Below are 57671 nucleotides of genomic sequence, written 5' to 3'. Positions count from 1 at the left end.
TCTCATTTTCATCAGTCACATCACATTGCAGCGTTAAAATATTGATAGCATACTCTTTTTTAATCGTTTCAGCGACTTCTTGACAATTTGCGAGCTTTCTTGAACAGAGTATAAGATTTGAAATCCCTGCCTCCGCAAAACCTCTTGCCATCGTTGCCCCCAAACCTCTGCCTCCACCAGTAATTAACGCTGTCTTACCTGTCAATTCAAATAATTGTAGGACTGTCATGTTAATGTCCTCCCTTATGCACTTTAAATAATTCATCGTATTTTCTGATTTCTAAGCGTGCAATTTGATCTTTATGCACTTCATCCGGACCATCTGCTAAACGTAATGTTCTTGCTTGTACCCATAAGTACGGTAGAATCGTATCTTCACTAACCCCTTTGGCTCCGAATGCTTGAACTGCACGATCAATGACTTTTTGTGCCATCAGTGGCGCTACAGCTTTAATCATCGCAATTTCTTGTTTTGCTTCTTTATTGCCAACCGTATCCATCATATATGCTGCTTTTAACGTTAGCAGACGGGCCTGTTCAATCTCCATTCTTGACTCCGCAATCCATTCTCGAATAACACCTTGTTGTGCTAATTTTTTCCCGAATGCTATACGTTGTTGTACACGTTTTACCATTAACTCCAATGCGCGTTCTGCCGCACCTATTAGACGCATACAATGGTGGATTCTCCCAGGACCAAGTCGGCCTTGTGCGATTGCAAAGCCCTTTCCCTCTTCCCATAATATATTGGAAGCCGGAACGCGTACATTGTCATATGTAATTTCTGCATGGCCATGTGGCGCATCATCATAGCCATATGTGCTGATCATTCTTTTCACGGTTAAACCTGGTGTATCCATCGGTACGAGAATCATCGATTGCTGTTCATGACGCGACGCTGTCGGGTCGGTCTTGCCCATGACAATCGAAATTTTAGTACGTGGATCTCCAGCTCCCGAACTCCACCATTTGTGACCATTAATCACATAATCATCGCCATCACGGACGATGCTCGTTTCGATATTCGTAGCATCGCTGGATGCGACATCTGGTTCAGTCATGGAAAATGCAGAACGAATTTCTCCGGCTAATAACGGCTCTAACCAATCTTTTTTATGCTGCTCTGAACCATAGCGTTCAAGAACCTCCATATTACCTGTATCAGGTGCATTACAATTAAACACTTCCGGTCCGATTAGCGAACGACCCATTATTTCGCAGAGTGGTGCGTACTCTAAGTTTGTTAAACCGGCACCACGTTCACTTTCAGGTAAAAACAAATTCCATAATCCGGCTTCTTTAGCTTTTTGCATCAACTGTAGTTTAATCGGTGGAATTGCTCCCCAACGATCTTCTTGCGCCGCAAGTTGTTCTTCGTAAACGCTTTCATTTGGGTATACAAAATCATCCATAAACTGTAGCAATCTCCCTCTAAGCTCTTCCACTTTTTTTGAATAACTGAAATTCATATTATTTCCTCCTCTTTCATCACATACTAACCGACCGGTATGTTGGTTGTATTCAAAGCATATCATAGTTAACTAGATCACGCATACTTTTGCTGCTGAATGACGCATACCTTCAGCTAAACTTGATGGTTTTCACATTTGAAGCAGGTGATTTTCCCCTCATAAAAATAAAAAACATTGTCAAAAAATAGCTAGCATCTACGCTAAAATTTCTTGACAATGTTTTAGTTTTTGTTGTACTAAGTTGTGTAATAGCTCAATTAAACGAGTGCTGTTGTTTTGTAATCCATTTATTCATGACTTTGAAAAGTAGTAATGAAACAATCGTTATCAAAATCCCTTTAATAATATTAAATGGTAGAATAGCGATTACGATTGTATTTCTTAACGCTTCACCTGTTTCAACATTCATACCTAGGAAGTAGTTATACATCGGCATAAAGACAAAGTAATTTAATAAACTCATGCCAATTGCCATGGATGCCGTTCCTAATACAAGACCGATTGTTAATCCTTTTCGCGTACTTAGTTTTTTATAAACATAGTATGTTGGAAGAATAAATAATAGTCCTGTTACAAAGTTTGCGATATGGCCAACTGGAACGCCCGTAGGACTTCCCATGTATAACCAATCAATGATATTCTTCAGTAACTCAACCCCGATACCAGCGAGTGGCCCTAAAATAAGCGTGGCAATCAATGCTGGGACATCCCCAAAATCAATTTCTAAAAATTTCGGAAAAATAGGTAGCGGAAAATGAATTAAATGTAGTAAAAAAGCTATGCTACTAAACATTCCTACTATAATCATTTTTTGCAACTTTTTGTTCTTCATATTCTGTTGTCTCCTTTTGCGGATTCACTTCAAAAAGAGGTTAGGTTACGCGTATTTATTGATTGTATTAAAAAACCCCCATGAAATAAATTCATGAGGGAGAATAGGCATAATCAAATAAACGTTGCTCAAATTGGTATTTGAACTTAACGCCATACCTTCACCTTCTCCCATCCAGACTATACTGTCGGCTTTGGAGTTACACCAAATCAACCTTGCGGTTCGCGGGCTCGAGAATAATAAACTATTCTATTACCGCCGGTCGGGAATTGCACCCTGCCCCGAAGATGAATCATATTATTTTATTTTTGTACAGTTTTATCATACAAAAGAAAGTATCAATTGTAAAGTGGATGAACTTAAGATAACGATTTGAGTCATTAGCTCTAAAAAAATTTCTACAACAAGTCATATGAAGACAGTATAAACAAGGCAGCTCAAATGTATTTTACCGTTTAAGATTTTCGTTCTGAAAATGAGGTACTCATGCAAAACCACTTGTTTAACCATAATACAATACGTTTTTTTATAAATCGTTGTGCCGCATTGATAAGATCATAAAACCGTCGTCAAACTGCTCGTAGTCACGAGGAGTCATACTCTAAAAGAGCATCATTTGACAGGATTGATCGGATCATCGATTTTTAAAAATCATCACTCACTTTATTGACAAAGGCAACATTTGGCACAGATGTAAACCAACTTCTTTATACTTTAATGTTAGTAAGATCTTCGCTCTCAATCGATCAAATCGTTTATAACCATATGCATGTCGTTTCATTGATTCATATCCATTACAACGATTTCTACTTGATTACCGAACCTTTGTAAGTACTGGTTCATTTTTTGTATGCGATCCTCATGTACTTTCGAAGTAATGGACTGACAAGCTGGACAAATAGGTGAACGCTTTGGCATTTCTATAAAAAGAGCATACTTGCCCTCAATTTCTTCAACTTTTGTGATTAAAAGAAATAGTGCGTTACTTGTCGGCGGAAAGCTTTCGCTATTTCTAATTGTCTAAAACATGAATTGTTTCGATACCCCAACATATATAATAGAACCCAAAAAAAGAGCCTGAGACAAACGTATTTTCAACAGAAAAAATCCCGTATGATTTTTCGAAATCATACGGGATTATTCATTTCAAACGCTTTCCGCGGACATGGCTTCAAACGCCTCGTCACTACGTTCCTGTGGTTTTTCAGCTCAGGCTATTCCCGCGCAGGAGTCGTTTTCTGCGCGTTCAATTGATTTGATGATTCGTATGGGAGACATACTATTTTTGTTCTGTCCCAGACTCTTCAATTAAGATATGATATATGGCGCACTACACAGGTCATACACGCGCATTAGGATTAACTTCTTTTTCTTGTATTCTAATGAATTCAATTATTCGTGTCTTCAAGAGGTAAGAAGAAGGTAAATACGGTACCAACATTTACTTCACTATCAACAGTAATACGACCTTTATGGCTGTTGACAATATTACTAGCGATAGCTAAACCTAGACCTGTACCACCCTTACCTCTCGTACGAGCCTTATCTGCCTTATAAAAACGTTCGAACACATAGGCTAAATCTTCTGCTGGTATACCGGCCCCATCATCTTGAATACGGATACGGGCAAATGACAGATGACGGTCTACTAAAACCTTCACATGTCCACCACTTGGTGTGTGTCGAATGGCATTATCAATTAAATTCGTCAGTACTTGTTCGATTCGGTCTTCATCTAACCAAATCGTTTCATGATCATCAAACTCTGATTCAAAAGATACTTCAATATCTTTTTCTTTTCCCTGTTGAATAAATTTATGCGTAATACGTTCGAAGACATAGTTTATACCAATTTCATCGCGATACAAAGTCATTTTGCCTGATTCCATACGCGCAAGATCCAGTAAATCTGTCACGAGACGCCCCATTCTTTGTGATTCATCATAAATAATACGAATCATTTCATTACGTTCTTCTTCCGATGTCACGACATCATCTAAAATGGCTTCGCTATAACCTTGAAGCATTGAGATTGGTGTACGCAGTTCATGCGAGACATTCGCAATGAAATCTGAACGAAGCTTTTCAAGACGGTGTTCTTCCGTTTTATCGCGTAGTACAGCTACGGCTCCACGCACCGATTCACCACTATATAGCGGACTAATGGAAATCATATAATAGGCTCCATCAATACCCAATTCTTCTTCTAATTCTTCTTCCATTTCAAGCACATGTTCCAACATATGATATATTTCGACAGGTAATGGCTTCGAACTATCCTCACCTTTATTAATAAACCATTTTTGTAACAAGAGTTCTGCTGGTGGATTATTTAGCAAAATTGTGCGGTCCCGATTAAAGGTAATGACAGCATCAGTTAGCGATGTTAAAATGCTCGACAGCTGTTCTTTCTCTTGGTTGATTACTTCCACATGATGTTTTAGTTGTCTACCCATTTGATTGAATGCTGTGGCTAGTTGACCAATCTCATCTCTTTGCAATACAGGAATTTTCACTTCAAACTTTCCTTTTGCAATTTCGAATGCCGCTTCGCGCATTTTACGCAGTGGTGATGTAATTCGACTCGATAAGAAAAAGGCGAAAATCGTCGTTAATACAAGAGCGATTGCTGCTGATAAAAAGACAATTTTAGTCGTTTCTTTTGTTGTACGATGAATAGCATCTGGACTTTGATAAATGAATACTGCACCGTGAACCTCATCATCGACGTTAATCGGTGCTGCGAGTACGATATAGTTTTCTTTTTGTGCGTCCTCCTTTGCTGAAGGCAACAACATTTCAACAACGATTGGCTCTTTTGATGTATAGATATGATCAAATGCCTTATTCGAAATAATTGTACTGCGAATTGCTTTTTGATTGAGTCCTTTTTGCAAAGAATATTTAATATCACCTTTTTTTGAAGAAATCAATGCGTTTGTTTCATCGCTTAAAATATCTGAAATGATTGATTCAGTCGCAGCCAAACTATCATGTTCATTGACGATACGAGCAATTGTTGTTGCTTCCTGGCGCAGCGAATCTTCCGCTTGTTGTGTATTAAAATTCGATAAAAATTCCAACATCAAAATGGTGAAGATGAACAGCACAAAAGCCACGAGAAGTAGGATAGTTACCCATAACTTCCCGACAATGCTGTTCCATATTCTAGTCATTTACTACCTCAAATTTATAGCCTACACCCCATACAGTGACAATCATTTTCGCAGCATTTTCTGATACGCGATTCAATTTTTCACGCAAGCGTTTCACATGTGTATCTACCGTACGCAAGTCACCGAAGAAATCATAATGCCATACTTCTTTCAATAATTGCTCACGATCGAATACTTTATCTGGTGCTTTCGCTAAGAAATAGAGTAGTTCATATTCTTTTGGTGTTAAATTCACTTCTTCACCATCAGCGGATACGCGATGTGCGTCGTGATCAATTGTAAGATGTGGAAAAACAACCAAATCTTTTGAAGCTGACGATGATGACATCGGTGAAAATGCAGCAGAGCGACGTAATATTGCTTTAATACGTAAAATAACCTCTCTCGGACTGAATGGTTTAACGATATAATCATCGGCACCTGTTTCAAATCCTTGTACACGATCGGCTTCTTCACCTTTTGCTGTTAATAATACAATGGGTGTCGACTTCTTCTCTCTAATTAACTCGGCTGCTTGTAAGCCATCCATCTCCGGCATCATAATATCTAAAATAATGCAGTGGTAATCTGTTTCAGTTGCTTTTTCAACTGCTTGCACACCATTTTCGGCTTCCTCCACTACATATCCTTCACGTTCTAAATACATTTTTAATAAACGACGGATACGATCCTCATCATCTACGATTAAAATTGAAATTTCTTCACTCACTTAAAATTCCTCCCCCGACTTATATATGTCTATTGTACAGCCCGAATGTTTAAATGAAAAGGAAAGCAAGCCTGTTTTACACAGGATTGACACTATTACAGTATTCTTTACTATTTCCCTTTCGATTCTATTGCATTTTCAAAAAAAATGCTCATGACTTCACTTGACGACAAAATGCGCTCTCAAATGAATGAGAAGCGCATCTTATAAAACTTATCCTGCGTATGAATGCAAACCAGCAATGATTAAGTTGACTGCTACAAAGTTAAACATGATGATAGCAAAACCAATAACGGCTAACCATGCTGATTTTTTACCTTCCCAACCTTTTGAAAGTCGTAGATGTAAAAATGCCGCATAAAACAGCCATGTAATAAGCGCCCAAACTTCTTTAGGATCCCAACCCCAGAATCTAGACCACGCTTCTTGTGCCCAAATCATAGCAAAGATTAACGCACCTAAAGTGAATACCGGAAAGCCAATTAAAACTGCACGATAACCAATTTCATCCATCAGTTGACTATTGGCATTTTTCACGAGTGGTTGTAGCTTCTCGGCGAGTGGTTTTCTTAAGATTAATCGGAGTAGCAGATACAATAAAGTACCAAAGATAAACGACCAAGCAACAGTTGTCAGCTTTTTAGCATTAACAATTGGTGGCATATCGACAAGCGGCTCCATACGATCTTCTGTCAATAATTTGTGGTCGTTCATACCGAATAAGGCCGGCATCGTATAGACAATTGTCGCTGCATTTTTTTCTTTATCTACATACGTAAATTCTGCCTCGTATTTGGCCATTGAAAAGATGGAAGTCGCAAGTACGAACCCGATAACAATTACGAGTGTATACATGACTCCCTCCAACCAAAAACGCTCCTTACTTCGTACTTTCATATTGACATGTTTTAATAATAAAACGAGCCCAGCAAATGCGCTGATTGCCAAAATTGCCTCACCAATGACCGTAGTGATTACATGAATTGTCAACCAGTATGATTTTAATGCTGGTATTAACGGTGATACTTCACGTGGGAACATACTTGCAAAGGCGATAATTATAATCGCGACTGGCAGGGCAAATACACCAAGTGACGGTACACGATAGATGAAATAGATGAGGATGAATGCCCCGACAATGAACATACCAAAAGCCGTAGAGAATTCAAACATATTACTAATCGGCGCATGACCTGAATAGATCCATCTTGTAATAAAATAACCTAGATTACTAATAAAACCTAGTACAGTAATATAAATGGCGATTGTTCCCCATTTTTTATTGGATGTCGAAACATCTTTTTGTGTGTGCTTGATCGCTCCACCAAAAAACAAGGTTGCGACTAAATAAACGATAAAAGCGATAAATAGTAAAGTTCCACTAAGGTCTAATAAATTCATTAGGTATTGTCACCATCCTCTTTATTGTCTAACTCTTTTTTCTTATTGTCTTCATCCACTTGGTCGATGTATGGTGGCAATTTAGCATAGCTCACTATACTATCTAAATCTTTCTTCATACCAAACCAGTTCTTATTGACATGCGAAGCAAGTAACAATCGACCATCTTTTGTATATTGTAACCAAATACGACGATGGCTGAAATACGAACTAATCGTCACACCAATCATGAAAATAATACCTCCGATCAATAAGAGCGGTAAGGTTTTATCTTGTCGTACCGTAAAGTTCGAAGCATTGCGTGTTTCTACTGAATTAAATTTCATTTGATATTTTGTCGTACCAAGCGGCTCCAATGTTTGCTTAATTGCCACGAAGCTCGTTTCACCTTTTGGCACTTCCGGTGTGAACATTGTGAAAATAAATGCTGGATTATTTGGGATAGGTGAGGCTGATTGTGGTACACCCTCTTCAAAGCCACTGAAATCTGCATAATATGATTTCAACTCGATATAAATATCTTTGCTGATCTCATACTTTTTAGCTGGATCATCTAAATTGACCGTTATTTGACCAAGTGATTTGCCCTCTTTTTTATTTACAAGATCAAACTTCATCGACTTCAATTCATTTTGTCTAAAGTCCATTTGATACAAAGCAAACCCATCATATTTTAATGGTTTATTCACTTGAATGCTATAATCTTTTATTTTTTCCAGGTCGTCTGTATTACCTGCAAGTGATTTGCCGTCTACTTTATCAGAGTACAAAGTAACATCCGTTTGATAATTTTTCGCTTTAGAATTAATAGCATCCGCTGCTTTTTGTGATGCTTCAACTTTTTCGTCACTATCACCGTATGTTTCGAAGATAAACTTATTATTATGTATGTAATAGCCTTCGATACCAGGGATGGCTGCTGTTTCACCTTCACGAATCCACATCGTTTTGTCCAAATAAAAACCGGGCATTAAACGTAACATCACACCTAGGATAAAAATAATTAAACCGATGTGATTTATATAGGGACCCCATCTAGCAAAACGACCTTTTTCTGCTAGTAACACATCTTCTTCACGACGCACCTTGTATTTAAGCGCCTTCATTTTTTCTTGTGCTTTATCAAAAACTTCCGCTGCCTGAACCTCATCCATCGCCTCTTCACCATATATGCGCTGACGTTTCATAAAAGATTCATGACGTCTCACACGCTGATTTTTCAGAGATTTATAAAGGGGTATTCCACGGTCAAAACTGGCAATTATAATTGAGATGGCTAACATGCCGACGATAATTTGGAACCATGGAGAGCTGTAAATATCAGAAAAACCTAACGTGTAATAGAGCTTGCCAAAGAGACCATACTTTTCTTCATACACATCTGCTTCCGTCATCCCAAGAGGTACGGATACATACATTACCTGTGGAAGAAAAGTACCAAGCGCTGCCATGACCAGCGTAATAATAATTAATGATACACCGACTTTGACACTTGAGAAAAAATTCCAAATATGATCGATAAACGTTTTTTTATACGTTTTCGAACGAATTGCTGTACCATCATAGCGCATATCAGCGATTTTTTTACTTTTTTCTTCCTCTGATAAAGGTCGACCACATTTGGCACATAGATGCGTGCCGATTGGATTGATATGACCACATTCACATACTATATTCGCCATTTTAAGAACTCCTTACTTAAGGTTTTATGCTCTCCATATATGCTATAAATTCTGGTTCTGTTATGCCATATGTAAGAATTTTTTTTATTTTTCCCGTTTGATCAATTAAAAAGGTAGCTGGTAATTGATCGACATTATACGTGCGCATAACCGATTTTGTCTTATCGATGGTCATAGGAAAATTCAACTTATAATTATCGACAAAATTACGAACTTCAAAATCTGATTGTGCAATATTGATGGAAATAACTTGTACGCCTTGATTTTTAAATTCATCATATGCTGTATTCAAAGCAGGCATTTCTTCTTTGCATGGTGGACACCATGTACCCCAAAAATTCAATAGTACGCCCTGCCCTTTATAGTCAGCAAGCTGATGTTTTTTACCATCTAAATCAGTCAAAACAAAATTAGGTGCTTGATCCCCCACTTTGATCAGTTGATTAGTATCTTTTGTCGCAGTGACATAGACTGTGTAAGCTATTGCTGCAATAAGGATTGCTAAAATAATCGAACGAATAGCCAATCGTCGTTTTTTCTTATTCATGAATCATAGCCTCCTCCAAAAACGATAGGTAGTCTTTATAAGTATAGCAAAATATTGGAAGCTGTTGGTCATAAATATGGCTGCTTTGTGAATTTGCACGCAGCAGCCATTGTGTATTTTATTAACCGATCTTCCCAGTTTCAGAAAGTACGCGTAATTGTTTTACTTCGTGTGCAGTGAGCTCGCGTGATTCGCCTGCATTTAAACCAATCGCTGTTAAAAATGCAAATTGTTCACGTTTTAGCTTTTGAACCGGATGGCCTACCGCTTCAAACATGCGACGAACTTGACGGTTTTTACCTTCATGAATTGTAATTGCAACAATTGTTTTGTCTAGCTTAGCATCCGATGAGATAACACTTACTAATGCAGGTGCTGTTTTACCATCTTCTAACATGACGCCTTTTTCTAATGTGCGGATATCTTCACGTTTTAAAACGCCCTTCACTTTGGCAACATATGTTTTGTCGATTTTATAACGTGGGTGCGTCATTTTATTGGCGAAGTCACCATCATTTGTTAAGAGTAGAACACCTGTCGTATCATAATCTAAACGCCCTACTGGGAAAATACGTTCTTCCACTAATGGGAATAAATCAACGACAGTTTTACGGCCTTTATCATCTGTAACTGCTGAGATAACACTACGTGGTTTATAAAGAAGATGGTATACCTTTTTCTCCGATTCGATTTTAACACCGTTTACTTCTACGTCATCCGAACCTGTAACCTTCGTACCTAATTCTTTTACGACTGTACCATTTACTTTAACTCGACCTTCTAAAATTAATTCTTCTGCTTTACGTCTTGACGCAATACCTGCGTGCGCTATCACTTTTTGTAATCTTTCCATTTCAGTCACCTCATTGGTATGCGCCTACTTGAAATTATGTCACACTTTCTCTTTATTGAAAAGTATTTCATACGCATACATATTTTTCTATTTTATTCTTTTTATCAAACACATATTATTACTCCAAAGTAAAAAGACCGCTACATAAGGGCGTTCTTCTTTTTTTGTTAGATGATCATGCTATCGTAGGTGAGAAAATAATATTATTTTGCGTCAGAAAACGCATCTTGAAACTTCGACATAAAGAGATCTTGTTCATCTTCAAGCTGCTCTTCTTCCGTTGATTCAAGCGGTGGCATGTCCGCAATATTCTTTAGGCCAAAATAGTTTAGAAATTCTTTCGTCGAGCCATATAAAATTGCTCGACCTGTACCTTCCACTCTACCAACCTCTTGAATGAGCGCCTTTTGGCTTAATGTGTGTAGCGCTCTCTCACATTTCACACCGCGTAAATCCTCGATCTCAACGCGTGTAATCGGTTGTTTGTAGGCAACGATTGCCAAAACTTCCAACGCTGCTTGAGAAAGTGATTGAGGGGGTGGATTTTCAACTAGCTTTTCAATAAAGACAGCATTTTCTGCCTTTGAAATAAGCTGGTATGTACCTGCAATTTCTTTGATGGTAATGCCCTTGCTATCATCCAATTCATACTGGTTTGTCATTTGTTGAATAGCGTCTAGAACAACATGCTCTTCTTCTTCCGTTATTTCACCTAACTGATTGACTGTTAAGCCATCTTCTCCAATTACGAAAAGTAGACTTTCTATTTTACTCATTAGTTGGTTCAAGTTCGTCATAATCGACATCTTCCTTTCTTAATGTAACGGTTAGACAATCAAAATTACTCGTTTGATCAACCGTCACGACCTGGCGTTTCATTAGCTCCAGCAAAGATAAAAATGTCACGACTAACGTCGGTTTATCATTCGCTTCAAAAAGTTCGAAAAAATCAGCACTACCTTTATGCTCTTTCAAAATATCGATTACACGCTTCATCTGTTGCTTAATCGTCATCCCTTGTTTGGCAATACGCGTGCTAAGTGGCGCTTTCAATATTTTTCTACGTAGCATTTTTTGAAATGCTGCGACCATATCAAAGACGTTGACAGATGTATCAAAGAGTTGTAATTGCTCCTCTTGCATATACTCTGACAAATCATTTGGCGGTCGAGAATAAAATTGGACGCGCTGTGATTCTTTTTCTTTGAACTGTGAAGCGGCATTTTTAAACTTACGATATTCTACAAGGCGATTGACTAGCTCATCACGAGGGTCCATACTATCCAAATCCATATCCAAGTCATCTAATTCTTCCTCGTGGATTGGCAATAGCATTTTGCTCTTAATCTCTAATAATGTAGCAGCCATCACAAGATATTCACTTGCTTCATTAAGCTCCAAAACTTGCATCGCTCGAATATGTTCCATATATTGACTCGTAATTTCTCTCATTGGAATATCATATATATCAATTTCCAAACGATGAATTAAATGCAATAATAAATCGAGAGGACCTTCAAAGGCTTCTAGTTTTACTTTATAAGACATCCTATTAACCACCTGACATTCGTATCAAATTTAGTATAGAGGAAAGGTGAATAAAATGCACCCTATGTATCATCCATCATTCATTTCATTCCTTGGTTATTTCAATGGCAATCAAGACTATTTTGAGTGCCATGAAGAACTAGAAGAATATTGGAAAGACATTGCTCCAGGAGAACGCAAACATCCATTAACCGGTTATATCCAGTTAGCGACTGGCTTGTATCATTGGCGTCGAGGAAATAACAAAGGTGCTACTACTATTTTAAAGAAAGGGTACGCTACTCTGCAAGCTTCCAGTACCAGTCCTTTTGTAGCAGCGCTCGACTACTCTTCTTTAATGCTACATTATGCGCAGACGATTGAAGCTGTCGCACAACAGCAACCATTTGAAGCCTTTAAAATAATCATTACTGATGTTCCACTACAACAGCTCGTATTAGCAAATATCGCCAATCAAATACCGTATGATGCACACTATCTAATGAATAAACATACGCAACGAGACCGCAGTGAAATTATCTTAAGTCGTCAGCAAGCATTATTACAAAGACAGTCAATAAACGCCAAAAGAAGCAGACATTAAACATGCATGTCTGCTTCTTCTTTTGCATTGAGACATTTTTCAATAAATGGTTCAGTCACTTCACATGGCTTGATTTGAATGGTTACATCAAGCTCTGCTAATTGTTGGACCATTAATTTACCCAGACCTTCTCTACGATGGGACGGGTCTACAGAAATATGCCTTACAATCCATTGTTGTTCTTGCTTTTCAAAACCAATAAGGCCGATATAGTCATCATCTTTTTTATAAAGATAAAGCTCCCAGTTGGCATCAGAGTCATACTTTCGAATTGTTTCCTGAAGCACCTTTAGGTCTTTTTCTTGCGGCATAAAGGATAGTAACCCCATAGCAATTTTTTCGTATGATTTTCTGTAACGATTTAGCATATATATTGATCCCTCTTTTTTTTACCTTGAACTATACTTGGCTATACTACACGAAAATAGTTTTCAACGCAACTCATTTCCCTATTTTTTACCATAAGGTACAATGTAAAACCAATAGACTAAACCCCACATCACACCGATTATCAAAATGAATACTAACAATAGAATATTATTTTTTCTCAAAGAATTACCCCTCTCCAAGAGTAAATGGTAGATCCAACTTCACTAAGTCCTCCAAAGTTTCTCTTCTTACGACTAACTGATGTTGACCATCCTCAACAAATACCACTGCTGGACGTGCAATTCGATTGTAGTTGCTCGCCATGGAATAACCGTAGGCACCTGTACAAAAAGTTGCTATTGTATCACCGACCTCCGCTTTAGGTAAAGTGATGTCCTCGATAATCTTATCACCTGATTCACATAATTTACCAGCGATTGTATAGGTTATTTCATTGGATTGTGTCATTTTATTGGCAATTACAGCTTCATATTTTGCATCGTAAAGCGCTGGGCGAATATTGTCGCTCATCCCTCCATCGATTGCGATGTAATTACGAACCTTTGGCACTTCTTTACTCGAACCAACCGTATACAATGTCGTGCCTGCATCACCGACTAATGAACGACCTGGCTCAATCCAAATTTCAGGCAACTCAATCCCAAAATCAGCGGCTTCTTTTTTCACGGCCTTAATCATATCTGCGACATAAACGGCTGGCTCTAGGGGAGAATCTTCCGCTGTATAACGAATCCCAAAACCGCCACCAAGATTAAGTACTGATGCTTTAAAGCCCGTTTCTTTTTCCCAAACAGCCATTTTATCAACTACTTTACGTGCAGCTAAACTAAAAGCTTCTGTTTCAAAGATTTGAGAGCCAATATGGCAATGCATCCCTTTAAATTGCAGTAGTTCTTCCTTATATAAACGTTCGAATGCTTGATCGGCTTGGCCGTTGCTCAAATCAAAACCAAATTTCGAATCCGCTTGCCCCGTCGTAATAAAATCATGTGTATGTGCTTCAACGCCAGGTGTTACACGAATTAAAACAGCCATTTTCTGTTGCTTTTCAGCAGCAATCTCTTTTAGTAATTCAATTTCATAAAAATTATCAATTACGATACAGCCAATTTTAGCATCAAATGCTTGATGCAATTCTTCAATCGATTTATTGTTACCATGGAAATGGATACGTTCACTTGGAAAACCAGCTTGTAATGCCGTATGTAATTCGCCACCTGATACAACGTCCACTGAGAGATTTTCTTGCGCGGCTACTTGATAAATAGCAACTGCTGAGAATGCTTTTGAAGCATACGCCACTTGTGCTTTGACATCTTGTTGTGCAAAAGCATCAATAAATCCACGTGCACGCTCTCTAAATAACGCTAAATCATACACAAATTGTGGTGTACCATATGTTTTTGCCAACGTGATCGTGTCTACGCCACCAATTGTTAAATTACCTTTGTCGTTAATTGCTTGCGTACCATATAAATGCATCATCATTTCCCCCTACTTGAAACCATTGATTGAATGGTCCGAATATTCTATATTAAAAACTTTATCATACTAAAGTTTCTCCTACAATGAATTCTTTTAAATGATAGCGTTTTCTCAATTTTTTTCTGAAAAATTCATTTATTTATCTACTAACACAGCATCAACTATTGGCAGATATACACTTATTGTATGAGCTCTGTCATATACTACCCGTACTACTTACTTGTACAAGAGGATGATCCTGCAAGATTACAAATAATCAAATCAATTGAACGCGCAGAAAACGACGTCTGCGGGAATAGCATGAGCTGAAAACCCCGTAAGAACGTAGTGATGAGGCGTTTGAAACCATGTCCGTGGAAAGCGTTTTTCGCAGTGGAAATGGCTTAAAATGAATAATCCCGTATGATTTCGAAAAATCATACGGGATTATTTCTGTTGAAAATACGTTTGTCTCAGGCTCTCACCTTATTCATTATTATAGTAAATCTTTACTTTTTAGAACGACTTTAGCGTCAAGTTTTTCTACTGGACTAGATGAATATTCAACAGCATTTTGCGCTTTGTCAACGAAGGATGGATCAATAGCTGAATCGGAATAAATCTTCATCATTATATCGCCAACTTCCACATAATCACCTTTCACTTTTAAGAGCTCAACACCTGCATTAAAATCGAGTACATCTTCTTTCGTATGACGACCTGCACCTAACTCTAATGAAATATGCCCAATTGTTTCTGCATCGATGGCTTTCACATAACCAGCCTCTGTTGCTGGAATATCGATGTTGTTTTTCGCTTCGAAAGTTAGGTTGATGTCAACTTGCTCATTAGATAAGCGCTGTGCATGAATCATCGCCTCGAATTTTTCTACAGGTAGATTCGAGTGCAGGACATCCAACACAGCTTGTTTTGAATGCTCATGACTATTTTTCGAAGCTACCTCGTACATATAGGTAGAAACTTCAACGATCGTATTTAAAAGATTCTCATCTGCATGATCCGGGTCAAGCAATAAATCATAGGCTTCTTTTACTTCGTTTTTATTACCGACTGTACGTCCTAGAGGATTGTTCATCGATGATAAAACCGTTACGATTGATTTATCGAACCCTTCTGCAATTTTAATCATAATTTCAGCTAATTCTTGTGCGACTTCCATCGTTTTGCAAAATGCGCCAGAACCATATTTCACATCGATGACCATACCATCTGCACCAGAAGCTAATTTTTTACTCATAATAGAACTAGCGATTAATGGGAGTGAATCGACAGTACCGGTTACATCACGCAAAGCATATAGTTTTTTATCTGCTGGTACTAAATTTTGTGTTTGTCCGGCAATAGCGAAACCAATTGTGTTTACTTGGTCGATAAATTGCTGTTCAGTTAGATCAATACTTACACCATCAATCGCTTCCAGTTTATCTAAAGTACCACCCGTAATACCTAAACCACGTCCTGATAATTTTGCCACCTTCACACCAAGTGCCGCTACGATTGGTGCTACGATTAATGTAACTTTATCACCAATACCACCTGTAGAGTGTTTATCGACCTTATAGCCTTCAACAGAGTGTAGGTCAATTACTTCGCCCGAATACAACATCGATTTTGTTAGATTTAATGTTTCTTCAAAATCCAATCCGTTAATACGAATGGCCATTAGTAAAGCAGATGCCTGATAATCTTTAATTGTATCATTCACATATCCATCGATGAAAAACTGGATTTCTGCCGATGATAATTGTTTCTTATTTTTCTTTTTTTCAATGACGTCTAAAATATTCAATGTATTCTCTCCTCAAACTGTTTTATGAATGAAAAAAGAAACGGTGACTTTTTCATATGACCGTTTCTTTCTCCGTAAGTACATCGGTAAAAATTAGTTTAGCTCAGGTAAAAAACTTTTACCGAACGGTGGTAATTTCACGTTGAAATTATCTGCCACAGTAGCACCTAAACTTGCAAATGTCTGAATGTCTGATAAAGCTGCTCCTACTTTAAAACGTGGTGAATATGCAATGATTGGTACATATTCACGCGTATGGTCTGTACCTGGGAAAGTCGGGTCATTCCCATGGTCTGCAGTGATTAGCAATAGATCATCATCACCAAGAAGCGCTAATACTTCAGGTAAACGACGATCGTATTCTTCAAGCGCCTCACCATATCCTATGGGATCGCGTCGATGACCATATTCTGCGTCAAAATCAACAAGATTTAAAAACGATAAGCCATGGAAATCTGTTTTTAATACATTGATGAGTTGGTCCATACCATCTGTGTTATTTTTTGTGCGAATGGACTGCGTAACCCCTTCACCATTATAAATATCCGCTATTTTCCCTAGTGCAATTACATCTAAGCCAGCATCCTTCATTTCATTCATAACCGTACGACCGAATGGTTTGAGTGCGTAGTCATGACGATTTGATGTGCGTTTAAAATTGCCTGGTTCGCCTAAGAATGGACGCGCAATTACGCGACCGACTAAAAATTCTGGTTGCTGTGTTAACTCCCGTGCAATCTCACAAATTTTATATAATTCTTCTAGTGGCACAATATCCTCATGTGCAGCAATTTGCAACACAGGATCCGCTGATGTATAAATGATTAAAGCGCCTGTTTCCATGTGTTCTTTACCAAAGTCTTCAATTACTTGCGTACCACTTGCTGGTTTATTACACAGCACTTTACGCCCTGTAAGTTCTTCTAATTTTTGTAGTAATTCATCTGGGAAACCATTTGGATATACTTTGAACGCCGTATCGATGTTCAAGCCCATAATCTCCCAATGTCCTGTCATCGTATCTTTTCCGACTGACGCTTCTTCCATGCGACCATAATAAGCTGTTGGTTGCGCTACTGTTGGAATACCTTGCAAAGGTTCTTTACCGATTAATTGACGAATGTTTGAATAGCCAAATTTGGCCATATTCGGCATTGTTAAACCATTCATTTTTTCTGCGATATGTCCAAGTGTATCTGCTCCCACATCATTAAATTGTTGTGCATCAGGTGCTTCACCGATACCGACCGAATCCATGACGATTAAGTGTATACGTTTAAATGCTGTCATATGAGTTCCTCCTAAATTTGCTTGCGTTTTACCCTACTTTTCTATAGTAACAAATTTCCATGAAAAATAAACGTCAGACCTCTGACTTTTCAAAAGAATTATGCGCGTGGATGAAATTGCTTATACACTTCAGATAATCTCTTTTTACTTACATAGGTGTAAATTTGCGTTGTAGAAATATCTGCATGACCTAATAATTCTTGTACTGCACGTAAATCCGCACCATTTTCCACGAGATGCGTCGCAAATGAGTGTCTGAGTATATGTGGTGTCATATCTATTCGAAGGCCAGCAGCGACCGCATATGCCTTTAGAAGCTTCCAAACACCTTGTCTCGTTAGTCTTTTCCCTCTCTGATTCAAAAATAACGCTTCATCGCGATATTGTGGCTTCTCTAAGATACTGCGGCCTTGATTCAAGTAAATAGTACAAGCCTCAATTGCTGCGCCTCCAAGTGGTACAATTCGCTCCTTACCACCTTTACCAAAGACGCGTACAAAGCCCATTGCTAAGTGAATATCATCGCGATTCAAATCAATGCATTCACTTATGCGCATGCCCGTAGCATACAATAGTTCAAGCATGGCACGGTCTCTTTTACCGGCGGCCTTTTGTGTATTTGGTATCTGCAATAGACGATCAACCTCTTCTATCGACAAAATCACTGGTAATTTTTGTTCGATTTTAGGTAATTCCAAATGAACAGTCGGATCATTTACACAGCGTTTTTCCCGTAGTAAGAACTGATGAAAAGAACGAATAGAAGAAATATGGCGTGAACTCGTTCGTGCCGTTTTACCTTCAGACTGTAATTCTTTCAAATGATTGATAATATGGTAGCGGTCAATATCATCAAATGACTCCAGTTGTTGCTTATTAAACACTGACTGAAAATAAGCATTTATATCATTTTTATAGGACTGTAATGTATTATCAGATAACTGTCTTTCCACACGTAAAAAATGAATATATTCCTCTAACGCATCTATGATTGTTTTTTCCATATGCCCACCTCTTTATGTATGAATATAAAAAAATCGACAAAATCTAATGAGTAGAGTTTGTCGATTTTTATGTTTATGCTGTTCTTCTATTGCTTATTGATCATTACTATCGGATGATGTATCCTCTTTTTTAGAAGTACATCTCCAACAAATACCGTGGAATGTTAAGCGATGATCCTTCACAATAAAGTTCCAGCGTTTTTCCACAACCGCTTCGACGTCTTCAAGTAAATCTTCTTGAATTTCATCCACTGCACCACACTCAATACAGACAAGGTGATGATGGAAATGTGCCGCGCCTTCTTGGCGTAAATCATAGCGTGAAACACCGTCACCGAAATTGATTTTATCGACAACTTTTAGTTCCGTTAATAATTCTAGCGTTCTGTAGACAGTAGCTAAACCAATTTCAGGTGCCTTTTCTTTTACAAGTAAGTAAACATCTTCGGCACTCAGATGGTCCTCTTCATTTTCTAATAGTACACGTACTGTCGCCTCGCGCTGTGGCGTCAGTTTATAGCTTGCACCATGCAATTGTTTTTTTATACGATCTATTCGGCTCTCCATAATGACGCCCTCCTAAACTATTCACATTATACCAAACGATTGAATCGAATGACAACAAATAGTGGAATTTAACTAGAATCATTATCTATCTAGAATAATTCTTAATAAACAATGAGAATACTATCTTAACTCACTCTAGCACCAATATTATAGAACTTTTCTCAAAAAGAAAACTATTTACTACTAAATAATTGTTTTATTTTCTATTTACTTGAGATTTTGACGCATCCACATGACCGCAATAACCGTTTTCGCATCAAAGATCCGTCCATCAGCAATCATTTCTTCAGCTTCTTCAAGAGTAATTGCCATCAATTCAACAAACTCATCTTCATCTAAACTTGCTGGTTCTTCAATGTCATATAAATCTTGTGCAATATATAGATGAATCACTTCATTAGCAAAACCCGGTGATGTCGCAATCGTTTGTAAATAGGTAAAACGATTAGCACCAAAACCTGTTTCTTCTTCCAACTCACGAACAGCCGTAACTTCAGGCAGTTCACCTGGTTCTAGTTTACCAGCAGGTATTTCGACGATGCTACGCTCTAATGGCTTACGATATTGCTCCACAACGATTAATTTATTATCGGCTGTAATTGGAATAATTCCAACAGCTCCCGGATGCTCCACTAGTTCACGAGTGGACGTTTTACCATTCGGTAATTGTACTTCATCTATTTTGACGTTAATAATGCGTCCCTTGTAGATTCCTTTACTGCTCAATGTTTTTTCTTCGAACTTTTTATTCATCCACTACACCTCATCATTATTGTTCTAATTGGTTATTTTTCAATTTTCATTGTACCATTAAGTAATAGGAGGCGTTAAATATGAAATATAGAAAATTAGGTTCGAGTGATATGTCTATATCTGAATTAGGATTCGGCTGTATGTCCTTACCGATGGATTTGAACGAAGCTAAATATATGCTAGACGCCGCAGTAGATTCAGGCATTAATTTTTTTGATACAGCAGATTTATACAATCGTGGACAAAATGAAATGATTGTCGGCGATGCACTTCGTAAAAAGAGATCCTCTATTTATCTAGCGACCAAGGTCGGGAATGTTTGGAATGAGGATGAAGATACTTGGCGTTGGGATGCTTCAAAAGTGCATATTAAAGAAGGTGTTAAAAAAAGTCTTATGCGCCTAGGTACCGATTATTTAGATTTATATCAATTGCATGGTGGGACAACTGCAGATAATTTCGATGAAATAACGGATGCTTTTGAAGAATTAAAACGTGAAGGGACCATTCGAAACTATGGTATTTCTTCCATTCGCCCGAATGTTATTAAAGAATTTTTAACAGTTGGTCGTCCAGTATCTGTGATGATGCAATATAGCGCTTTAGACCGTCGACCAGAGGAATGGTTTGAATTTATCCAATCGAAGGGTGCTTCTATCATTTCACGAGGATCAATTGCAAAAGGTTTGTTATCTGATAACTGGCAGCAAAAACTAGAAAAAACAAATGGCTTTTTAGACTATTCACAACAAGAACTTGAACTATTGCTCCATTCTTTTGACCATGACACACATCATCTCTTGAATGCAGCATTAACATTTAATCTAGCTCAACCTGCTGTAGCTAGTTTAATTGTTGGAGCAAGTACAAAAGCTCAACTATATTCTACAATTGATGCTTATCATCACCCAGTTGCTGATGAAGTAATTGAAAAAATGCAACATATTACGAAGGACAATAAATATACGGAACATATTGATTAGTTCTGTTTATTTTAAAGTAAAACTTCATAATAAAAGGAGAAATCGCCGATTATTTATGCGATTTCTCCTTTTTATATCTGTTTGCTTAGAATTTCGAGCCATTATCTCCATACTGATTTAATAATTCTTCAAAAGACATATTTTTTTCTTTTTGTTTTTTGTCAAAAATCGCTTGTGCTTGTTTTTCTTCTTCTAATTGTTTCGCTTCAGCAACTAAACCTTGCTTTGCCAATTTTAGTTTTGCTAAAACATCCTCATTTAATTGATCTTTTAATGTTAATAAATCATCTTCTTGTTTTGCTGGTTGTTGCTGTGGACGTTGTTGTCTCTTTTGTTTTTTAGCCATTTCAATCACCTCTTTAATCTATAGTTCTATTTTAACAGATGTCGAAAAAATTGATAAGGGAAATTGATGTTTGAATACTGGATTTATTTGGTATGATAGTAATAGAGAAACTATTAATGAGGTGATTATATGAGGAAAAAGTGGCCGATAGTAGCTTCTGCTGCCATTGGGCTTACAGGAGCATCCGTAGCAGCCATTGGATATCAATTATCAAATAAGATTATGTACATAAAACGTAAAGATGGAGAGTTTATTTTAAATCGTGAAATCACCGCACAACGATTGAATTTGGATTGGTATGATAGGGTTGCGAAAGAATCATTTACGGTAGATTCTCCCTTTGGATATACAATCCACTGTCATAAAATCAATAGTATTGTATCCAATAATACGATGATCATTTCTCATGGTGTAAAAGAGAGTCATGTCAATTCACTAAAATATGCGCCTCTTTTTGCACGACTTGGTTATAATATTGTCATTTATGATCAAAGACGGCACGGCAGTACAGGCGGTAAAACGACAAGCTATGGCTACTATGAAAAAAGCGATTTAGCAGCTGTCACTGAAGAGGTACGTAATCGTATTGGTCAAGATGCTATATTAGGCTTGCAAGGAGAGTCTATGGGAGCGGCTACCGCATTACAATATGCCGGTGACTCTTCCTCTAAAATTAACTTTGTCATTGCGGATTGTCCATTTACGAGTTTCCATGATCAATTGAATTACTTAATGGCACGTGATTCGCCCTTTAAATCTTCCTCTTACGCCATCAAATTTGTAGATTTTTTTATCAAAAGACGCGATGGTTATAGTTTAGAAGAAATTTCTCCCAAAGCAGTAATCGCACATATTCATAAGCCTATTCTTTTTATTCATAGCGCACTTGATACATTCATTCCACCCGCTATGTCGCAAGAACTATTTACTTTAAAGCAAAATAATAAACGCCTAAAAATATTTCCTAAAGGTGCTCACGCCCAATCGTATAATGAACAACCACTTGAATATGAAAAAGAAATTATTCGATTTCTTGTTGATTTTAATATTAGTGACATTCCAAAGGATTATCAATGCCCACCTATAAAAGCATAATAAAAACGCCGTAACACTCTCGAGTTGAGGAGGTTTCGGCGTTTTTTTACATCTTAACATCAAAAAGAAATCATAACTAACTTACTTATTTTTTCTTTTTCTCTGGTTTGTCAGACGCTTTATTCATTTGGCTCATCACTTGACGAACTTGTTTTTCAGATGGTTTACGACCCATTTGTGTCATCATCATACGAAGCATGTCTTCGTTTACCGGTGGGTTGTCTTTAAGATATTTCATCATATATTGACGTGCGATGAAAAATCCACCAACTAAACCTACAATAACACCGACGATGATTAACGTAACTGCTAATCCTGTGCTCACTTGTGTTCCTCCTCTATTTTCGCTTACGAGAAAATACTCTCCAAAGAGAATTATACAATAAAAAAACATGTCAATCTACCATTTCAGACATTTCATGAAAAATATCCTCGAAAGCGATGCCCTAATTGAAAGACACGTCATCTAATCAATCATCTTCTTCCTTCTCATAAAGAAAAAACAATCGCGCATACATGAATAAAAAGATAATTTTTTCTTATATAAAGACATTTTCACTACACTGTGACGATATATTCAAAATTGATTGTTTATTGTCAATTTTTTAAATTAATTGACAATTAGTTTTCAAAAATGATATATTATTTTCCACAAAGTAGATTGGAGGTCAAATTTTGGATATTCTACAAGTTTTACATAAACAACTAATCGTATCCTGTCAGGCATTAAAAGATGAACCACTTTATGATTCTTATATTATGAGTAAAATGGCGCTTGCTGCTACATATGGAGGAGCAAAGGGGATACGTGCTAACACGGTACAAGATATTCAAGCAATAAAAAAAGAAACTGTTTTACCGATTATCGGCATTATAAAGCGCAACTATTCAACTTGCGCCGTGTTCATTACACCTACTATGCAAGAAATTGATGAACTTTATGAAGAAGGTGTCGAAATTATTGCACTTGATGCTACAAATCGACCAAGACCATTCGAAGACTCTTTTATTCCTTTTTTCAAAAAAGTTCGTGCAAAATATCCAACACAACTATTCATGGCAGATACTTCTACTGTCGAAGAAGCAATCATGGCAGAAAAAGCAGGTGTTGATATTGTCGCAACAACACTCGTCGGTTATACACCCTACACAAAAAACCATGATCCTTTACAAGTTTTACAAAAAGTCGTTCAAGCCGTTCGTATTCCAGTTATTGCAGAGGGGAATATCGATACACCTGAAAAAGCACAGGAAGCTATTAAAATAGGCGCTCATGCCGTTGTTGTTGGTGGAGCAATTACTCGACCACAGCAAATAACAGAAAAATTTGTACAACAATTATTTAAAAAATTTGAGGATGAGGTGACAATATGAAAGGGATTATTTCAGCTTTATTATGCTCTTTTGATGAACACGGTCAAGTAAACGAGAAAGGACTTCGTGACATTATCCGTTACAATCTCGATACAGTTCAAGTAGATGGTTTATATGTTAATGGAAGCTCTGGTGAAAACTTTCTATTAACAACTGCACAGAAAAAACAAATTTTCACCATCGTCAAAGATGAAGTGCAGTCAGATGTGCCATTAATTGCACAAATCGGTTCACTCATTATTGAAGAAGCGATCGAACTAGCAAAATTTGTTACTAATCTTGGGTATGATGCAATTTCAGCTGTTACACCGTTTTATTATAAATTTGATTTTGAAGAGATTAAGCATTATTACAATACTATTTTAGAACATGTAGAGAATAAAATGATTATCTATTCGATTCCTGCATTAACAGGTGTGAATATGTCATTAGATCAATTCTCTGAGCTATTCGACAATAAAAAAATAATTGGTGTTAAATTTACTGCTCCTGATTTTTATTTATTGGAAAGATTACGCCACCGTTTCCCTGACCACTTAATCTACTCAGGATTTGATGAGATGTTATTACCTGCTGCCGTGTTAAATATCGATGGTGCCATTGGCAGTACATTTAACTTAAATGGCAAGCGCGCTAAACAAATCCTCACTTTAGCCCAACAAGGTCATATTATGGAAGCGCTAGCAATTCAAAAAGAGACCAATGATTTTATATCGGCGGTACTTGATAACGGTTTGTATCAAACACTCAAAGAATTACTGGTGACACAAGGGGTAGATGCTGGTATTTGTAGACAGCCACTAAAAACATTAACAGCAAATGGTAAAGGGATTGTTCTTGATATAGCAAATAAATACTTATAACACAAGGAGGTCAACACATGGATGGGAAATTTGGGGTTATTGACTATATTATTTTGTTTGCGTATTTACTCTTTATTTTATATATCGGTATTGCCGTTTCAAAAAGAGAAAAAGTCGGTAAAGAGTTTTTCAAAGGTGATGGTACAATTCCATGGTGGGTAACAGCCGTCAGCCTATTTGCGACACTGCTGAGCCCTATCTCCTTTTTATCATTAGCTGGTAATTCATATCTTGGATCTTGGCAGCTTTGGTTTGCACAGCTTGGTCTTTTCATTGCTGTTCCTGCTGCTATTCATTTTTTCTTACCTGTTTATCGAAAATTAAATTTAGACACAGCATATGAATATTTAGAACGAAGATTTAATACATCTATGCGTGTAGTCGGTAGTGTACTCTTCATCGTCTATCAAATTGGTCGTATGTCGATTATTATGTACCTACCTGCTCTTGCTTTATCGGTAGTAACTGGTATCAATACTATTCTCATTATTTTATTCATGGGTGTAATCGCTACCATTTATTCCGCTTTTGGAGGACTAAAATCAGTTTTATGGACAGACTTTATTCAAGGGATTGTATTAATTGGCGGTGGTATTTTCGCTTTAGTCTTCTTGCTTGTAACGATTAAAGGTGGATTAGGTGAAGTCATCAACGTCGGCACAGACAACCAAAAATTCTTCACTGATATGGCTTTCTTCGATCCAAACTTTGTTAATAATAGTATTTTGTTAATTGTTGTAGGTGCTGGATTATCCACTGCTTTTTCTTATATCTCAAGTCAAGATATGGTCCAACGTTATTTAACAACAACAAACTTAAAAGAAATGAATAAAATGACTTATTTAAATGCTGGATTATCTATTTTTACTGCAACATTATTCTTTTTAATCGGTACAGGTCTATATACTTTTTACAAACAACAAGGTGGGACAATGCCAGGTGGACAAGGTGATTTAATCTTTGCTAGTTATATTGTCAACGAATTACCTGTTGGTGTTTCTGGCTTGCTCATTGCTGGTCTCTTTGCAGCTGGTCAATCTACCCTATCAACTGGTTTGAACAGCGTAGCTACTAGTTGGACATTAGATATCCAAAAAATCTTAAAACCGAATATGACGGATCTTGCAAGTACGCGCGTTGCTCAAATTGTGTCAGCTTTAGTCGGTGTATTATCAATTGCTTTCGCTATTGTTTTAGCATATTCTAATGTTGGTTCGGCGTATGCATGGTTCAATGGCTTAATGGGCTTAGCATTAGGTTTAATCGGAGGTACATTTACTTTAGGTATTCTAACAAAACGAGCAAATGCAAAAGGGGCACTTACAGGATTTTTTGTAGCAACGCTCATTGCAATTTATATTTCCTATTTCACAGATATCTCACTATGGGCTTACTCCATTATTAACTTAACAACTTCATTGATCTTTGGTTACGGTTTTAGTTTATTATTTAAAGAGAAGAGCAAAGCATACAGTGAACCTAATCTCACATACTATGATCGCATAAAAAATGACGATTCGATTTTACCGACAGTAGACGATCAAACAAAAGTTGAATAATGGAAGCATAACAAAGAGGCAAAGTAAGCGCTTGCCTCTTTTTTCTTTAGGAGGATTAAAAATGACGATTATTGCTATTGATATTGGTGGTACAAATATAAAATTCGGTGTTGTAAATACAAAAGGCGTGCTTTCACAGAAAGATTCTATTCCTACTGAAGCCCATCTTGGAGGTCTCCATATTATAAAGAAGATTTTCGCTATTTACGATAATCTTTCAGCACAGCAGGTTTTCTCTGGCATCGCCATTAGTTCTGCTGGGCAAATAAACAATGAAACAGGTACAGTTATTTTTGCAACAGATTCAATTCCCTATTATACTGGTACCGAAATTGCTACAATTGTCACAGAGTATACAGGTCTACCAGTGACTGTTGAAAATGATGTAAACTGCACAGCACTAGGTGAATATTTTACTGGGGCCGCTAAACAGGTCGATCATTTTTTGTGTATCACAGTTGGAACTGGCATCGGTGGTGCCCTATTTGTGAATGGGGAGCTATATACAGGTTCACATTACTCTGCTGGTGAGATCGGACATATTTGTTTAATACCTTATGGTAGACCTTGCACATGTGGACAAGCCGGTTGCTTAGAACAATATATTTCAAGTTCTGCTCTCTTAAAAGAAGTAACAGAAACACTTCAAATTCATGATTTACGTGATTTTTTTCAATTAGTCCAAGCTGAAAATACGGCAGCACTAATTATTTTTAATCGCTGGATTGACTATTTTGCGATAGGTCTTCAATCACTTGTCTACACATTAAACCCTACTCTAATCGTTATTGGCGGTGGTATATCCGCACAAGGCTCTCTTATTTCAACCGTATTAGAAAAAAAATTGCAGACAAAATTGATGCCCAATCACCGGAAAAATTTACGCGTTCAGACTGCTCTTCATCAAAATGATGCCAACTTAATAGGCGCAGCTTACCACTATTATTCTACTAGTACTAAAGGGAATGTATATTATTCTAAAAAGGAGCAGTGATGACAATCGATACGAGACAATTAAATCGTTTAAAACCGACTCTCGTTATGGCACAAAATAAACATAATTTCACAAAATCAGAAATCAAAATTCAATATTATATTTTAGCAAACCCTGAGAATGTTATTTATCATTCACTTACTGAATTATCAGAAGCAAGTAACGTAGCTGAAGCGACAGTATTACGTTTTTTTAGAAAATTAGGTTATAAGGGCTTCCAAGATTTTAAATTGCTTTTAGCACAAGAACTCACTGCTGAAGTAGTTCCTGAAAATAGTAATTCTTATAAAGAAAAAGTAAAAGTAAATATGATACAGGCACTAGAAAACACCCATGATGGTATCGATGAAAATGAATTAGAGGCAAGTATACTAGCAATTAGCCATTCAAATGACGTTGTGATCTTTGGCATTGGTGCATCTGGCATTGCCGCACTAGATATGCAAAATCGTTTAATGCGTATTGGCAAAAACGTTCAAGTGATTATTGATTCTCATTTTCAAATGATGCGCGCGACAACTTTAAATCCTCACTCTGTTGTTATTGCGATTAGTTTAACAGGCGGAACAAAAGATATTGTAGACTCTGTCAAAATCGCTTCAGAAAAAGGAGCTAAAATTATTGCTCTCACGAATTATGTCAAGTCACCTCTCACTAAATATGCTCATCATATACTATTAGGTTCTGCAAAAGAACATCCTCTGGACAGTGGTTCTCTTGTCTCTAAAATTGCTCAGTTATACGTTATTGATTTGATCTGTACAGGTCTTTCACTTAGCCAAATTGAGCGTGCTCAAATGATTCAGCAAGAGATATCAGAAAATGTTTCAGAGAAATTATATTAAAAGTAGTTCTACGTCAACTATGCGGGTGGCGTGATTTGGATTTTTCAAATCACGCCACTTTTTCTATTTGTTTGTTTCGGACGACTGCTTTCCACAGGCTTTGGTTAAGGCTTCACAAGCTCGCGACTCCTGCGGAATCAGCTGAAGTGAGGACCGCGGAAAGCTTTCGCTATTTCTATTTTTCTAAAATATGAATTGTTTTAATAGCGCAACCTATATAATAGAACCATTTAAATAAAAAATGCTAACCCACTCACAACAACCACCCTTATCCATGGTAAGGGTGATGTGCGCAGTTGGTTAGCATTTTTAGTTTACAGTATTATTTCAGCAAAGCGTTAACTTTAGCTATTACATTTTCAACAGTGAAACCATATTGTTCGATTACTGTATCTCCAGGAGCACTTGCGCCGAATGTATCAATCGCTAGTACATCTCCTTCGAAACCAGTATATTTATGCCAACCGAATGAAGAAGCCATTTCGATTGCTAAACGTTTTGTTGTTGCTTTTGGTAAGACAGATTCTTTATATAGAGCATCTTGTTCATCGAAGCGTGCTACATCTGGCATCGATACAACAGTTGCGTCAATACCATCTTTTGCTAATTGTGCTTTTGCAGCAACAGCTAATTGGACTTCAGAACCAGTAGCGATTAATAAGACATCTGCCACTTCTTTTGTAGATTTAGAAAGTACATATCCACCCTTCATCACACCTGCCTCAAGAACTGCATAATCTACATCAAGAACTGGTAAGTTTTGACGAGATAATACTAAAGCTGTAGGACGTGTTTTAGATGTTAAGGCTTGTTTCCATGCAATCGCCGATTCATTGGCATCTGCAGGACGAACGACAGCTAAGTTTGGAATAGCACGTAATGCTGCTAAGTGCTCAACAGGTTCATGTGTTGGACCATCTTCACCTACAGCTACTGAATCGTGAGTGAAAACATACGTCACTGGTAGACCCATTAAAGCAGATAGACGTATTGCCGGACGTACATAATCAGAGAATACGAAGAATGTAGCACCAAAAACATTGACGCCTCCGTGAAGAGCTAGACCATTCAAAGCTGTACCCATTGCAAATTCACGTACTCCGAACCAAATATTACGACCTGCTGGATTTTGTGCAGAATAATCTCCAGCACCTTTGATTGTCGTTTTATTTGAACTTGCTAAGTCTGCACTACCACCAAATAATGTTGGTGTGTTTTTCGCAAGCGCATTGATCACTTCACCTGAAGAAGAACGAGTTGCGATTGATTTACCGATTTCGTATACAGGAACATCCTGAGCAAAGTCTGCTGGTAATTCGCCTGAGATAGCCAGTTCAAATTGCGCTGCAAGTTCTGGGAAGGCTGTTTTGTAGGCCTCTAATGATTTATTCCAAGCTGCTTCTGCTTCAACACCCTGTGTTTTCGCAGCTGCTTTAAATGTTTCATATACTTCTTCTGGTACAAAGAATGGTTCATGATTCCAATCGTAGTTTGCTTTTGTCAAAGCTACTTCATCCGTACCAAGTGGTGCACCGTGAGAGTCAGATTTACCTGATTTATTAGGTGAACCAAAACCAATTACTGTTTTAATTTCGATTAAAGTTGGTTTACCCGTTTGTGCTTTTGCACCCACGATTGCAGCGTTGATTGCATCTATATCATTGCCATCTTCCACTAAAATATAGTTCCAATTATACGCTTTAAAACGTGCTGCTGTATCATCAGAGAATGATTTATTTAGTTCGCCATCCAGTGAGATATCGTTGCTATCATAAAGTACGATTAATTTTTCAAGTTGTAGATGTCCAGCTAATGACGCTGCTTCGGCTGATACGCCTTCCATTAAATCACCATCACCACATAAAGCAAAAGTATAGTGATCTACGATTGAATGATTCGGTTTATTGTAAACGCCTGCTAAGTGATTTTCAGCCATTGCCATACCAACAGCCATAGAAATACCTTGTCCAAGTGGACCAGTTGTTGCTTCTACGCCTGCAGTATGGCGGAATTCTGGATGTCCTGGAGTTAATGAACCCCATTGACGGAAACTTTTAATTTCTGACATTGGTAGGTCATAACCACCAAGATGAAGAAGGCTATATAAAAGCATTGAGCCGTGACCAGCTGATAAAACAAAACGATCGCGGTTAAACCAAGAAGGATTTTGAGGATTATGTTGTAGCTGTTTAGTCCAAAGAGTATATGCCATAGGCGCTGCTCCCATTGGTAATCCAGGGTGACCTGAGTTTGCTTTTTCAATTGCATCAATTGATAAAGTTCGGATAGTGTTAATAGCTAATTGATCTGCGCGTTGCGTCATGTAAAGTTGACATCCTTTCATAAGTGCAAAATTTGTTTCTATATACAGTTTAGTCAAGATGTGTTGAGAAAACAATGGTTATAATTGTCGTTTGACGACTAATTTGGAAATAGTTTTAAGCAATCACCACAATATGGGAAAAATTAGGTTTTTATCATGGAAAAAGAGTGCGATATTTCAAATCGCACTCTCTTCGTATTATTAATTTAAATTTTTCGATTGTTTTTGACGCAATTTTTCAGGTGTAACTTCTTCACCACTTGGATCAAAGACACGTACATTTTCAATCGTATCGCGCATTGTAGAACGGAATGTATCTAAATATTCCTGTCTAAGTGCCGTTTGTTCTTTCGCTTGTTCAGTTGTTAATGTACCTGCTTTTTTCATTTTAGAAAGCTCGCTAATGCGTGCTAATTTTTCTTTTGATAACATAGTTAATCACCCTTTCGAACTGACACCATTATATAAGGTATGAAAAAAACTGTAAAGAACTATGCACTTCACTCATGATTGTTGATTTTCGACATACTCAACAAATCTTCTATGAACCGTTGCTTTGCTTACTTTAAAGCCTAGTGTACATAGTGTTGCCGTTATTTCCTCATAAGTTAATCCTTTTTGACGTAAAGTAACAATTTGTTCTATCGGAATGTCAATACGTTCTCGCCCTTCTGGATTTCCTCGATTAACAATATTATTTTCTGGACGGTAGCCATTTTCAACAGCACGTTTCATACCACGCTTAATTTTTGCATTATGTATTTTACGCTGATATTCTTCCACGATTGCCAATATTTCAAGCAACATGGAATCCATATCACTAAATTTAATGATTCCTGTATTATTGAGCGTGTAAATGGATGTTTCTGTTTTTTGGAGTAAATGAAGCACCGCAATACGTCCATTGCCACGACCAATACGCGTCTCATCTTGTATAAAAAGTACGCTCCCCTTATGTTGCTTTAAGAAATCGAGCATATTTAATAACCCTTCACGATCGACATCAAAACCGCTGTGACGATCGAAAAACACCTCCTCTAACGCATAACCCTGTTCTGCAGCAAAGTGTTCCAACTCTTCCTGCTGTCTCTCTAAAGAACGATCTTGTGTTTCCTTTTCTGTGCTTACACGACAATAAGCTACAGCTAAACTTTTTTTTGTCATTATTGATCACTCGCAATTTCCAATTTATTAGTCTTATTTTTTTCTGATTGTGGGATTAACAATGTTTTTCCTACAACGATTAAATCTCCTTTTATATCATTATCTGACTTTACTTGCTGTAGCCATTTGTATTGGCTAATAGAACCGCGATGTTTTTGAGATAAAGTCCACAGTGTATCGCCTGATTCAACTGTAATTTCCTGTGTATTTTTTTCAAACGCTAAATTATTAAAGCAAACTCCTACTAATAATACTACTAATGCAACAATAAGAAAGATATTAATATTTCTTTTTAACCACTTCATTGTCATTACCCCTTTTTTGTATAATATTGTATTCGGAATGTATGTTCTCATATTAATCCGAACATATGTTTTTGTCAACTGTTTTATAGAACAATTGTTTGCTTTTATTTTTAACAAATGATATACTCGACATACAAATAATTGAAAGAAAATTGGGGTGAAACAATGAACGATGTATTGAAAAAAACTAAAATTTCTAAACGTCAGGAATCGATTCTTGACTTTATAAAAGATGAGGTCCAAAGCAAAGGTTATCCGCCTTCCGTTCGTGAAATTGGACAAGCTGTCGGACTTGCTTCGAGCTCCACTGTTCATGGTCATCTTGAGCGTCTCGAAACGAAAGGCTATATTCGTCGAGATAAAACAAAACCACGTGCAATTGAAATATTGGACCCTTTTAATATGGGCGATACATTAAAACATAGCGTACGTCATGTCCCATTACTAGGTAAAGTGACTGCCGGCCTACCGATTACTGCGATCGAAAATATTGAAGAGTACTTCCCTATTCCAAATACATATGGATCAGAAGATGACCATATTTTCATGTTGGAAATTATGGGTGAATCAATGATTGAAGCTGGTATTTTAGATGGTGATTACGTCATCGTCAAACAGCAATCTTCAGCAAGTAACGGCGATATAATTGTTGCTATGACGGAAGAAAATGAGGCAACTGTCAAACGTTTCTTTAAGGAAGATGGCTATTTCCGTCTACAACCAGAAAATTCTACAATGGCACCAATCATCGTAAACAATGTGTCTGTTTTAGGAAAAGTTGTTGGCTTATACCGCAATATTCATTAAAATTTATGCCTATATAGAAAATGCTACGAAAAATGATTCATTTTTCGTAGCATTTTTTTGTCTTCTCATCTCCCTGTTAAAGCATCAGCTTGATTGGAAAAATAGCGTTATTTATTGTAGCATCCTTTAGTCGTATCTAATATCCCATCAATGAGCCGTCCTTTCGACTTAAAAAAGAAACTTTTTAACTAGTAATTAAAATAAAATATAGTAAATATAACATAATTACTATATTGATTATTATTCTTTTTACCTATAATATTGTATACAATTGAAAAAAACTGGAGGATTATAATGAAAAAATTTAAAGTTGCACTATCATTTGGCGCTATTTTCTTGGCATTCCAAGTGTTCACGCCAACTAGTCAGGCTGTTGCGAAAAAAGAGATTGAGAAAAAAATACCTGTTCAATTTCTTGGTATTAATGATCTTCATGGTTTTATAGAAGGCAATTCTAATAAAGCAGAAAACGGCAAAGCAATCGGTGGTATGTCTTCCCTTGCTTATAATTTTCAACAGGAACAACGTACTTTCGCTAAAAGTAATGCACTAACTTCAATTAAAAGTAATTCTGTGCTTGTTCAATCTGGTGATATTGTTGGAGGTTCTCCTGCTATTTCTGGCTTATTACAAGACCAGCCAACAATGAATAGTATGAATGCTATTGGTTTCCATGTGGGTACGGTTGGCAACCATGAATTTGATGAAGGCATCGTTGAATTTAAACGTATTTTACACGGGAATCGCCCGACCTATGACACACCTAATTTCGAAAATATTTTATATTATAATACGTCAAAATCCACAACAGACATCGTCATTTCAAATATTATAGAAAAAAATAGTAAGAAACTTTTGAACGGCTTCAAACCATATACCATTAAAAAAGTAGACGGCATCAATATTGGCTATATTGGCGTTGTAACACCTACTATTAAAGAAATTGTTATGGATGAACATATGAAAAATATTTCAGTTATTAAACCGGAAATAGCGGTCGCAAAATATACCAAAGAACTCCGTAAAAAAGGCGTCAATGCGATTGTTATTCTTGCTCATATGGGTGCTAAGATGAACGCTTCTGCAGGAACAACAATCGATACTCAAAAATCGGCAACCGTTGAAGGAGATGTAGTAAATCTGTTACAAGGCGTCAATAAAATCGACCCTAAAAACTCCATTGATCTTGTTTTTTCAGGACATAGTCATTCTTTTGTCAATGGTTCATATAAAGGGATTCGTGTTGTGCAATCTTTGCAGTATAGCAATGCCTACAGTGCTGTAACTGGTATATTAAGCTCTAAGACAAAAGATTTCATTAAAATGCCACAGGCTGAAATTAAATATAATTACACAAAATCGTCTACAACAATTGCCAAAAATAAAGTTGCCAAAAAAGTTGAAGCCATCATTAAAGATGCTAATAAACGTGTCCATCCAATTATCAATGCTAAAATAGCTACGATGCATGTTGAACGTATTAATAGTGTCCCCGATCCCGATGGCTTCGGTGCCGCCATTGGGAATATTATTACAGATGCCCAATTAAAAATGGCCAATGCCAAAAAGTATCCAACTGATTTCGCCTTTACGAATACTGGTGGTGTTCGTACCGATTTAATTGGTAAAAAAATAGGAAATAATTATATTGTGACATGGGGTGCTGCCCAAGCTGTACAGCCGTTCAATAATTTTTTACAACATGTAACAATGACTGGTAACCAGATTAAAGAAGCTTTGAATAGCCAATTTAACAATGGTACTCGTACCTTAGAAGTTGCAGGTTTACATTACACATATAATGACCGAGGAATCGTTGATATTTTCGTTGACTCAACTAATGCTTCTCTCGATTTACAAAAAACCTATAATGTCGTCATCAATGATTTTTTAAGTGGCGGTAAAGATAATTTTTCTGTCTTTAAACAAGCTAAAAATTTAAAAACAATCGCTATTGATACAGATATTTTAATCGAATATTTAACTAAATTAAAAATGATTGATGCACATTATACTAGCCGCGCGGTAAAAATTAAGTAACATCATGTAAACGATCCCTATTTATACGGATCGTTTTTTATTTTGCTCATGAAATTTTTTTATGATGGACTTTTCTTCTTTTTCTTGCTTGTGACATGAAACAATGAACGTCTAAAGTCTGCCGTATAACATTTAGACTATTACGAATATTTAAATTGTACTTTCTTGATAAAAACTATTTTTTTGCATTATTCAACTTTATTAAATATGAAATTATTTATTGCTAAACCTTCCTTTTCTTACTATATTAAAATGGTACGATCAAACAAAACTTAAGGGGTGTAAGTAATGTTCAAATCAAAATTTATCGCTTCACTAAGTGCCGTTGCTCTTTTAGCATCTGTACCATTCGCAGCTACTAGCTTCGATGCTACTGCTAAAACAACAACGACAAAAAAAGTGACAGAGAAAAAAATTCCTGTACAATTTCTAGGTATGAATGATTTACATGGATATATTGATGGCAATAACAAAAAAGATGCCGCTGGTAATCCTGTAGGTGGAATGGCTTCTCTTGCATATAATTTCGAGCAAGAAAAAGCAGCTTTTGCTAAGAAATACAAATTAAAATCGGCGAATACAAACTCAATCTCCGTACATGCTGGCGATACAGTTGGTGGTTCACCAGCTATTTCAAGTATGTTACAAGATGAACCGACAATGAATATTTTAAATGCTATGAAATTCAAAGTGGGTGCTTTAGGTAACCATGAATTTGATGAAGGTTTAGACGAATTCCAACGTATTTGGCAAGGTAAGAAACCAATTAAAGGTATAACGCAAAATTATGAATACGTTAAAAACTACAAACAAACGACTTCAGATATGGAGATTCTTTCTGCTAATGTTGTAGATAAAAAAACAAAAAAATTAGTTAAAGGATTCAAACCATACACTGTGAAATCTATCGGCGGTGTAAAAGTTGGCTTTATCGGTATCGTTACACCAACGATCAAAGAGGTTGTATTAGCTCAACATACAAATAATATTGATGTTGTAGATCCTGGAACGGCTGTTGCAAAATATACAAAAGAATTACGTAAACAGGGTGTAAATGCAATTGCAATTGTGGCACACTCAGCAGTTGAAGTTGACAAAGAAGCCGGTTCTTCTATTGAAACACAAGGACAAACTCGTCTGAAAGGCGATATCGTTGACATGATTAAAACAGCGAATACATTAGATCCAAAAAACTCAATTGATGTTGTCTTTGCCGGTCATAATCATGCATATGCTAATGGAACATACAAAGGTGTTCGTATTGTACAATCATATAATTATGCAACTGCTTACTCAGTTGTGACAGGTACATTAAGTTCTAAAACGAAGGATTTCATCGCAACACCTTCCGCACAAATTAAATATAATTACACACAAACTGATACTGTCATTCAATCAAATGCTGTGTCTAAAAAAGTAAATAATATCGTACAAGAAGCTAAAACAATCGTAGGAAAAGTAATGGACTTACCGATTGCTACTATGGATGCTGCTAAAGTATCACGTGATCGTTTAGCATATCCAATGGGCGGTTCTTCCGTAGGGAATCTTGTGACAGACGGTCAATTAGCTTATGCACAAGCTGCTGATCCATCAGTCAACTTCGCCTTCACTAACTCAGGTGGCGTTCGTTCTGATTTAGATGGTGTTCAAAATGCAGATAGCTATGTTATTTCACGCGGTGCTGCACAAGGTGTTCAACCTTTCGGGAATATTTTAAAAATTGTTGAACTAACAGGTAAGCAAGTAAAAGAAGCAATCGGTAACCAATTTACTGGTGGTTATGGTCTTGAAGTTGCTGGTTTAACCTACACATACAACAAATCAGGTGTTGTTGATGTCTTTGCTGGTGAAGAAAAAATTGATGACAACAAAGTATACAAAGCAGTTGTAAATGATTTCTTAATCGGTGGCGGCGATAATTTCCCTACATTTAAATCTGCAAAAGTAATTGATGATTTAGGTCTTGATACGGATGCATTTATTCAATACTTAACAAACACAAAAAATTTAAATACAGCAACGGTAACTACTCCACGTTTATCAGTTGTTCAATAATTCTTTAAAAAAACATAAACCATCTTAGAACTGAACCCCGAATAGCGGACACTTAAAAAGTGAACCTATTCGGGGTTTTTTACCGAAAAATTTCCTTATACTGCCCATACTATTTAAGGAAATCCATCTTTAGAAAAGCTGGATTTTCTTTCGAAATCATTGAATCAAAAAAAGTGGTCTATCATTCTCTATAACAGTCTTTATAGCTATCAATTGATTTCCAAATAAACGATATATTTTGTTGCTCTGCATCTAAGATTTTCATTCAAGCACTATGTATAGAACTCAATTCTAGCATTTCTAAATTTAGACGGGTTCCGTTCACTCTACGGTTATGCTTCTTTTTTATATGACTTTTTTAACATTTTAGCAACTACTTTCCACCTAATTACGTCATAATGTATAATTGCTGTAATATGAATCTGTTATACTTAACAAGTAATTAATAGATAATGACGTAAGGAGGATTTTCATTTATGAAACAACTAAAGTTTTTATCAATCGTTGCCAGTTCCATGCTACTATTAGCAGCTTGTGGTGAGAAGGAAGCTTCACCGACTCCGCAAGAAAATATCGAAGAAACATCCAATGGTGACAAAAAAGAAGAAGCACCTAAGAAAGAGCCTGTTTCACCACAAAAAAATGACGTAGATGATGAGGCAACAGCTGACAATACACAAGATTCTCAACAAAACGACAAGGACACGACATCCACTACCGATTCTGAGACAACTACAAATACGAAGTCAAAGGAAGAGGCAACGTCAACTACTGAAAAAAAAGCAACAACTAGTACTACTCCTTCAGTTAAAGTAAATCCCATACATAAGGATTTTTTACAAAATCAATTAAAAACAGCTAAAAATGGTATGACTGAAGGTGTTCCTTTTGAAAGCGGCGAAACGGTTCTCGAAGATGTACTTGCACAGTGGGGTGAACCCGACACGCAATATTCGAATGATACCAACTATATCGAATATAAAAAGAACGGCGCAGTACAGTATGCGTTGGCCGTTGGACGCGGTGATCGCATCTATGATGTCCGCACATTTGTCTCTCCGGACAATTCTTTCAAATTATCAGATATGACATTCGACGAAATTAAAACTGTCTTAGGGAAACCGACAAGCATTACGCAAACCGGCTCTGATACTGTATTAAATTATACTACTGGTAAAAACACATTAAAATTCGTTGGCTCAAGTACAACAAAAAAATTACATCATATTTCCATTTTTAATAAAGCATCATCTGAACCTATGGGTGGTCGTAATTAATTAACGATTAACAAACATACAGCCAATTGACTAGCTCAATTGACTGGTATATCATAAATCAACAATAAACAAAAATAGTCTATCCCCATACGAATCATCAAATCAATTGAACGCGCAGAAAATGACTCCTGCGGGAATAGCATGAGCTGAAAACCCCACAGGAACGCAGTGACGAGGCGTTTGAAGCCAGATCCACGGAAAAGTTTTTCGCAGCGGAAATGGCTTGAACTGAATAATCCCGTATGATTTTTCGAAATCATACGGGATTTTCTGTGTTGAAAATACGTTTGTCTCAGGCTCTTTTAGGTTCATTCCGTAAAAACACTATCTATTTGCGGTTCTGGTCACACACTTGAAAAAATATAAAAAAGCAGTCATTTTCTAGCACCCCCGATGTTAAGCAACTAATCTACACCATTGATGGATGATAGGTGGTTAATTTTTTTGTACGCAATCATCATATACTTTAGAGATCATTGACTGACAAACTCGACAAATAGATAAAAGTTGGTGAAGCTGTTCTTTTTTTATGTCTATTTTCAGATATGTTCATCATGATTAAAAGAAATGACGAGTGCTCTACTTATCGACAGAAAACTTTCACTATTTCTACCTATCTAAAATATGAATTATTTCGATACCCCAACATATATAATAGAACCTTAAAGACCAAAAAAACTAGTATAGAACCCTTTCTTTACCTATAAAAAGCAGATTATACGAAAAAGCAGATACCCATAAATAATGAGTACCTGCTTTTTTCATAGACTAGACTTATTTAGTCCATTCATCTACTTGATCTTTATGGGCTTTAATCCATTTTTCAGCTGCTTTTTCTGGTGTTTCACCATCTGCAACATCCAACATAACTTCTTCCATGTCTTTTGTTGTCCAATGGAAATTATCTAAAATTTTATACGCTTCTGGCGATTTCTTTTTCAAGTCTTTCGAAACAAATGTATGGATTGACTCTTCTCCACCAAAAACATTATCTGGATCTTTTAAATATTTTAAATCATACTTTTGGAACATCCAATGTGGTGACCAACCTGTAATGACAATGTCTTCATTTTTCTTAATTGCTTGACCTAATGCAACGGTCATAGCACCTGACGAAGATGATTTAAGCTTCCAATCTGAAAGGTTTTTATACTCTTTTAGTGCTTTTTCAGTTGCTGACATAATACCAGCACCTGGTTCAATTCCAGTAATACTCTTATTCGCTTGATCTTTAAGGTCAGCAATTGAGTCTACTTTCATATATTCTGGCACGACTAAACCAACTTTGGCACCTTTTAAATTGACACCTAAATCGACTAGTTTATCTTTATATTTTTCATATTGAGCAGCATGTGTATTCGGCAACCAACCAGCAACCATACCATCCGCTTTACCATTCGATACGGCCTCCCACATCACAGCATTATCAAGTGCTGTTGTTTTTACTTTAAAGCCCTTATCTTCTAACACTTTGGCAATAACATTTGTAGAGGCTACTTCCGTATCCCACTCCACATATGCTAATTCGATTTTTTTATCGTCTTTTGATGATTCTTTATCGGATGAACCACAACCTGCTACAATTGCTGTTAAACCTAATCCTAGTGCTAATGCTGTAAATTTCATTGGTTTTGAAAATTTCATTAAATCAGTCCTATCCTTTTTTATTGTTAATACTCTGTGTAAGTCTATCAATAATAATAGCGAAGATTACTAGTGCAAGACCTGCTACGAAGCCAGATCCTACCTCTGCTCGCTGAACTGCTGTTAGTACTTTACCACCCAAACCTTCTGCGCCAATCATTGAAGCAATGACAACCATAGATAATGCAAGCATTACTGTTTGATTGACACCAGCCATAATGGTTGATTTAGCAAGTGGTAATTCTACATTAAATAATTTTTGTGCACTTGTGCTACCAAACGATTCTGCTGCTTCAATTAATTCTGTTGGTACTTGGCGAATTGCTAAGTTTGTGAAGCGAATTGTTGGTGGAATTGAGAAGATTATTGAAGCAAATACACCGGGTACGATACCAATACCAAAAAATGCTACAGCCGGAATTAAATATACAAAACCGGGCATTGTTTGCATGAAATCTAAAATTGGTTTCATAATACTTTCAAAAGTTGTACTTTTTGACATTAGTATCCCTACTGGAATGCCGACAATTATCGAAATCAAACTAGCAAACAATACGAGTGTTACGGTATTCATAAGATCATCCCATAACCCTTGATTGTAGATGAATAACAAACCTACTACTGTGAAAATTGCGAGCCCAAATTTTCGTTTAGAAGCAAAGTATGCTAATATCGCTATCGCTAAAATAACAATAATCGCTGGAATCATTAGTAATACATCGGTGACAAAAAGCATAGCGCCTTCTGTATTTTCTTGAATGCTATCAAAGAAACCTTGGAAGGTCTCTGTTACCCAATCCATTGCATCATTTGTCCATTTTGCAAGTGGCATCTGTGGGATTTTATCTAATAAATTATTCATGTTCTGGCACCTCCACACTAGATTTCGCGAGTGCTTCGATAACGATGCCTCTGATTAATACACCAACAAGCTTGCCCTCTTTTATAACGGCAACAGGTGTTGGAGAATCATGAATAACATTTAGCACATCTTCTAAAAGCATATCATATGGCACAGTATTCATTTCTTTTTGCATACAATCAACAAGTAAGGTTTTACCATCTTTTGCACATTGTAACGCCTGATCTGCTGTTACAAAACCTAGTAATTGTTTTTTACGATCTGTGGCTATTACGAGGCTTACCTGTTCGTCCTTCATGCGTTTCAAGGCCATTTTTGGTCCATCAATTTCAGGATTTATCGTAACTGGACGTACCATAATATTTTCTGCAGTTAATACTTTCGAACGATCAACATCTTCTATAAAACTGCGAACATAATCATCAGCAGGATTCGTTAAAATTTCTTCACCTGTACCGATCTGAATGATGGCGCCATCTTTCATAATCGCGATACGATCGCCAATACGTAATGCCTCGTTTAAATCATGTGTAATGAAAATTATTGTTTTTTGAACATTTTGTTGGAGTTCAATCAACTCATCCTGCATACCTTTTCTAATTAAAGGATCCAGGGCTGAAAAGGCTTCATCCATTAAGACAATATCAGAATCATTCGCAAGTGCTCTCGCTAAGCCGACACGCTGTTGCATACCACCAGATAGCTGACTTGGGTACTGATCCTTAAACTCTAATAGGCCAGCGTTTTCTAAAGCTTTTTCTGCTTTAACACGACGCTCTTCCTTTGAAACCCCTCGAACCTTTAAACCATACTCTGTATTTTTTAAGATTGTTTGGTGAGGAAATAAACCGAAGTTTTGGAAAACCATATTTACTTTATTACGTCGAATCTCTCTTAATTGTGCTTTATTCATTTTAGAGACATCTTCACCATTAATTAAGATACTCCCGGTCGTCGGTTCAATCAAACGATTTAATAAACGTACGAGCGTAGATTTACCACTACCTGATAGCCCCATAATAACGAATATTTCGCCATCTTCAACTTCAAAGCTCGTATTATTTACACCGACTGTAGCACCGGTTTTTTTCAATATCGCTGTTTTAGATTCACCTTTTTTTACTAGCTCTAATGCTTGTGGGATTTTCTTCCCAAATATTTTACTTACATTTTCAACTCTTATTTTAGACAAGAGCAACAACTCCTTGGTTCTTATAGTGGAAAAGCATATATGTTTGTATATACCCTTCAAAGTAACAACCTAACCGTAACAAAAGGTTGTTACTTCTGTCAAATGAATTTCACGAAAAAAAACGTCTCTAGCAGTTGCTAGAAACGCTTTTCCATTCTATTTCCCAATCATTTTTTATCGATTTAAACAAATATGTTTCTTTTTACTTTACACGTTATACGGCTTACTACAGCTGTCTTTATCGTGTTTTTTTATTTTTTCAGTATAGAAATGAATACGATTTCAAATAAATGCTATTTTTTCGTCATTTCCCAAGTATTTAACCTTTATATAAAAAATTTTTTACAACGTCTAAACTTTCTTCATTGCCAATGAAATAGATGGTATCGCCTTCTTGAATTGTCGCATATGGGCCTGGCGACAAAATCATATCATCGTTATGACGTATACCAACAATTGTAGCTGTTGTATTTTGCCAGAAGTTCAATTCTTGAATTGTTAATCCAACATATACACACTCAGAACCGATTGTTACATGAAAAGGTATGAATGGATTAAGTGAATGAAAGCGGTTTGTGCGCGTTACTAATTCTTGCGTCATTTGCTCTAATTTCATCATTTCTTCTTTTTGCTGCGAAATTGACAGCATAATATCATTTTGAATCTCTTTAACAGATTGTACATCCTTAAGTTGATGAACGAATTTAGCCGCTTCTTCATAAGACTTGATAAAAACGCCGCTCCCCTTTGTCGCTTGGACGATCCCTAAATCTTGCAACACGGCAATTGCACGTCTAGCAGTTTCCGACGATACGCCATACTTACTTGCTAATGATGAACGCGCATATAATTTCTCACCAACTTCGTATTCGCGGTCGACAATTTTCGAAGCCAAATCTGCTGCTATTATTTGATAACGTGATTGTTTAATTTTTGTTTTTTTTTCGTGTTCTGACATCTCGCCATGCTCCCTTTGTTCAATTAGATGCTTAAAATATATAGTCAATATAGCACTATATTAGGTATTTTACTACTACTTTAAAGAGGATTGAGTAGTTATCTTTACTTTTCCCTATTGAATATCTATAAAACGCTTTATTTTTCATTTTCACGTTAAACATTGACGTGACATGATTTAGCTCTTTTAAATCATACCCTTTTTTCTAGTCAGTCATTTCGGACGATACATTACTCGAAATACACATCTATTTCTTCCTCCATCAATAAAATTAAACCGCCTACACCTTCGTATATTTGATGATGATTCCCTTTTAAAAAACTATTTGACTAACCAAAACGAAAGCACATCACACTCTCTAGTCGCCCCTTTTTGCATACAAATCGCGTTTGACAAGGTCAGAATGTCTAACAACGACCAAACGATTAACAAGGTCAGATCTTTTTAATCCTTACTATAATGAGTTTAATTTCATTCACCTTTTTCATTTAGCCCAGATGTAAACCAACTTCTTTATACTTTAATGTTAGTAAGATCTTTGCTCAAATCGTTTATAACCATATGCATGTCGTTTCATTACTTTCGTTTTGTTATTAATACCTTCTAAAAAGCCATTCGATTTTTTTAGCCCAATCAAACCATTTTAAATGGTTCATTTTTTGTATGCGATCATCATGTACTTTCGAAGTAATGGACTGACAAGCTGGACAAATAGGTGAACGCTTCGGCATTTCTATAAAAAGAGCATACTTGCCCTCGATTTCTTCAACTTTTGTGATTAAAAGAAATGGCGAGGACTCCTGCCGAAAAACAAGTAACGCACTATTTCTAATTGTCTAAAACATGAATGGTTTTAATACCCCAACATATATAATAGAACCATTCTTTTGGAGATCTTGATACTACAAAAAAGGTTGGTACAACAATTATGTTGTACCAACCTTTTTACTTAGTTAAGTTTTGTTAGAACCAGTCATATTGTCTTCCTCTATAAAACACTACTTGGAAGTTGGGGAGTTCTAAATAGTTGGGGTCTTGCTTAGAATCATTGGGTAAAACAAAGACAACTGGCCACAAAAAAACAGCAACCCTTGAAAGAGTGCTGTTATCTACTGAAATACGATATAAAGTAGCTAACATCAACCTATCCTCGTAGGTAAAACAAGATGCATCGATTAATTGGCAGGTCTCCTGGCTCATGGTCAACGTATAATTTGCCCTTCCCATCTATGAATAATAGACAGTGGATATGCACGATATACTCACATTTACAGTTGCGGGACAGCGTTGGATTTACACCAACTTCCCTTTTAAGTAAAACAACTTCTAGGTTGCTTCACACCAATTAAAGCATTATTTTTTTACTTCTTTATCTTACTATACAAGGATATAAAAGTAAATGAAAATTCTCTCTTTTACAATAACTTTTCAATGTCTTTTGACAAGCTCAAAGGCTTATCTTTTGAGGCATAACGCCCCACAATATTTCCTTCTTTGTCTATAAGAAACTTCGTGAAATTCCATTTAATGCTACTACCTAAAAAACCCTTTGTATGGTCTTTTAAATAAGTAAATAATGGATCTTCCTGTGCACCATTAACCTGAATCATACTATGCATTGGAAAAGTTACACCATAATTCAAGCGACATTCCTGCGCTGCTTCTTGCGCTGTTGCTACTTCTTGCTTAAACTGATTTGTTGGGAATCCAAGCACTACAAAATCTTCCTCTTTATAATCTTCATATAACTTTTCTAATTCCTCAAACTGTGGTGTAAACCCACATTTTGAAGCGGTATTAACAATGAGCATCGCCTTTCCTTTATAATCACTCATTGAATATTCTTTGCCATCTTCTAACTGCACTTTATAATCATAAATTGACATCAAACCACTCCCTCTATCGTTCTATTGTGTTAATGGATATGCTCTTAATAATATGCTTCATACTAACCTATTTGCAATAATTTACGTTCATAGCAAGCATCATTTTTAATTACGATATAAAAAAAGCAAATCCTTCCTATACGAATGATGATTTGCCTTGGTTATTTGCGACTACGTACGATTTACTGTAATTTCCCATGAGCCAGACGGAAGACTCTTTTACATAGTGGGCGAATCCCTTCCTCATTACGTGTAGCAATCACAATCGCTATATTTGATTCAATAATTTTTGATAAAATATGTTGGATCATATTGAAGTCTTCGATTGTAAAGTCAAAAAAAGGTTCATCGAGTAACAGAATTGAAGGATTATCTATTAACGATAGTGCAATGGCTAGTCGATACTTTTCTGCCTTTGATAAGGCACTTACTAATCGATTATCTGATTGATTCAAACCAACAAAAGATAAATACCAGACGATATCTGCTTCACTGACTGAATCTGCATTACTACATAATACCCTCAAATTTTCAAAAATAGTGAGATTAACTAATAATGGTTTAATTTTCACCAAACTGGCTTGTAGTAGCTGCTCTTGCTTTTTTTCTGTAATTTGAATTTCCCCTTCAAGCGGTGCTAGTTGTCCACTTAACCATTCAAATAACAGTGTTTTCCCAGCATCCCGTCCGCCAATTAAACCGTAAATCCCTACTTCTTCTATTAGCAGTTTACTATTATGTACTATTTTTTTATTGTTTACAGTAATAGATAATTGATCAATTTCTAATATAGTCATGATTTTTCACCCCTATCCATTCACTTCTATTAGTAGTATCGTCACATCTACTTTATTTTCAATTATTCTAACAAAGTAATAGAATCTTATTCCCCAGGAAATAATACAGAGAAGTTAAAAGACGTTGTCACTTAATTACACAAAAAAAGTGAGAACAGGCATGACACCTTATTTCTCACCTTGAATTATTTTATTACAGTAACCAAATCATTTATCCCTGTTTTTTTAACAAATATAAAAAATAAGGCGCACCGATAATGGCTACAACGATACCAACTGGAATGGTTGATGTCGTCAATATTGACCGGCCAATTACATCAGCGATAAGCAATAGAATGGCACCAATTAACAAGGCGACTGGCAAGAATCGTTGATGTTTTGGTCCGACAAGCGATTTTGCTATATGCGGCGCCATTAAACCAACAAATCCGATACCACCTGTCACAGATACAGCTGCGGCTGCAAGTGCCACGGCAATGACAAGTAATAGAATACGTTCTTTATTCATTGATGCACCTAAACCAATTGCTGTGTGTTCGCTTAACCCTAAAATATTTAAGCTATTTGCTCGGTAAAGAACAAATGGTACGAGTATGACTAACCATGGTAGTAATGCCCAGACGAATGGCCAATCTGCTCCCCACACATTGCCAGCAAGCCAACTTGAGATAAATGCTACATCACTGCGCTCCGCAGATGAGATCAACATAATCATTAGACCAGACAATGCTGCGGCAAAACCAACACCAACTAATACTAGGCGAAATGGTTGAATTCCTTTAGATTTTTCATATGAAAAAAGATAAATAAGAAAAGCCGTTGCGATTGCACTTAAAAACCCAACGATTGGTAGTGCATAAGCAAAATTCGCAAAATGATCGCGGGCAAATAAATAGACGACTGTAATACCGATACCAGCACCTGCGTTAATACCGATAATCCCGGGATCTGCCAAATCATTTTTCGTCAACGTTTGTAATAGAGAACCTGAAACGGCTAAAGCCATACCAGCTAATAGTAAAATAACAACACGTGGTAAGCGTACAGAAAACAAAATAAATTCATCGCTCATTTTACCATTTCCTATAAAGGTAGAAAATAATTGCGTTATACCTAATGATGAATAGCCAACTGATAAGCCAATGACAATCATCGACACTAATAGGAGCAACATCATCGTTAACCAAGGCCATATACTTGAATGCTTATGCAAAGAATCGTCCTCCTCTTTTAACTAATACTAGGAAGAATGGTAAACCTAAAACCGAGACAATGGCGACGATTGGTGTTTCAAACGGTGCGTTCATCGTCCGACCAATAAGATCAACGACGACCATGAATAACCCACCAACAATCATCGACATCGGAATAATAGCCCGATAATCTGCGCCTACTAAACCACGTACAATATGTGGAATCATTAGGCCAATAAAGGCTAAATTACCAACGATTGATACCGCTGCTCCAGCTAATAATACGACGATTATAAACATCATGGTTTTAATGACAAATGTTTTTTGTCCTAGTCCGACGGCTACATCTTCATTTAAACTTAAAATAGTCAATTGACGGCTAATTATAATGCTACTGATCAATGCCACAATAATAATTGGCATGACGACAAAAGCACTCCATGAAATCCCTTGAAGACCGCCTGAAGTCCACATGGATACATCTTTGGAAATTTGAAATAACAAACCTGTACCATCTGCTACAGCCTGTAAAAACATAGATACTGCTGCACCTGCTAATACGAGCTTCAAAGGGGACATACCTGTTTTGGATGATGAGCCAATGCTATAGACAATCGCCATCCCAATTGCTGCACCGATAAAACAGGCTAACATTGCGCCACTATAGTCTAAATTCGGTACAAGTACAAAACCAATGGCAAGTGCAGCATTTGCTCCTGATGTTAACCCAAGTAAACCTGGATCCGCCAATGGATTACGTGTAACGCCTTGCATAATTGCACCTGCAACTGCCAAAGCTGCACCAACTGCTACTGCAGCTAGTACACGCGGGAAACGTATTTCCCTTAATAAATTTGTTTTTTCATCATCACTACTATGCCAAATCGCATACCAAACATCTGCTAATGTTGTATTTGCTGCACCAAAAGATATGGCAACAAACATGACTATAAGTAACACAACAAACATGAATACTAACTGTAACGCTAATGGTATTTTTCTAAAGTACTTCATGCATCTCTTCTCTTTCTATGTAGAATAGTAGGCATACTTAAATAACCGTTCGTCTAGTCACTTTTTTACAGTGAATGACGCTCCACGGTTTGTATAGGTCTCCAATTACTTTAAACAACCATATCGTGCACTTCAGACTTTTTTGAGGCACGCTCTTCTGATTTCAAAAGATTATACGTAATACACATCGGTTTTTTTGTACGTGGGTCTTCCCCAATAACTGCGTCAATATTAAACACATCACGTAATGTTTCATTGGTCATCACTTCTGTTGCATCGCCTGCTTTGATTAAATGACCAGCATTCATCGCAATAATATAATCTGAAAAACGAGCTGCTTGATTTAAATCATGTAACACCATTACAATCGTACGACCTTCTTTGACATTTAATTGTTGCAATAACTCCAACACTTCTAATTGATGGGCCATATCTAAATATGTCGTCGGTTCATCTAAGAAAATAATATCCGTTTCCTGTGCTAACGCCATAGCAATCCATACACGCTGACGTTGACCACCTGATAATGCATCAACTGGACGTTTTCTAAATTCTGCTGTACTTGTTGCTTCTAATGCCCAATCAATCATATCGCGATCTTTTTGAGATAAATTACCAAAACCTTTTTGGTAAGGGTAGCGACCATACGATACCAATTCTTCAACAAGTAAACCACTCGCACTTTCTGGACTTTGTGGTAAAATTGCTAACTCTCTCGCTAAAACTTTTGTATTCATTTTTTGAATATTTTCCCCATCTAAAATAACCGTACCTGCTTGGTGTGGGATAATGCGGGTAATCGCTTTCAACAGCGTTGATTTACCACAACCATTAGCACCAATAATCGTCGTAATTTTACCATCTGGAATTTCTATGCTTAAGTCGTGAACGATTGTCTGATCGTCATAACCAACTTGAATATTATTAATTTTTAAACGCATTTATTTTCCTCCTTGAAACTAAGTGAGAATGAGAATCATTACTATCCTATTATAAATCAAAGGTATCTATTGTCAATTCATTTTTATTAAGGTACTACAACAAAATAACTTAAAGGATGAATCCATTCGCCAAGAATCACCTACAATGTGATTTCTTTTCTTCCACAAACAATAGATAATTTGACTATATTCTTGTACCCAACGATAAATGTCTGACTGGAGCAAAGTGGAAGAAATTTAAGAAGTTGATTCGCCCCACTGATCTTCTACCCTCTTGGCTTTTCCAAATGTACAGTTGGAAACTGTCAACCGGTGAGGAAGCCTCCGAAAGAGTCGGGAGGAATGAACTTTTCTCTGGGAAAAAGCAACGGCTGCAGGGAGGGCACTGAAAAACTTACGTTTTTTATGACGAGTTGATTTTTTAGATAAAAATAAGGCACTTTCTGTTCGATTTGAACAGAAAGTGCCTTATTTCATTGTCTATTTCTTACTCTTTTTCATTTAGCAGTTTTAATATCCGCTTAAGATTGACAGCGAAAATTGGTGGAATCGCATTTCTACCATTATCCAAACAGTATTTTGATTTTAATTCGTCTATAATAAATGAAAAATCAACGAGTTCATTGATCTGGCGAAGCATATTATCTTTTGGAATGATTAAATCATATAGTGCCATATAGGGACTTAAGTTAAGGGTTTCTTGTTTGGAAATCATGGTCGCACCACCTTTAATTAGTAACTACTATTATACAGGATGGTCCGTGACCGGGCGAGACCACATTTTAACCCATGAATAGTACAAGTTGATGGAGTGCAGGCGGCGACTTCTGCGGGAACAGCACGAGCGGAAGCACCCGGACTGAGCGAAGCGAGGGAGAAGGCTGGAGCCGTGCCCGCGAAAAGCGTCCGCCGGAACGGAATCAACGGCTACGAGGAAAAGCGAGGACAGGAACGAAATTCGTTCCTGTCCTCGCTTATCTGTGCATAAGTGGACTTTTTCAGTGCCCTAGCTGCAGGCGGTGTTTTTTCTTATTTTTGACTTTGAGAATCTGTCACGCTAGCATGACAGACCCTTGCTTTTAACGCCCTATATCTTGACTTAGAAGTGGTCCGGAAAATGGAGTTGATATTGATGAAAAAAACTTATTTAGCAAAGAGAAATTAAATGGGGAAAAAACCCAAATAAAAACGCATAGAAAAAATATGATTCTATTGTTGACTACTTAGATATGAATTTAAACTATTATGTTTCGTAGCATATGGATCACTAAAATACTTCTTATAACGACCTTTTATCATAAAAATGACTTATCTTCTGAAAACACATAATTTTTTTCGAAATTATTAATTCTTTTCCTACAAATATGACGTGGAGTATAGTAGAATAAAGAGATTGTTAAAAATAATAAATATAAAAGAAATAAGAGAGTTGAGATGAATTATATGAATGCAGACTTTAAAGTATTACTAAAAGAATTGGCTAAGAAAGTTGAATTAAGAAACTTAGATGCTAAGGAAATCGCAGAATTACCAGAAGGTGACCATGTAATCCTACAAGCTAAACGAGTTGAAGGACTTGAACTTATTTATAGAAAAACAGAAGATTCATTAAAATATGGCGTAATTTGGGATGATTCGGAAGAATTTTACCTTAGCTTTAGTATCGCTAAAGAAGAATTTGAATGGTGCTTAAACGCTAGTGGCGTAGAATAATACAAAAAAACAGGCATACATGACTTTTGGTCATGTATGCCTGTTTTTTAATACACCATTATTTCTTGATTGTTTCTTATATAGGATGAGTTTATAAACAATAAATCATGAACACTTACCTATTCACTCTAACAGCATACCCATGCAGTTATGCCGTTAGAAACTGGCGCCAATATGAAAGAGCTTCAAGATCGTTTAGGCCATGCATCTATGCAAGTTACTGCCGATACGTATTCACATATTACTAAAAAGATGGAAACACATGCTGTTGAATTATTCGATATTTATATGAATAAAAAATAATTTTGGTCCGATTTTGGTCCAACTGTAAAATACGTTTTGGTCCAGTTAAATCAAGGCAATAAAAAGGTGCTCCATCAAATATTGGGGTGGCGTGATTTGGATTTTCACATCACGCCACTTTTTCTATTTGTTCGTTTCGGACGAATGCTTTCCGCTGCTAGGCGTCCTCACCCTTTACTACACCAATCATTCATCATTCACCCTATATGCAACGCCATTTCTTGCCCACTCCTTCCTATTCAATCAAATATTCGCTCGAAAATGAGCAAAGCATCTACATTCAAATGCATGGCGTTTTAAAGCCTTTATTTTATGATAAATATCTTCTAAAAAGCCATTTGAATAGTCAATATTCCTTATGGGCGACTTTTTTAGCAACTCAATTATAAATGAATCGGTGGCATTGTCCTTTTTTACGTTACATACCACAAGCTCGCGTCTCCCGCGGAATCAGCTGAAGCTGAAAATCCATTCTTTGCGTTTAAACGCAAAGAATTAGTTGAAGCGAGGCCCGCGGAAAGCGTCGAGCAGAGGTGGTATTGTTTGAAAACCCCAACAAATAGTATAGAACCACAAAAAAACAGCCCCAATTACTTGGGGCTGTAAGGTTCATCGACTTAGTACATTTTAAGGTACTGGTCGCGTTCCCATTGGTGAACTTGTGTACGGAACATATCAAATTCGATTTCTTTCGCTTCGCGGAAGTTTTCGTAAATATGTGCTCCTAGTGCTTCTTGAATTACTTTATCTTTAGCAAGTGCTTGTAGTGCATCATCTAAGTTCACTGGTAAATTACCAATCCCTGCTTCTTCACGTTCTTGAGCATTCATAATATAAATATTACGATTCACTTCTGCTGGTGGTGTTAATTTTTGTTCGATCCCATTTAAGCCAGCTTCTAAAATAACAGCTAATGCTAAATATGGATTTGCAGATGGATCAACCGAGCGAACTTCGATACGAGTTGATAGTCCACGCGATGCTGGTATACGCACTAACGGTGAACGGTTTTGACCAGACCAAGCGATATAGCAAGGTGCTTCATATCCAGGTACTAGACGTTTGTATGAATTTACAGTTGGATTTGTTACAGCTGTAAAGCCTTCAACATGCTTTAATACGCCAGCCATGAATTGCATAGCCGTTTGCGATAGTTGCATTGGTGCATTTTCATCGAAGAATTTGTTTTCACCGTCTGTGAATAACGATACATTACAGTGCATACCTGAACCACTTAGACCAAATATTGGTTTCGGCATGAATGTAGCATGTAATCCATGTTTACGTGCGATTGTTTTAACAACTAATTTGAATGTTTGGATATTATCACAAGCTGTTAATACATCATCATATTTGAAATCAATTTCATGTTGTCCTGGTGCTACTTCATGGTGAGATGCTTCAATTTCAAAGCCCATTTCTTCTAACTCAAGAACGATATCACGACGGCAATTCTCACCTAAATCTGTAGGCGATAAATCAAAGTAACCACCGTGGTCATTTAATTCTAAAGTAGGTTCGCCTTTTTCATCTAATTTGAATAAAAAGAATTCTGGCTCTGGTCCTAAGTTGAAATCAGTGAAGCCCATTTTTTGCATGCGTGCAATAATGCGGCGTAAGTTATTACGTGGATCCCCAGCAAATGGTTTACCATCTGGGCTATAAACATCACAGATAAAACGACATACTGTCCCTTTACCAGTTGTCCAAGGGAAGATCATGAAAGTATCTAAATCTGGGAAAAGATACATATCTGATTCTTCAATACGTACAAAACCTTCGATAGAAGAACCATCAAACATCATTTTATTATCTAGCGCTTTTTCTAATTGTGAAACTGGAATTTCAACATTTTTAATAGTACCTAGAATATCCGTAAATTGTAAGCGGATAAATTTAACTCCCTGTTCTTTTACTAATTCGCGAATATCGTCTTTTGTATACTTGCTCATCAACAATCATCTCCTAAAGTTATGAATATACATCTTTTTTATATTGCACACATTTCTACGGTTGGAAGAAACGCGATAAATCACCTTGTCGAATGGACGTTTTTTGCATGCGTTGAGCTTGTTGCATCTCTTCTCGCAAAATTCTACGTAAATCGCCATCGGAAATATCCGATTTTTTCTGTGCAACGACCGGTTCATTTTTCATTGCAAATACTTTTTTAATACCTGCCATATTAATACCTTGGTCGAGTAAATCTTTAATTTCTAACAGCGTATCGACATCATTTAAAGAAAACATTCGTCGATTACCATCTGTTCTGGCAGGCTCAATTAGTTCATGTTCCTCGTAATAACGTATTTGTCTAGCAGTTAAATCTGTTAGCTGCATGACAATGCTGATTGGTAGAAGCGGCATTGTCCTTCGTATTTCACGATTCATATCATTCACCATACCCTTTCACATTTTTTATTTTATTCCATGTTAGCTTATCTGTCAATGATATGTGAGAAAAACTAACATATGATTTTTAGAATATTCTAATCTCTTTTCGAGATATAGTCTTATCACATGTCCTATAAGGATTTTATATCTCATAAAAGAGCTAGAATAATATCGTTTAAGTTAGAAAATCACAGACATTACTGCGTATCCCTATTTAAAATAACTGTCAAAATAGACGACTTTTTATTTTCTGCTAACCCATCTTCAAAGTAAAAAATAGGCTCTGTGTCAAATAGTAGGTGAATGCAATTGGATTTTCAGTTTCATTCCTCTTTTTCAATTGAGCCTAATAGAACAAAAAACCATTCATTAAACGCAGCATTATTTCAGTGCCGTTTTTCAATGAATGGTTTTTTAAAATTTATTTTATGTTTAACCTTCGCGCGCGAATAGTTTTTAAACTGTAGGTGCTTCTTTCTCATTCTCTGAACGATTGTAAAATCCTGTGTAACCCTACGCATCAAATATATCATCTTTTACATACGTTATTCGTCCATCATATCCCTATGATATACACTTCATCACACTATCGATCTTGAGAATAAATTTGACACTTTAACTACTTATTTTCATATTATATGTGGTTTTAACGTAGTTCTTGAACAGCGCTTAAAATAGCATATTTTACATGCTCATACGTTAATCCGCCTTGCATATATACTGTATATGGCGCTCTTATTGGACCATCTGCGGAAAACTCAATACTTGCACCTTGAACGAATGTACCTGCTGCCATAATAACATCATCTACATAGCCCGGTAACAGTGAAGGTTCTGGTGTAAAATGAGCATTTACTGGTGAATTCGCTTGGATAGTCTGTGTAAACTGAATCATTTGCTCTGGAGAGTTAAATTGAATGGATTGGATTAAATCTGTACGTTTAGCATCATAGGTTGGTTCAGCTGACATACCGATGTCTGTCAATGCTGCTGCTGCAAATATTGCACCTTTGAGTGCTTGTGAAACAACATGTGGTGCTAGGAAAAAACCTTGATACATATCTGTTAATGTATTTAAAGAGGGACCTGCTTCTGCCCCAATACCTGGTGTCGTCATACGATATGAACATTGTTCGACGTATTTTGCTTTCCCCGCAATATACCCACCTACTTTTGCCAAGCCACCACCCGGATTTTTGATTAGAGAACCAGCCATTAGATCAGCGCCTAAATCTGTAGGTTCTAGTGCATCTACAAATTCTCCATAACAATTATCCACAAAAATAATAACGTCTTCTTTTATTGCTCGTATTTTTTTAATCATTTCACCGACTTCATCGATAGTAAATGATGGACGTGTTGCGTAACCCTTCGAGCGTTGAATAGCCATAACACGTGTTTTTGAAGTTACCGCCTTTTCTACAGCTACCCAATCTACTTTATTATTGCCATTTAAATCAATATGTTGATAATCGATTTTAAAATCTTTTAATGAACCGGTATCTTGCTCACCACCGTCAACAATGGAACGTAACGTATCATAAGGTTCCCCCGTAATATACATCAACTCATCTCCTGGACGTAACACTCCAAATAAGCTCAATGTGATGGCATGTGTTCCCGAAATAATTTGCTGACGAACGAGGGCAGACTCCGCTCCGAACACTGTAGCATACACTCGCTCTAAGTTATCACGTCCCTCATCGTCATAGCCATAACCAGTTGAAGGATTAAAATGATTCTCACTCACGCGATGCTCTTTGAAGGCATCCAATACTTTTTGTTGATTTAAAAACGCCATTTGTTCTGCGTCATTTAATTGTGGGCGGATTTTTTCTTCTATAGTAGCTGCAAAATCCATTGTTTTTGCAGTTAATTTTGATGCAAATGCCATGATCTACTCATCTCCCGTTTTGTTCTATCCTTATTTATCTTATCAAGAATCATGAAAACGTCAACCACTGTCCGATAAAAAAACATCTCTATACAGGGAATCGTATAGAAATGTTTTATAGATGGCGTCTAGAGCGTTTATTCACTAGACGTTGCCCCTGATATTTCCTTATTTTTAATAACCAGAAAGATAGTAATAATAGAATAAAAATGGGTATGATAAACACTGGTAATTTCACACCTGCTGTTTCTATTTGAGCATCCTTTGTTTTTTCAACTTGTTTTTTTATTGGTGTACTTGCTGCGATTTCCTCGGATTTTTTTTCCTTATTAGCAGTTATTGTTACAGGATAAAAGCTTTTTCGAGGTTCTTTTTCATCCTCATAAGACCAAGTACTTTCCTGCTGTTGTAATGGTCTATCTACAATTGTAATCATTTTTTTTGCGCTATTACCACTACGATCACGCGCATGAATTTCTATATAGGACTGCTTTTTTTTCATAAAAGATGTGAATGATACCTCTACATCGTTATCAAAGTTATCTGTAACATGTAATGCTAAATCTTTGCTCACCTGCCCCTTTGTAACTTGCTCATCCGGGGCATAATAAATAGTTGACGTTGCTGTTTGAATTATTGGAGCTGTGCGGTCGACAATCGATACTTCAACCTGACGTTTTTCATCATTTTTTAATACTACAAAAGCATTGTATTTACCTAGCCGTTGAAAATCGATTTTGGATAAATCTACTTTTTTAATCGTTGGCACTTGTAAATCTGCTATAAAATCCGCTGAAGTAATAGATGTATACACTTCATATTCCAATTGTTCCGGTAGAATAGTAGGAGGAACGATATGAATATTTAAATGCCTCATCTGTGCTTTATTACCAGCTGCATCCACCGCATGAATAGCCACTTTATATTGTCCTAGACGTGACGAATCTACTGAAGAAAAATCAATGATTGGTTGCACAGTGCTATCATAGTTGTCTTCAATTTGTATGCCTCCATCTTGGATGAAACGCTCTACTGATAGTTGATCAGACACTGTATAATAGAGATGCGTTGATAGAAGCGCAATAGTTGGTGCTTCTTGATCGACAATTTCTAGAGCGATTTCCGAATGAAGTTGTCGACCAAATTCATCGGTAATTTTCACCGGTAGATGGTATTGTCCCACACTATTTAAGGATAAAGAATGCTCTAAAACCACTACTTCACACTGATTATCCATTGTATTTTGTCTATAAAATGCTGTCGCCATCTCATCTGAAATGACCATATCCTCCTCAACTGGCAATGTCCAGACAACTTGTCGCACCTCTTCAATTGGAGAATCTTTTTCAATAAGCAGTTGTTCTGTAATTACATCGTTTTGTTGATCAATAAAGTCTATATCATAGTTGCCTACTTCTCCATAATTAACTGCTTGATCATCTACTTCAATATGAGAGTCATTCTGTTGAAATAAATGCTTTAATTGCTCGGATGTTGGTTTTTTTGAGTTCACCTGCCATGTTGCAGAAGCTGCATACGCATGTACAGGTATCTTTACTTGCCATGCAAAAATAAAGAGTAACGATAAAAAGATACCAGTTATTTTTTTCAACAGTATTACTCACCTCCTGCTCCATTTCCGCAACAAATTTTCCTTTCTCATCTTTTCCCATTCCAAATTTTATAAAACATAAATTACCTCACACTTCATGTTATTTGTTAACATATATTATAAGTAAAAATAAGGATTCTACATCAAATGTTTGGCTGGCGTGATTTGAATTTTCACATCACACCACTTTTTCTATTTATTCGTTTCGAACGAATACTTTCCGACAGGCGTCCGTCCTCGTCCTTTACCACACCAATCAAATCTTCGCTCGAAAATGAGCACAGCGTCTACAGTCAAATGCATAGCGTTTTAAAACCTTTTTTTTCTGATGAATACCTTCTAAAAAGCCATTTAAACTCTCTACTTGCCCATTTTTAAGCATACGAATTGGTAGCGTTGTACTTTTTACGTTACATATTACAAGCTCGCGTCTCCTGTGGAATTAGTTGAAGCGAGGTCCACGGAAAGTATTGAGCACAGAGGTGGTATTGTTTGAAAATCACAACAAATAGTATCGAAACAAAATAAAGAGCCTGAAGAAATAATCTTCAGACTCAAAAATAATTATTCATTTAGTAAATTCATCACTTATAGCGCATGTCAGTCCATCGTTCATATGCTAATACACTTTATATTACTCATGCTAAACAATATAAATATAGAAGCTACACCAACGATATACTACCTCACTATTTTTTAGCCATACTTTAGAATTCTAACTCGCCATCCCAAGCATCCATTCCGCCTTCAAGATTAGTTGTATCAAAACCTTTTTCTTCTAAGTATGATGCGGCTTGGAAACTTCTTCCGCCTGCCTTGCATACGATAATATAGGCTTGATCGCCATCTAGTTCTGCCATTCGTTCTGAAATTTGGCCCAGCGGGATATGAATCGCACCAGGGATAATTCCATTTGCTACTTCTGCATCTTCACGCACATCTAAAATGTTTAAATCTTCATTTGCATCGAATAAATTCAATACTTCATCAGTCGTAATTGTCTTCATCAAAATCCTCCTCAAATATACTCATTCATAGTATAAGTGATTAAATGTATTTAAGAAAGAACAATGAATCGGCTTTTTCCACGAATTCTCTACACCATGTCCATTTTCCATATGTGCTATATGTTTTAAAATTCATTTATATATGTT

The 57671-nt window shown here is 36.6% G+C and carries 53 protein-coding genes, 3 pseudogenes and 2 riboswitches (1 of these 58 running past the window's edge); of the genes and pseudogenes, 14 read left to right on the top strand and 42 right to left on the bottom strand.

Annotated features, from left to right (window positions below; translation table 11 throughout):
* From DEX24_RS01635 to DEX24_RS01585, 12 genes are all read right to left on the bottom strand, one after another.
* A protein-coding gene (locus DEX24_RS01635; RefSeq protein WP_109304645.1) for an SDR family oxidoreductase crosses the window boundary here: on the bottom strand, positions 1–229 show its beginning. Its footprint begins 548 nt before the window's first position; only the first 229 of its 777 coding nucleotides appear in the window; the start codon lies at positions 227–229; its stop codon lies beyond the left edge, outside the window.
* A gap of 1 nt (position 230) precedes the next feature.
* The gene (locus DEX24_RS01630) at positions 231–1469 is read right to left on the bottom strand and encodes an acyl-CoA dehydrogenase family protein (RefSeq protein WP_109304644.1); all 1239 of its coding nucleotides are present in this window, start codon (positions 1467–1469) and stop codon (positions 231–233) included.
* 256 nt (positions 1470–1725) lie between these two features.
* Entirely contained in the window at positions 1726–2304 is a 579-nt protein-coding gene (locus DEX24_RS01625) for an ECF transporter S component (protein WP_109304643.1), read from the bottom strand.
* A gap of 158 nt (positions 2305–2462) precedes the next feature.
* A riboswitch (FMN riboswitch) is annotated at positions 2463–2597 on the bottom strand.
* Positions 2598–3081: 484 nt separating this feature from the next.
* Positions 3082–3222 carry a hypothetical protein gene (locus DEX24_RS17075; protein ID WP_170112801.1) on the bottom strand — a complete coding sequence of 47 codons (141 nt, stop codon included), beginning with the start codon at positions 3220–3222 and terminating at the stop codon, positions 3082–3084.
* Positions 3223–3692: 470 nt separating this feature from the next.
* On the bottom strand, positions 3693–5480 hold the full coding sequence (locus DEX24_RS01620; RefSeq protein WP_109304642.1) for an ATP-binding protein: 1788 nt from the start codon (positions 5478–5480) through the stop codon (positions 3693–3695).
* Positions 5473–6189 carry a response regulator transcription factor gene (locus DEX24_RS01615; RefSeq protein ID WP_109304641.1) on the bottom strand — a complete coding sequence of 239 codons (717 nt, stop codon included), beginning with the start codon at positions 6187–6189 and terminating at the stop codon, positions 5473–5475. Before DEX24_RS01615 ends, DEX24_RS01620 begins: the two co-directional genes overlap by 8 nt.
* Positions 6190–6402: 213 nt before the next feature.
* A complete protein-coding gene (gene ccsB / locus DEX24_RS01610; RefSeq protein ID WP_109304640.1) occupies positions 6403–7590 on the bottom strand; it encodes a c-type cytochrome biogenesis protein CcsB in 1188 nt (395 codons plus the stop codon).
* Entirely contained in the window at positions 7590–9272 is a 1683-nt protein-coding gene (gene resB, locus DEX24_RS01605; RefSeq protein ID WP_109304639.1) for a cytochrome c biogenesis protein ResB, read from the bottom strand. The genes ccsB and resB overlap by 1 nt, the downstream gene beginning before the upstream one ends.
* A gap of 16 nt (positions 9273–9288) precedes the next feature.
* Positions 9289–9819 (bottom strand): thiol-disulfide oxidoreductase ResA, encoded by a 531-nt coding sequence (gene resA / locus DEX24_RS01600; protein WP_109304638.1) that lies wholly within the window; start codon positions 9817–9819, stop codon positions 9289–9291.
* A 121-nt stretch (positions 9820–9940) separates the two neighbouring features.
* The gene (locus DEX24_RS01595; RefSeq protein ID WP_109304637.1) at positions 9941–10672 is read right to left on the bottom strand and encodes a pseudouridine synthase; all 732 of its coding nucleotides are present in this window, start codon (positions 10670–10672) and stop codon (positions 9941–9943) included.
* 203 nt (positions 10673–10875) lie between these two features.
* The gene (scpB, locus tag DEX24_RS01590; protein ID WP_109304636.1) at positions 10876–11469 is read right to left on the bottom strand and encodes an SMC-Scp complex subunit ScpB; all 594 of its coding nucleotides are present in this window, start codon (positions 11467–11469) and stop codon (positions 10876–10878) included.
* The gene (locus tag DEX24_RS01585; protein ID WP_109304635.1) at positions 11441–12220 is read right to left on the bottom strand and encodes a segregation/condensation protein A; all 780 of its coding nucleotides are present in this window, start codon (positions 12218–12220) and stop codon (positions 11441–11443) included. Before DEX24_RS01585 ends, scpB begins: the two co-directional genes overlap by 29 nt.
* Positions 12221–12275: 55 nt before the next feature.
* Here DEX24_RS01585 and DEX24_RS01580 point away from each other — a divergent pair, with 55 nt between their 5' ends.
* Positions 12276–12803, top strand: a complete 528-nt coding sequence (locus DEX24_RS01580; protein ID WP_246131452.1) for a DUF309 domain-containing protein — start codon at positions 12276–12278, stop codon at positions 12801–12803.
* On the opposite strand, the gene DEX24_RS01575 is transcribed toward DEX24_RS01580, so the two are convergent.
* From DEX24_RS01575 to DEX24_RS01545, 7 genes are all read right to left on the bottom strand, one after another.
* On the bottom strand, positions 12800–13171 hold the full coding sequence (locus DEX24_RS01575; protein ID WP_109304634.1) for a GNAT family N-acetyltransferase: 372 nt from the start codon (positions 13169–13171) through the stop codon (positions 12800–12802). The two genes, DEX24_RS01580 and DEX24_RS01575, sit on opposite strands and share 4 nt — an antisense overlap.
* A 187-nt stretch (positions 13172–13358) precedes the next feature.
* The gene (lysA, locus tag DEX24_RS01570; RefSeq protein ID WP_109304633.1) at positions 13359–14675 is read right to left on the bottom strand and encodes a diaminopimelate decarboxylase; all 1317 of its coding nucleotides are present in this window, start codon (positions 14673–14675) and stop codon (positions 13359–13361) included.
* 478 nt (positions 14676–15153) lie between these two features.
* Positions 15154–16467: a thymidine phosphorylase gene (locus tag DEX24_RS01565; RefSeq protein ID WP_109304632.1), complete on the bottom strand. Its 1314-nt coding sequence runs from the start codon at positions 16465–16467 to the stop codon at positions 15154–15156.
* A gap of 93 nt (positions 16468–16560) precedes the next feature.
* Positions 16561–17757, bottom strand: a complete 1197-nt coding sequence (deoB, locus tag DEX24_RS01560; protein ID WP_109304631.1) for a phosphopentomutase — start codon at positions 17755–17757, stop codon at positions 16561–16563.
* A gap of 98 nt (positions 17758–17855) precedes the next feature.
* Positions 17856–18761: a site-specific tyrosine recombinase XerD gene (gene xerD / locus DEX24_RS01555; protein ID WP_109304630.1), complete on the bottom strand. Its 906-nt coding sequence runs from the start codon at positions 18759–18761 to the stop codon at positions 17856–17858.
* A 93-nt stretch (positions 18762–18854) separates the two neighbouring features.
* A complete protein-coding gene (fur, locus tag DEX24_RS01550; protein WP_109304629.1) occupies positions 18855–19328 on the bottom strand; it encodes a ferric iron uptake transcriptional regulator in 474 nt (157 codons plus the stop codon).
* Positions 19329–19535: 207 nt separating this feature from the next.
* Complete coding sequence (locus DEX24_RS01545) at positions 19536–20081, bottom strand: NUDIX domain-containing protein (protein WP_109304628.1); 546 nt, start codon at positions 20079–20081, stop codon at positions 19536–19538.
* A gap of 80 nt (positions 20082–20161) precedes the next feature.
* Between DEX24_RS01545 and DEX24_RS01540 the strand changes: the two genes are divergently transcribed.
* Positions 20162–21064 carry an aldo/keto reductase gene (locus tag DEX24_RS01540; protein WP_109304627.1) on the top strand — a complete coding sequence of 301 codons (903 nt, stop codon included), beginning with the start codon at positions 20162–20164 and terminating at the stop codon, positions 21062–21064.
* A gap of 85 nt (positions 21065–21149) precedes the next feature.
* On the opposite strand, the gene DEX24_RS01535 is transcribed toward DEX24_RS01540, so the two are convergent.
* Positions 21150–21410: a YqkE family protein gene (locus DEX24_RS01535; RefSeq protein ID WP_109304626.1), complete on the bottom strand. Its 261-nt coding sequence runs from the start codon at positions 21408–21410 to the stop codon at positions 21150–21152.
* 129 nt (positions 21411–21539) lie between these two features.
* On the opposite strand from DEX24_RS01535, the gene DEX24_RS01530 reads away from it, so the two are divergent.
* Positions 21540–22505 (top strand): alpha/beta hydrolase, encoded by a 966-nt coding sequence (locus DEX24_RS01530; protein WP_109304625.1) that lies wholly within the window; start codon positions 21540–21542, stop codon positions 22503–22505.
* 85 nt (positions 22506–22590) lie between these two features.
* Here DEX24_RS01530 and DEX24_RS01525 read toward each other — a convergent pair whose 3' ends face one another.
* Entirely contained in the window at positions 22591–22830 is a 240-nt protein-coding gene (locus DEX24_RS01525) for a YneF family protein (RefSeq protein ID WP_146192955.1), read from the bottom strand.
* Between the two features lie 350 nt (positions 22831–23180).
* Here DEX24_RS01525 and DEX24_RS01520 point away from each other — a divergent pair, with 350 nt between their 5' ends.
* From DEX24_RS01520 to DEX24_RS01500, 5 genes are all read left to right on the top strand, one after another.
* Positions 23181–23879 carry an N-acetylmannosamine-6-phosphate 2-epimerase gene (locus DEX24_RS01520; RefSeq protein WP_211310106.1) on the top strand — a complete coding sequence of 233 codons (699 nt, stop codon included), beginning with the start codon at positions 23181–23183 and terminating at the stop codon, positions 23877–23879.
* Positions 23876–24742, top strand: coding sequence for an N-acetylneuraminate lyase (locus tag DEX24_RS01515; RefSeq protein ID WP_109304622.1), 867 nt, complete (start codon positions 23876–23878; stop codon positions 24740–24742). The genes DEX24_RS01520 and DEX24_RS01515 overlap by 4 nt, the downstream gene beginning before the upstream one ends.
* A 17-nt stretch (positions 24743–24759) precedes the next feature.
* Positions 24760–26301: a sodium:solute symporter family protein gene (locus DEX24_RS01510; protein WP_109304621.1), complete on the top strand. Its 1542-nt coding sequence runs from the start codon at positions 24760–24762 to the stop codon at positions 26299–26301.
* A gap of 61 nt (positions 26302–26362) precedes the next feature.
* The gene (locus tag DEX24_RS01505) at positions 26363–27295 is read left to right on the top strand and encodes an ROK family protein (RefSeq protein ID WP_109304620.1); all 933 of its coding nucleotides are present in this window, start codon (positions 26363–26365) and stop codon (positions 27293–27295) included.
* Entirely contained in the window at positions 27295–28140 is an 846-nt protein-coding gene (locus DEX24_RS01500) for a MurR/RpiR family transcriptional regulator (protein WP_109304619.1), read from the top strand. Before DEX24_RS01505 ends, DEX24_RS01500 begins: the two co-directional genes overlap by 1 nt.
* A 322-nt stretch (positions 28141–28462) precedes the next feature.
* Here the strand turns inward: DEX24_RS01500 and tkt are convergent, their stop codons facing one another.
* From tkt to yneA, 4 genes are all read right to left on the bottom strand, one after another.
* On the bottom strand, positions 28463–30463 hold the full coding sequence (tkt, locus tag DEX24_RS01495) for a transketolase (RefSeq protein WP_109304618.1): 2001 nt from the start codon (positions 30461–30463) through the stop codon (positions 28463–28465).
* Positions 30464–30664: 201 nt separating this feature from the next.
* On the bottom strand, positions 30665–30895 hold the full coding sequence (locus DEX24_RS01490) for a DUF896 domain-containing protein (protein ID WP_109304617.1): 231 nt from the start codon (positions 30893–30895) through the stop codon (positions 30665–30667).
* 72 nt (positions 30896–30967) lie between these two features.
* Entirely contained in the window at positions 30968–31627 is a 660-nt protein-coding gene (locus tag DEX24_RS01485; RefSeq protein ID WP_109304616.1) for a YneB family resolvase-like protein, read from the bottom strand.
* Positions 31627–31932 (bottom strand): cell division suppressor protein YneA, encoded by a 306-nt coding sequence (gene yneA, locus DEX24_RS01480; RefSeq protein ID WP_170112800.1) that lies wholly within the window; start codon positions 31930–31932, stop codon positions 31627–31629. Before yneA ends, DEX24_RS01485 begins: the two co-directional genes overlap by 1 nt.
* A gap of 165 nt (positions 31933–32097) precedes the next feature.
* On the opposite strand from yneA, the gene lexA reads away from it, so the two are divergent.
* From lexA to DEX24_RS01460, 4 genes are all read left to right on the top strand, one after another.
* Positions 32098–32739, top strand: coding sequence for a transcriptional repressor LexA (lexA, locus tag DEX24_RS01475; protein WP_109304614.1), 642 nt, complete (start codon positions 32098–32100; stop codon positions 32737–32739).
* A gap of 294 nt (positions 32740–33033) precedes the next feature.
* Positions 33034–34779 carry a bifunctional metallophosphatase/5'-nucleotidase gene (locus DEX24_RS01470; protein WP_109304613.1) on the top strand — a complete coding sequence of 582 codons (1746 nt, stop codon included), beginning with the start codon at positions 33034–33036 and terminating at the stop codon, positions 34777–34779.
* A gap of 288 nt (positions 34780–35067) precedes the next feature.
* A complete protein-coding gene (locus DEX24_RS01465; protein ID WP_109304612.1) occupies positions 35068–36837 on the top strand; it encodes a bifunctional metallophosphatase/5'-nucleotidase in 1770 nt (589 codons plus the stop codon).
* Between the two features lie 476 nt (positions 36838–37313).
* Positions 37314–38114, top strand: a complete 801-nt coding sequence (locus DEX24_RS01460; protein WP_109304611.1) for a DUF4309 domain-containing protein — start codon at positions 37314–37316, stop codon at positions 38112–38114.
* Between the two features lie 774 nt (positions 38115–38888).
* On the opposite strand, the gene DEX24_RS17070 is transcribed toward DEX24_RS01460, so the two are convergent.
* The 12 genes and pseudogenes from DEX24_RS17070 to DEX24_RS01405 form a co-directional block, all read right to left on the bottom strand.
* Positions 38889–39758 (bottom strand): glycine betaine ABC transporter substrate-binding protein, encoded by an 870-nt coding sequence (locus DEX24_RS17070; protein ID WP_246131454.1) that lies wholly within the window; start codon positions 39756–39758, stop codon positions 38889–38891.
* Between the two features lie 10 nt (positions 39759–39768).
* Positions 39769–40620 (bottom strand): ABC transporter permease, encoded by an 852-nt coding sequence (locus DEX24_RS17065; protein ID WP_147016163.1) that lies wholly within the window; start codon positions 40618–40620, stop codon positions 39769–39771.
* Positions 40613–41812, bottom strand: coding sequence for a quaternary amine ABC transporter ATP-binding protein (locus DEX24_RS01450; protein ID WP_109304610.1), 1200 nt, complete (start codon positions 41810–41812; stop codon positions 40613–40615). The genes DEX24_RS17065 and DEX24_RS01450 overlap by 8 nt, the downstream gene beginning before the upstream one ends.
* Before the next feature lie 319 nt (positions 41813–42131).
* Positions 42132–42770: a GntR family transcriptional regulator gene (locus DEX24_RS01445; protein WP_109304609.1), complete on the bottom strand. Its 639-nt coding sequence runs from the start codon at positions 42768–42770 to the stop codon at positions 42132–42134.
* Positions 42771–43258: 488 nt separating this feature from the next.
* Positions 43259–43389: pseudogene (locus DEX24_RS01440) on the bottom strand (transposase); the annotation flags it as partial.
* Between the two features lie 545 nt (positions 43390–43934).
* A riboswitch (cobalamin riboswitch) is annotated at positions 43935–44131 on the bottom strand.
* 54 nt (positions 44132–44185) lie between these two features.
* Complete coding sequence (locus DEX24_RS01435; protein ID WP_109304608.1) at positions 44186–44656, bottom strand: glutathione peroxidase; 471 nt, start codon at positions 44654–44656, stop codon at positions 44186–44188.
* A gap of 182 nt (positions 44657–44838) precedes the next feature.
* Positions 44839–45453 (bottom strand): ATP-binding cassette domain-containing protein, encoded by a 615-nt coding sequence (locus DEX24_RS01430; RefSeq protein WP_109304607.1) that lies wholly within the window; start codon positions 45451–45453, stop codon positions 44839–44841.
* 211 nt (positions 45454–45664) lie between these two features.
* Positions 45665–46630 carry a FecCD family ABC transporter permease gene (locus DEX24_RS01425; protein ID WP_109304674.1) on the bottom strand — a complete coding sequence of 322 codons (966 nt, stop codon included), beginning with the start codon at positions 46628–46630 and terminating at the stop codon, positions 45665–45667.
* 28 nt (positions 46631–46658) lie between these two features.
* A complete protein-coding gene (locus DEX24_RS01420) occupies positions 46659–47660 on the bottom strand; it encodes a FecCD family ABC transporter permease (protein WP_109304606.1) in 1002 nt (333 codons plus the stop codon).
* A gap of 110 nt (positions 47661–47770) precedes the next feature.
* Positions 47771–48601, bottom strand: a complete 831-nt coding sequence (locus DEX24_RS01415) for an ABC transporter ATP-binding protein (protein WP_109304605.1) — start codon at positions 48599–48601, stop codon at positions 47771–47773.
* 111 nt (positions 48602–48712) lie between these two features.
* Positions 48713–48811: pseudogene (locus tag DEX24_RS17360) on the bottom strand (IS6 family transposase); the annotation flags it as partial.
* A 328-nt stretch (positions 48812–49139) separates the two neighbouring features.
* A pseudogene (locus DEX24_RS01405) lies at positions 49140–49316 on the bottom strand (transposase); the annotation flags it as partial.
* A gap of 719 nt (positions 49317–50035) precedes the next feature.
* Between DEX24_RS01405 and DEX24_RS01395 the strand changes: the two are divergent.
* Complete coding sequence (locus tag DEX24_RS01395; RefSeq protein WP_109304603.1) at positions 50036–50314, top strand: hypothetical protein; 279 nt, start codon at positions 50036–50038, stop codon at positions 50312–50314.
* Positions 50315–50488: 174 nt separating this feature from the next.
* Positions 50489–50617, top strand: coding sequence for a hypothetical protein (locus tag DEX24_RS17650; protein WP_282956602.1), 129 nt, complete (start codon positions 50489–50491; stop codon positions 50615–50617).
* Positions 50618–51234: 617 nt separating this feature from the next.
* On the opposite strand, the gene glnA is transcribed toward DEX24_RS17650, so the two are convergent.
* The 5 genes from glnA to DEX24_RS01370 form a co-directional block, all read right to left on the bottom strand.
* The gene (glnA, locus tag DEX24_RS01390) at positions 51235–52569 is read right to left on the bottom strand and encodes a type I glutamate--ammonia ligase (protein ID WP_109304602.1); all 1335 of its coding nucleotides are present in this window, start codon (positions 52567–52569) and stop codon (positions 51235–51237) included.
* A gap of 55 nt (positions 52570–52624) precedes the next feature.
* Positions 52625–53008, bottom strand: a complete 384-nt coding sequence (locus DEX24_RS01385; protein WP_109304673.1) for a MerR family transcriptional regulator — start codon at positions 53006–53008, stop codon at positions 52625–52627.
* 649 nt (positions 53009–53657) lie between these two features.
* Positions 53658–54905, bottom strand: a complete 1248-nt coding sequence (locus DEX24_RS01380; RefSeq protein ID WP_109304601.1) for a methionine gamma-lyase family protein — start codon at positions 54903–54905, stop codon at positions 53658–53660.
* Positions 54906–55020: 115 nt separating this feature from the next.
* Positions 55021–56517 carry a hypothetical protein gene (locus DEX24_RS01375; protein ID WP_109304600.1) on the bottom strand — a complete coding sequence of 499 codons (1497 nt, stop codon included), beginning with the start codon at positions 56515–56517 and terminating at the stop codon, positions 55021–55023.
* 707 nt (positions 56518–57224) lie between these two features.
* Positions 57225–57524, bottom strand: a complete 300-nt coding sequence (locus DEX24_RS01370; protein WP_109304599.1) for a rhodanese-like domain-containing protein — start codon at positions 57522–57524, stop codon at positions 57225–57227.
* Between the last annotated feature and the right edge of the window lie 147 nt (positions 57525–57671).

The organism is Kurthia sibirica (assembly GCF_003143975.1).
In the GTDB taxonomy this organism is placed as follows: domain Bacteria; phylum Bacillota; class Bacilli; order Bacillales_A; family Planococcaceae; genus Kurthia; species Kurthia sibirica.
This window is presented reverse-complemented; position numbering and strand designations above follow the sequence as displayed.

Bases quoted from the DNA above. Each gene is read 5' to 3' on its own strand.
- DEX24_RS01630 (WP_109304644.1), bottom strand. From the start codon at position 1,469: ATGAATTTCAGTTATTCAAAAAAAGTGGAAGAGCTTAGAGGGAGATTG.
- DEX24_RS01625 (WP_109304643.1), bottom strand. From the start codon at position 2,304: ATGAAGAACAAAAAGTTGCAAAAAATGATTATAGTAGGAATGTTTAGT.
- DEX24_RS17075 (WP_170112801.1), bottom strand. From the start codon at position 3,222: ATGCCAAAGCGTTCACCTATTTGTCCAGCTTGTCAGTCCATTACTTCG.
- DEX24_RS01620 (WP_109304642.1), bottom strand. From the start codon at position 5,480: ATGACTAGAATATGGAACAGCATTGTCGGGAAGTTATGGGTAACTATC.
- ccsB (WP_109304640.1), bottom strand. From the start codon at position 7,590: ATGAATTTATTAGACCTTAGTGGAACTTTACTATTTATCGCTTTTATC.
- resB (WP_109304639.1), bottom strand. From the start codon at position 9,272: ATGGCGAATATAGTATGTGAATGTGGTCATATCAATCCAATCGGCACG.
- resA (WP_109304638.1), bottom strand. From the start codon at position 9,819: ATGAATAAGAAAAAACGACGATTGGCTATTCGTTCGATTATTTTAGCA.
- DEX24_RS01595 (WP_109304637.1), bottom strand. From the start codon at position 10,672: ATGGAAAGATTACAAAAAGTGATAGCGCACGCAGGTATTGCGTCAAGA.
- scpB (WP_109304636.1), bottom strand. From the start codon at position 11,469: ATGACGAACTTGAACCAACTAATGAGTAAAATAGAAAGTCTACTTTTC.
- DEX24_RS01585 (WP_109304635.1), bottom strand. From the start codon at position 12,220: ATGTCTTATAAAGTAAAACTAGAAGCCTTTGAAGGTCCTCTCGATTTA.
- DEX24_RS01580 (WP_246131452.1), top strand. From the start codon at position 12,276: ATGCACCCTATGTATCATCCATCATTCATTTCATTCCTTGGTTATTTC.
- DEX24_RS01575 (WP_109304634.1), bottom strand. From the start codon at position 13,171: ATGCTAAATCGTTACAGAAAATCATACGAAAAAATTGCTATGGGGTTA.
- lysA (WP_109304633.1), bottom strand. From the start codon at position 14,675: ATGCATTTATATGGTACGCAAGCAATTAACGACAAAGGTAATTTAACA.
- deoB (WP_109304631.1), bottom strand. From the start codon at position 17,757: ATGACAGCATTTAAACGTATACACTTAATCGTCATGGATTCGGTCGGT.
- xerD (WP_109304630.1), bottom strand. From the start codon at position 18,761: ATGGAAAAAACAATCATAGATGCGTTAGAGGAATATATTCATTTTTTA.
- fur (WP_109304629.1), bottom strand. From the start codon at position 19,328: ATGGAGAGCCGAATAGATCGTATAAAAAAACAATTGCATGGTGCAAGC.
- DEX24_RS01545 (WP_109304628.1), bottom strand. From the start codon at position 20,081: ATGAATAAAAAGTTCGAAGAAAAAACATTGAGCAGTAAAGGAATCTAC.
- DEX24_RS01540 (WP_109304627.1), top strand. From the start codon at position 20,162: ATGAAATATAGAAAATTAGGTTCGAGTGATATGTCTATATCTGAATTA.
- DEX24_RS01535 (WP_109304626.1), bottom strand. From the start codon at position 21,410: ATGGCTAAAAAACAAAAGAGACAACAACGTCCACAGCAACAACCAGCA.
- DEX24_RS01530 (WP_109304625.1), top strand. From the start codon at position 21,540: ATGAGGAAAAAGTGGCCGATAGTAGCTTCTGCTGCCATTGGGCTTACA.
- DEX24_RS01515 (WP_109304622.1), top strand. From the start codon at position 23,876: ATGAAAGGGATTATTTCAGCTTTATTATGCTCTTTTGATGAACACGGT.
- DEX24_RS01510 (WP_109304621.1), top strand. From the start codon at position 24,760: ATGGATGGGAAATTTGGGGTTATTGACTATATTATTTTGTTTGCGTAT.
- DEX24_RS01505 (WP_109304620.1), top strand. From the start codon at position 26,363: ATGACGATTATTGCTATTGATATTGGTGGTACAAATATAAAATTCGGT.
- DEX24_RS01500 (WP_109304619.1), top strand. From the start codon at position 27,295: ATGACAATCGATACGAGACAATTAAATCGTTTAAAACCGACTCTCGTT.
- tkt (WP_109304618.1), bottom strand. From the start codon at position 30,463: ATGACGCAACGCGCAGATCAATTAGCTATTAACACTATCCGAACTTTA.
- DEX24_RS01490 (WP_109304617.1), bottom strand. From the start codon at position 30,895: ATGTTATCAAAAGAAAAATTAGCACGCATTAGCGAGCTTTCTAAAATG.
- DEX24_RS01485 (WP_109304616.1), bottom strand. From the start codon at position 31,627: ATGACAAAAAAAAGTTTAGCTGTAGCTTATTGTCGTGTAAGCACAGAA.
- yneA (WP_170112800.1), bottom strand. From the start codon at position 31,932: ATGAAGTGGTTAAAAAGAAATATTAATATCTTTCTTATTGTTGCATTA.
- lexA (WP_109304614.1), top strand. From the start codon at position 32,098: ATGAACGATGTATTGAAAAAAACTAAAATTTCTAAACGTCAGGAATCG.
- DEX24_RS01470 (WP_109304613.1), top strand. From the start codon at position 33,034: ATGAAAAAATTTAAAGTTGCACTATCATTTGGCGCTATTTTCTTGGCA.
- DEX24_RS01465 (WP_109304612.1), top strand. From the start codon at position 35,068: ATGTTCAAATCAAAATTTATCGCTTCACTAAGTGCCGTTGCTCTTTTA.
- DEX24_RS01460 (WP_109304611.1), top strand. From the start codon at position 37,314: ATGAAACAACTAAAGTTTTTATCAATCGTTGCCAGTTCCATGCTACTA.
- DEX24_RS17070 (WP_246131454.1), bottom strand. From the start codon at position 39,758: ATGAAATTTTCAAAACCAATGAAATTTACAGCATTAGCACTAGGATTA.
- DEX24_RS17065 (WP_147016163.1), bottom strand. From the start codon at position 40,620: ATGAATAATTTATTAGATAAAATCCCACAGATGCCACTTGCAAAATGG.
- DEX24_RS01445 (WP_109304609.1), bottom strand. From the start codon at position 42,770: ATGTCAGAACACGAAAAAAAAACAAAAATTAAACAATCACGTTATCAA.
- DEX24_RS01435 (WP_109304608.1), bottom strand. From the start codon at position 44,656: ATGTCAATTTATGATTATAAAGTGCAGTTAGAAGATGGCAAAGAATAT.
- DEX24_RS01430 (WP_109304607.1), bottom strand. From the start codon at position 45,453: ATGACTATATTAGAAATTGATCAATTATCTATTACTGTAAACAATAAA.
- DEX24_RS01425 (WP_109304674.1), bottom strand. From the start codon at position 46,630: ATGATGTTGCTCCTATTAGTGTCGATGATTGTCATTGGCTTATCAGTT.
- DEX24_RS01420 (WP_109304606.1), bottom strand. From the start codon at position 47,660: ATGAAGTACTTTAGAAAAATACCATTAGCGTTACAGTTAGTATTCATG.
- DEX24_RS01415 (WP_109304605.1), bottom strand. From the start codon at position 48,601: ATGCGTTTAAAAATTAATAATATTCAAGTTGGTTATGACGATCAGACA.
- DEX24_RS01395 (WP_109304603.1), top strand. From the start codon at position 50,036: ATGAATTATATGAATGCAGACTTTAAAGTATTACTAAAAGAATTGGCT.
- DEX24_RS17650 (WP_282956602.1), top strand. From the start codon at position 50,489: ATGAAAGAGCTTCAAGATCGTTTAGGCCATGCATCTATGCAAGTTACT.
- glnA (WP_109304602.1), bottom strand. From the start codon at position 52,569: ATGAGCAAGTATACAAAAGACGATATTCGCGAATTAGTAAAAGAACAG.
- DEX24_RS01385 (WP_109304673.1), bottom strand. From the start codon at position 53,008: ATGAATCGTGAAATACGAAGGACAATGCCGCTTCTACCAATCAGCATT.
- DEX24_RS01380 (WP_109304601.1), bottom strand. From the start codon at position 54,905: ATGGCATTTGCATCAAAATTAACTGCAAAAACAATGGATTTTGCAGCT.
- DEX24_RS01370 (WP_109304599.1), bottom strand. From the start codon at position 57,524: ATGAAGACAATTACGACTGATGAAGTATTGAATTTATTCGATGCAAAT.